General features: G+C 48.0%; 52 protein-coding genes, 1 tRNA gene and 1 pseudogene (1 of these 54 running past the window's edge). 32 read left to right on the top strand and 22 right to left on the bottom strand.

The features are described 5' to 3' along the window. Positions 1–361: 361 nt before the first annotated feature. The 4 genes from dnaA to gyrB are packed head-to-tail and all read left to right on the top strand — an operon-like array spanning position 362 to position 6,371. Positions 362–1,726, top strand: coding sequence for a chromosomal replication initiator protein DnaA (gene dnaA / locus IL_RS00020; RefSeq protein ID WP_011233265.1), 1,365 nt, complete (start codon positions 362–364; stop codon positions 1,724–1,726). 31 nt (positions 1,727–1,757) lie between these two features. Continuing rightward, positions 1,758–2,861 (top strand): DNA polymerase III subunit beta, encoded by a 1,104-nt coding sequence (dnaN, locus tag IL_RS00025; RefSeq protein ID WP_011233266.1) that lies wholly within the window; start codon positions 1,758–1,760, stop codon positions 2,859–2,861. A gap of 12 nt (positions 2,862–2,873) precedes the next feature. Beyond that, the gene (recF, locus tag IL_RS00030) at positions 2,874–3,938 is read left to right on the top strand and encodes a DNA replication/repair protein RecF (protein WP_011233267.1); all 1,065 of its coding nucleotides are present in this window, start codon (positions 2,874–2,876) and stop codon (positions 3,936–3,938) included. A 15-nt stretch (positions 3,939–3,953) separates the two neighbouring features. Beyond that, a complete protein-coding gene (gene gyrB, locus IL_RS00035) occupies positions 3,954–6,371 on the top strand; it encodes a DNA topoisomerase (ATP-hydrolyzing) subunit B (protein ID WP_011233268.1) in 2,418 nt (805 codons plus the stop codon). A 93-nt stretch (positions 6,372–6,464) separates the two neighbouring features. Here gyrB and glyS read toward each other — a convergent pair whose 3' ends face one another. Beyond that, complete coding sequence (glyS, locus tag IL_RS00040) at positions 6,465–8,531, bottom strand: glycine--tRNA ligase subunit beta (protein WP_011233269.1); 2,067 nt, start codon at positions 8,529–8,531, stop codon at positions 6,465–6,467. 12 nt (positions 8,532–8,543) lie between these two features. Next, positions 8,544–9,464, bottom strand: a complete 921-nt coding sequence (glyQ, locus tag IL_RS00045) for a glycine--tRNA ligase subunit alpha (RefSeq protein ID WP_016341241.1) — start codon at positions 9,462–9,464, stop codon at positions 8,544–8,546. Between the two features lie 93 nt (positions 9,465–9,557). Here glyQ and IL_RS00050 point away from each other — a divergent pair, with 93 nt between their 5' ends. Together IL_RS00050 and IL_RS00055 are read left to right on the top strand one after the other, a co-directional pair. Then, positions 9,558–10,157: a DNA-3-methyladenine glycosylase I gene (locus IL_RS00050; RefSeq protein WP_011233271.1), complete on the top strand. Its 600-nt coding sequence runs from the start codon at positions 9,558–9,560 to the stop codon at positions 10,155–10,157. A gap of 16 nt (positions 10,158–10,173) precedes the next feature. After that, positions 10,174–10,665 carry a GNAT family N-acetyltransferase gene (locus tag IL_RS00055; RefSeq protein ID WP_011233272.1) on the top strand — a complete coding sequence of 164 codons (492 nt, stop codon included), beginning with the start codon at positions 10,174–10,176 and terminating at the stop codon, positions 10,663–10,665. 18 nt (positions 10,666–10,683) lie between these two features. On the opposite strand, the gene tusA is transcribed toward IL_RS00055, so the two are convergent. From tusA to fadB, 3 genes are all read right to left on the bottom strand, one after another. Beyond that, the gene (gene tusA / locus IL_RS00060; protein ID WP_011233273.1) at positions 10,684–10,923 is read right to left on the bottom strand and encodes a sulfurtransferase TusA; all 240 of its coding nucleotides are present in this window, start codon (positions 10,921–10,923) and stop codon (positions 10,684–10,686) included. 269 nt (positions 10,924–11,192) lie between these two features. After that, on the bottom strand, positions 11,193–12,356 hold the full coding sequence (gene fadA / locus IL_RS00065) for an acetyl-CoA C-acyltransferase FadA (RefSeq protein WP_011233274.1): 1,164 nt from the start codon (positions 12,354–12,356) through the stop codon (positions 11,193–11,195). Positions 12,357–12,376: 20 nt separating this feature from the next. Then, a complete protein-coding gene (gene fadB, locus IL_RS00070; protein ID WP_011233275.1) occupies positions 12,377–14,533 on the bottom strand; it encodes a fatty acid oxidation complex subunit alpha FadB in 2,157 nt (718 codons plus the stop codon). 135 nt (positions 14,534–14,668) lie between these two features. On the opposite strand from fadB, the gene IL_RS00075 reads away from it, so the two are divergent. Genes IL_RS00075 through IL_RS00085 form a run of 3 tightly spaced genes read left to right on the top strand, consistent with a single transcriptional unit; the run spans position 14,669 to position 18,598 of the window. After that, positions 14,669–16,618, top strand: coding sequence for a transglycosylase SLT domain-containing protein (locus IL_RS00075; protein ID WP_011233276.1), 1,950 nt, complete (start codon positions 14,669–14,671; stop codon positions 16,616–16,618). An 11-nt stretch (positions 16,619–16,629) separates the two neighbouring features. Continuing rightward, positions 16,630–17,988 (top strand): Xaa-Pro dipeptidase, encoded by a 1,359-nt coding sequence (gene pepQ / locus IL_RS00080; RefSeq protein WP_011233277.1) that lies wholly within the window; start codon positions 16,630–16,632, stop codon positions 17,986–17,988. Beyond that, positions 17,981–18,598 carry a YigZ family protein gene (locus IL_RS00085; protein WP_011233278.1) on the top strand — a complete coding sequence of 206 codons (618 nt, stop codon included), beginning with the start codon at positions 17,981–17,983 and terminating at the stop codon, positions 18,596–18,598. The genes pepQ and IL_RS00085 overlap by 8 nt, the downstream gene beginning before the upstream one ends. Here the strand turns inward: IL_RS00085 and trkA are convergent. Genes trkA through def form a run of 4 tightly spaced genes read right to left on the bottom strand, consistent with a single transcriptional unit; the run spans position 18,595 to position 22,767 of the window. Continuing rightward, positions 18,595–19,971: a Trk system potassium transporter TrkA gene (gene trkA, locus IL_RS00090; protein WP_011233279.1), complete on the bottom strand. Its 1,377-nt coding sequence runs from the start codon at positions 19,969–19,971 to the stop codon at positions 18,595–18,597. The two genes, IL_RS00085 and trkA, sit on opposite strands and share 4 nt — an antisense overlap. After that, on the bottom strand, positions 19,968–21,296 hold the full coding sequence (gene rsmB, locus IL_RS00095) for a 16S rRNA (cytosine(967)-C(5))-methyltransferase RsmB (RefSeq protein WP_011233280.1): 1,329 nt from the start codon (positions 21,294–21,296) through the stop codon (positions 19,968–19,970). Before rsmB ends, trkA begins: the two co-directional genes overlap by 4 nt. Then, positions 21,293–22,243, bottom strand: a complete 951-nt coding sequence (gene fmt, locus IL_RS00100; RefSeq protein WP_011233281.1) for a methionyl-tRNA formyltransferase — start codon at positions 22,241–22,243, stop codon at positions 21,293–21,295. The genes rsmB and fmt overlap by 4 nt, the downstream gene beginning before the upstream one ends. Further along, positions 22,243–22,767: a peptide deformylase gene (gene def, locus IL_RS00105; RefSeq protein ID WP_011233282.1), complete on the bottom strand. Its 525-nt coding sequence runs from the start codon at positions 22,765–22,767 to the stop codon at positions 22,243–22,245. The genes fmt and def overlap by 1 nt, the downstream gene beginning before the upstream one ends. A 62-nt stretch (positions 22,768–22,829) precedes the next feature. Between def and dprA the strand changes: the two genes are divergently transcribed. The 7 genes from dprA to polA all read left to right on the top strand — a co-directional run bounded on the left by dprA (position 22,830) and on the right by polA (position 30,352). Then, positions 22,830–23,867 (top strand): DNA-processing protein DprA, encoded by a 1,038-nt coding sequence (gene dprA / locus IL_RS00110; protein WP_231378603.1) that lies wholly within the window; start codon positions 22,830–22,832, stop codon positions 23,865–23,867. 3 nt (positions 23,868–23,870) lie between these two features. Next, the gene (locus IL_RS00115; protein ID WP_011233284.1) at positions 23,871–24,344 is read left to right on the top strand and encodes a DUF494 family protein; all 474 of its coding nucleotides are present in this window, start codon (positions 23,871–23,873) and stop codon (positions 24,342–24,344) included. After that, entirely contained in the window at positions 24,344–24,856 is a 513-nt protein-coding gene (locus IL_RS00120) for a DNA topoisomerase family protein (RefSeq protein WP_011233285.1), read from the top strand. Before IL_RS00115 ends, IL_RS00120 begins: the two co-directional genes overlap by 1 nt. A 27-nt stretch (positions 24,857–24,883) precedes the next feature. Further along, positions 24,884–25,444 carry an L-threonylcarbamoyladenylate synthase gene (locus IL_RS00125; protein WP_011233286.1) on the top strand — a complete coding sequence of 187 codons (561 nt, stop codon included), beginning with the start codon at positions 24,884–24,886 and terminating at the stop codon, positions 25,442–25,444. Then, positions 25,437–26,351 (top strand): oxygen-dependent coproporphyrinogen oxidase, encoded by a 915-nt coding sequence (gene hemF, locus IL_RS00130; RefSeq protein ID WP_011233287.1) that lies wholly within the window; start codon positions 25,437–25,439, stop codon positions 26,349–26,351. The genes IL_RS00125 and hemF overlap by 8 nt, the downstream gene beginning before the upstream one ends. After that, a complete protein-coding gene (gene aroE, locus IL_RS00135) occupies positions 26,348–27,187 on the top strand; it encodes a shikimate dehydrogenase (RefSeq protein ID WP_011233288.1) in 840 nt (279 codons plus the stop codon). The genes hemF and aroE overlap by 4 nt, the downstream gene beginning before the upstream one ends. A 399-nt stretch (positions 27,188–27,586) precedes the next feature. After that, the gene (gene polA, locus IL_RS00140; protein ID WP_011233289.1) at positions 27,587–30,352 is read left to right on the top strand and encodes a DNA polymerase I; all 2,766 of its coding nucleotides are present in this window, start codon (positions 27,587–27,589) and stop codon (positions 30,350–30,352) included. A 127-nt stretch (positions 30,353–30,479) separates the two neighbouring features. Here the strand turns inward: polA and IL_RS00145 are convergent, their stop codons facing one another. Both IL_RS00145 and yihA read right to left on the bottom strand, forming a co-directional pair. Continuing rightward, positions 30,480–31,391 (bottom strand): DMT family transporter, encoded by a 912-nt coding sequence (locus tag IL_RS00145; protein ID WP_016341242.1) that lies wholly within the window; start codon positions 31,389–31,391, stop codon positions 30,480–30,482. Continuing rightward, the gene (yihA, locus tag IL_RS00150) at positions 31,378–31,998 is read right to left on the bottom strand and encodes a ribosome biogenesis GTP-binding protein YihA/YsxC (RefSeq protein ID WP_011233291.1); all 621 of its coding nucleotides are present in this window, start codon (positions 31,996–31,998) and stop codon (positions 31,378–31,380) included. Before yihA ends, IL_RS00145 begins: the two co-directional genes overlap by 14 nt. Positions 31,999–32,193: 195 nt before the next feature. On the opposite strand from yihA, the gene IL_RS00155 reads away from it, so the two are divergent. The 4 genes from IL_RS00155 (at position 32,194) to cysE (ending at position 35,140) form a co-directional block, all read left to right on the top strand. After that, positions 32,194–32,820 carry a c-type cytochrome gene (locus tag IL_RS00155; RefSeq protein ID WP_011233292.1) on the top strand — a complete coding sequence of 209 codons (627 nt, stop codon included), beginning with the start codon at positions 32,194–32,196 and terminating at the stop codon, positions 32,818–32,820. A gap of 611 nt (positions 32,821–33,431) precedes the next feature. Continuing rightward, positions 33,432–33,845, top strand: coding sequence for a GTPase-activating protein (locus IL_RS00160; protein ID WP_011233293.1), 414 nt, complete (start codon positions 33,432–33,434; stop codon positions 33,843–33,845). Then, complete coding sequence (locus IL_RS00165; protein WP_011233294.1) at positions 33,845–34,303, top strand: DUF2489 domain-containing protein; 459 nt, start codon at positions 33,845–33,847, stop codon at positions 34,301–34,303. The genes IL_RS00160 and IL_RS00165 overlap by 1 nt, the downstream gene beginning before the upstream one ends. 9 nt (positions 34,304–34,312) lie before the next feature. Then, complete coding sequence (cysE, locus tag IL_RS00170; protein ID WP_011233295.1) at positions 34,313–35,140, top strand: serine O-acetyltransferase; 828 nt, start codon at positions 34,313–34,315, stop codon at positions 35,138–35,140. Here the strand turns inward: cysE and IL_RS00175 are convergent. From IL_RS00175 to IL_RS00185, 3 genes are all read right to left on the bottom strand, one after another. Then, positions 35,137–36,708, bottom strand: coding sequence for a methyl-accepting chemotaxis protein (locus IL_RS00175; RefSeq protein WP_011233296.1), 1,572 nt, complete (start codon positions 36,706–36,708; stop codon positions 35,137–35,139). The two genes, cysE and IL_RS00175, sit on opposite strands and share 4 nt — an antisense overlap. A gap of 167 nt (positions 36,709–36,875) precedes the next feature. Then, entirely contained in the window at positions 36,876–37,082 is a 207-nt protein-coding gene (locus IL_RS00180; RefSeq protein WP_011233297.1) for a cold-shock protein, read from the bottom strand. A 183-nt stretch (positions 37,083–37,265) separates the two neighbouring features. Further along, a complete protein-coding gene (locus tag IL_RS00185) occupies positions 37,266–37,811 on the bottom strand; it encodes a hydrolase (protein WP_011233298.1) in 546 nt (181 codons plus the stop codon). Between the two features lie 186 nt (positions 37,812–37,997). Here IL_RS00185 and purE point away from each other — a divergent pair, with 186 nt between their 5' ends. Beyond that, complete coding sequence (gene purE / locus IL_RS00190) at positions 37,998–38,489, top strand: 5-(carboxyamino)imidazole ribonucleotide mutase (RefSeq protein WP_011233299.1); 492 nt, start codon at positions 37,998–38,000, stop codon at positions 38,487–38,489. Beyond that, positions 38,486–39,574, top strand: a complete 1,089-nt coding sequence (locus IL_RS00195; RefSeq protein WP_011233300.1) for an ATP-grasp domain-containing protein — start codon at positions 38,486–38,488, stop codon at positions 39,572–39,574. Before purE ends, IL_RS00195 begins: the two co-directional genes overlap by 4 nt. Positions 39,575–39,610: 36 nt before the next feature. Here IL_RS00195 and IL_RS00200 read toward each other — a convergent pair whose 3' ends face one another. The 3 genes from IL_RS00200 to IL_RS00210 are packed head-to-tail and all read right to left on the bottom strand — an operon-like array spanning position 39,611 to position 43,118. Then, a complete protein-coding gene (locus IL_RS00200) occupies positions 39,611–40,261 on the bottom strand; it encodes an alpha/beta hydrolase (protein WP_011233301.1) in 651 nt (216 codons plus the stop codon). Next, positions 40,261–41,082: a prephenate dehydratase gene (locus IL_RS00205; RefSeq protein WP_011233302.1), complete on the bottom strand. Its 822-nt coding sequence runs from the start codon at positions 41,080–41,082 to the stop codon at positions 40,261–40,263. The genes IL_RS00200 and IL_RS00205 overlap by 1 nt, the downstream gene beginning before the upstream one ends. Further along, positions 41,079–43,118, bottom strand: a complete 2,040-nt coding sequence (locus tag IL_RS00210) for a S9 family peptidase (protein ID WP_011233303.1) — start codon at positions 43,116–43,118, stop codon at positions 41,079–41,081. Before IL_RS00210 ends, IL_RS00205 begins: the two co-directional genes overlap by 4 nt. Before the next feature lie 139 nt (positions 43,119–43,257). Between IL_RS00210 and alr the strand changes: the two genes are divergently transcribed. The 5 genes from alr (at position 43,258) to IL_RS00235 (ending at position 49,970) form a co-directional block, all read left to right on the top strand. Beyond that, complete coding sequence (gene alr / locus IL_RS00215; RefSeq protein ID WP_011233304.1) at positions 43,258–44,349, top strand: alanine racemase; 1,092 nt, start codon at positions 43,258–43,260, stop codon at positions 44,347–44,349. 132 nt (positions 44,350–44,481) lie between these two features. Next, positions 44,482–45,870 carry a cytochrome ubiquinol oxidase subunit I gene (locus IL_RS00220; RefSeq protein ID WP_011233305.1) on the top strand — a complete coding sequence of 463 codons (1,389 nt, stop codon included), beginning with the start codon at positions 44,482–44,484 and terminating at the stop codon, positions 45,868–45,870. Positions 45,871–45,873: 3 nt separating this feature from the next. Further along, positions 45,874–46,875: a cytochrome d ubiquinol oxidase subunit II gene (cydB, locus tag IL_RS00225; RefSeq protein ID WP_011233306.1), complete on the top strand. Its 1,002-nt coding sequence runs from the start codon at positions 45,874–45,876 to the stop codon at positions 46,873–46,875. Between the two features lie 149 nt (positions 46,876–47,024). Then, positions 47,025–48,383: an amidohydrolase family protein gene (locus IL_RS00230; RefSeq protein WP_011233308.1), complete on the top strand. Its 1,359-nt coding sequence runs from the start codon at positions 47,025–47,027 to the stop codon at positions 48,381–48,383. A gap of 27 nt (positions 48,384–48,410) precedes the next feature. Next, positions 48,411–49,970 (top strand): serine hydrolase, encoded by a 1,560-nt coding sequence (locus IL_RS00235; protein ID WP_011233309.1) that lies wholly within the window; start codon positions 48,411–48,413, stop codon positions 49,968–49,970. A 45-nt stretch (positions 49,971–50,015) separates the two neighbouring features. Here IL_RS00235 and IL_RS00240 read toward each other — a convergent pair whose 3' ends face one another. Then, positions 50,016–50,654 carry a glutathione S-transferase family protein gene (locus IL_RS00240; protein ID WP_011233310.1) on the bottom strand — a complete coding sequence of 213 codons (639 nt, stop codon included), beginning with the start codon at positions 50,652–50,654 and terminating at the stop codon, positions 50,016–50,018. Positions 50,655–50,779: 125 nt separating this feature from the next. On the opposite strand from IL_RS00240, the gene IL_RS00245 reads away from it, so the two are divergent. Further along, a complete protein-coding gene (locus IL_RS00245; RefSeq protein ID WP_011233311.1) occupies positions 50,780–51,724 on the top strand; it encodes a helix-turn-helix transcriptional regulator in 945 nt (314 codons plus the stop codon). A gap of 82 nt (positions 51,725–51,806) precedes the next feature. Then, positions 51,807–51,884: transfer RNA gene (locus tag IL_RS00250), tRNA-Arg, on the top strand. 294 nt (positions 51,885–52,178) lie between these two features. Here IL_RS00250 and IL_RS00255 read toward each other — a convergent pair. The 4 genes and pseudogenes from IL_RS00255 to IL_RS00270 all read right to left on the bottom strand — a co-directional run bounded on the left by IL_RS00255 (position 52,179) and on the right by IL_RS00270 (position 55,111). After that, positions 52,179–52,457 (bottom strand): hypothetical protein, encoded by a 279-nt coding sequence (locus IL_RS00255; RefSeq protein ID WP_011233312.1) that lies wholly within the window; start codon positions 52,455–52,457, stop codon positions 52,179–52,181. Positions 52,458–52,615: 158 nt separating this feature from the next. Next, a complete protein-coding gene (locus IL_RS00260; RefSeq protein ID WP_011233313.1) occupies positions 52,616–53,041 on the bottom strand; it encodes a bifunctional diaminohydroxyphosphoribosylaminopyrimidine deaminase/5-amino-6-(5-phosphoribosylamino)uracil reductase RibD in 426 nt (141 codons plus the stop codon). 181 nt (positions 53,042–53,222) lie between these two features. Then, positions 53,223–54,243, bottom strand: a pseudogene (locus IL_RS13580) (IS3 family transposase); the annotation flags it as partial. Between the two features lie 19 nt (positions 54,244–54,262). Then, positions 54,263–55,111: a DMT family transporter gene (locus IL_RS00270; protein WP_011233316.1), complete on the bottom strand. Its 849-nt coding sequence runs from the start codon at positions 55,109–55,111 to the stop codon at positions 54,263–54,265. Positions 55,112–55,213: 102 nt separating this feature from the next. Between IL_RS00270 and IL_RS00275 the strand changes: the two genes are divergently transcribed. The 3 genes from IL_RS00275 to IL_RS00285 all read left to right on the top strand — a co-directional run. Next, positions 55,214–56,110: a LysR substrate-binding domain-containing protein gene (locus IL_RS00275; RefSeq protein ID WP_011233317.1), complete on the top strand. Its 897-nt coding sequence runs from the start codon at positions 55,214–55,216 to the stop codon at positions 56,108–56,110. A gap of 817 nt (positions 56,111–56,927) precedes the next feature. Continuing rightward, complete coding sequence (locus tag IL_RS00280) at positions 56,928–57,470, top strand: RNA polymerase sigma factor (protein ID WP_011233318.1); 543 nt, start codon at positions 56,928–56,930, stop codon at positions 57,468–57,470. Further along, a protein-coding gene (locus IL_RS00285) for a LolA family protein (RefSeq protein ID WP_011233319.1) crosses the window boundary here: on the top strand, positions 57,460–57,671 show its 5' end (the start). 643 nt of this gene lie beyond the right edge of the window; only the first 212 of its 855 coding nucleotides appear in the window; it begins with the start codon at positions 57,460–57,462; the stop codon falls past the right edge of the window. Before IL_RS00280 ends, IL_RS00285 begins: the two co-directional genes overlap by 11 nt.

Consider the following 57,671-nt stretch of genomic DNA (forward strand, 5'->3'; position numbering starts at 1 on the left):
AATAAGTTGAAACCAAACGTGAACGGAATTTTTTAGAGCGCGGATCTTACCGATCTTTTCTCGTTGAGTCAATGACCAGAGGCTTTTTTAGGCAATAAATCCTAAAATAATATCATCCACAATCTGTTGAGATTATAACATTAATAATGTGGATAAAATAACAGTTATTCACTATTTGCTTTGTTTTCATGTTTTAGGGGAATATAGACTTTTAAGCAATTTATGCGCCAGTTTTGGTTTCAATGGCTATTTTTTAACTCCTTTATTGACGCTGTTTTCAGGCAGTTTATGCTAGCGAATATTAGCTGAGTGAAGTACAATCTTTGGTTATGTTTATAAAGAAACGATCCAGGAGAAGAGTGTGAATAATTCGCTTTGGCAACAATGTGCAGAGCGACTGCAATCGGAGTTACCGTTACAGCAGTTCAACACGTGGATCAGACCCCTACAAGCCAAACTCAATGGCGAAACATTAACCTTGTTTGCTCCGAATATTTATTCGGTAGACTGGGTGCGTGACAAGTACCTGAAAACCATTAATACCTATTTAGAAGCTTTGTGTGACGACAAAGTACCTAATGTAGTTTTAAAAGTTGGGGAAGCGTCACCAACACAGCGTGACAGCGGTTCACCGCAACGCGCTGCTGCAACCCGCAGAAAAACACCTAACTTCTCATCCGGTAATACCGATGTGGAAGTGCCTTTTGAAAGCAATATTCATCCGGAATACACCTTCGATAACTTTGTTGAGGGTAAATCAAACCAGCTGGCGCGTGCGGCTGCTATTCAGGTAGCAGAGAATCCTGGCGGCGTTTATAACCCCCTATTTGTTTATGGTGGTACCGGCTTGGGTAAGACTCACCTTTTGCATGCGGTCGGTAATGGCATTATGGCGCACAAAAAGGACGCCAAGGTGTTTTACATTCGGGCCGAACGCTTTGTGCAGGACATGGTGAACTCTATTCGTAACAGTTCAACCAATGAGTTTAAGCGTTACTATCGTTCGGTAGATGCGTTATTGATTGATGACATTCACTTCTTTGCGAATAAAAAAGGCTCGCAGGAAGAGTTTTTCCATACCTTTAATGCGTTGTTGGAAGGTAATCAGCAAATCATTATGACCAGCGATCTTTATCCGAAAGAAATAGACGGAGTTGAAGATCGACTGAAATCTCGTTTTGGCTGGGGCCTTACCATTGCCATTGAACCCCCGGAATTAGAAACCCGGGTGGCTATTTTAATGCGTAAAGCTGACGAACGTGGCTTACATATGCCACACGAAGTTGCTTTTTTCATAGCTAAACGTTTGCGTTCAAACGTTCGGGAGCTGGAAGGTGCATTGAACCGGGTTGTGGCTAATGTGCAACTCACAGGACGGCCTATAACTATAGATTTTGTCCGCGAAGCTTTGCGTGACCTAATTGCCGCTCAGGAAAAATTGGTTACTATTGATAATATTCAGAAGACGGTGGCGGAATACTATAATATTAAGTTAGCCGATATTTTATCAAAACGCCGTAGCCGCTCTGTAGCGCGTCCGCGGCAGTTAGCAATGGCCTTAGCTAAGGAACTGACTAATCATAGCTTACCGGAAATAGGCGACGCGTTCGGCGGTCGGGATCACACAACGGTTTTGCATGCTTGTCGGAAGATACAAGAATTAAAAGATGCGCAGCACGACATTAAAGAAGATTATCGAAATCTAATTCGTACATTGTCGTCATAAAAGTATGTCGTTATAAACAGGGGACTCAGTCATGAAATTTTCAATTAACCGCGATGCTTTTTTAAAGCCGCTGCAGGTTGTAAGTGGCGCTGTTGAACGGCGGCATACCTTACCAATTTTGTCGAATTTGTTGCTTCAGGTCGATAATGGTCAGCTTAAATTAACCGGAACAGACCTTGAGGTTGAACTGGTTTCGGCTGTACCGCTCGAGTCAGCGGATATGGATGCGGCTGTTACTGTACCGGCCAAGAAGTTGCTGGATATTGTGCGCAGCTTACCTGAGGGCTCTACCATCGAGTTTACCTCTCAGGAAGACAGTGCCACGGTTAAGTCTGGTCGCAGTAAATTTAAATTGAGTACCCTGTCTTCAGATGACTTTCCAAATATCGACGACTGGAAAAGTGACATCCATCTGGTAACAGAGCAGGCAGTATTAAAAGATTTAATGTTGAAAACGCATTTCTCCATGGCGAATCAGGACGTGCGCTATTATCTAAACGGCATGTTGTTCGAAACCGATAACGGTATGTTGCGTTCCGTAGCGACCGATGGCCACCGTTTAGCCATGAGCACTTGTGCTATTGACCAGCCAGGTTTGGCTCAACGCCAGGTGATTGTTCCGCGCAAAGGTGTTGTCGAATTACTTCGCTTGTTAGGTGACGACGATCAGGAAGTGTCAGTGTCGATAGGAAATAACCATATTCGTGTCGAAACGCCAGAGCTTGTTTTTACGAGTAAGCTGGTAGATGGTCGTTTCCCTGATTACCGTCGTGTCTTACCGAGCGGTGGAGACAAAGTTATTGTTGCCCATCGCGATGCGTTGCGGCAGTCCTTTGGGCGAGCATCAATTCTTTCTAATGAAAAGTTTCGCGGTGTGCGTTTAAACTTGAGTAGTGGTGAACTTTGCATTACGGCAACGAACCCCGAGCAGGAACAAGCGGAAGAAGTCATAGAAGTGGATTATCAAGGTGATGATCTGGAAATTGGTTTCAACGTTAGCTATTTGCTCGATGTCTTGAATAACATTGATGACGAACAGGTTTCTTTTACACTGTCTGATTCAAACAGTAGTGCATTAATTGAACCTCAGCACGACGAGTCTTGCTGTTACGTTATTATGCCGATGCGTTTGTAACCTGCCTCATAAATGTTCATTGAGACGTTGAATTTAAGCCACTTCCGAAATTTTTCAGAGGTGGCTCTATCTCCCAGCCCCAAAATTAATATCATAACCGGCGATAATGGCTCCGGAAAAACCAGTTTGCTTGAAGCTATCTATTTACTCGGTTTTGGACGTTCTTTTCGGCCGGGAGGGTTTCGTCAGTTGATTAAAGAAGGGAACTCTGGTTTCACCGTATTTTGCCGTTCCCAAGATTACGCTATAGGTGTAAGACGTAGTACCGATGGTGAACAGTCGCTTAGGTTGAATGGCGCCAACGTTCAACGCATGTCAGATGTCGCCCGCTTGGTACCGGTACAACTCTTAACGCCAGAGTCCGTCGATATTCTGCTGGAAGGTCCAGGACAGAGAAGACAGTTTATAGATTGGGGAGTGTTCCACGTGGAACACTCCTTTTATTCTGACTGGGTTGCATATACTCAACTCCTGAAGCAAAGAAACAGCTTACTCAAGCAACGCTCGCTTCCTGTAAGAGAAGATAGGTATTGGAAAGAGCAGTTAGCTTATTATGGTGAGCGCATTAGTAAAAGTCGCGAAAAATACCTAGAAGAACTGAATGATTATATACAAGAACTAGCGAAATCTTTTCTCTCCGATGTTACAATGGAGGTTCGATTAAAATCGGGCTGGGATACTAGCCAAAGCTTATTTGACGCCTTAGAAAGCCATACAGAGAAAGATAAGAAATACGGCTTTACCTCAGTTGGGGCACATAAGGCAGATATAAAAGTGATAGCGGATGGGGTGGAAGTAAAACATCGCCTGTCTCGCGGGCAATTAAAGACCGCGATTACCGCTTTAAAGTTAGCGCAAGGGAAGCATTACCAAAAAATAAAAAGGCAACCCTGCATTTATTTAGTCGATGATTTAACGTCAGAGCTTGATTCAAAAAATCAGGCGTTACTCTGTCGTGAGTTAGAAAATCTAGACGCACAAGTGTTTATCACCGCAATTACTGGAAAGCAGTTGTCGGATAAATTTCAAAAATCACCCCGAATGTTCCACGTGGAACATGGGGTAATAAACGAATGATATCGAGATAATACTATGGAAGAAAATAATTACGGTTCATCGAGTATCAAAGTTCTGAAAGGGTTGGATGCGGTTCGCAAACGCCCGGGTATGTACATTGGTGACACGGATGATGGAACTGGTTTGCACCACATGGTTTTTGAAGTTGTCGATAACTCTATTGACGAGGCCTTAGCGGGTCACTGTTCAGAAATTATGGTTACCATTCACTCTGACGGTTCAGTTAGCGTGAAGGATGATGGTCGCGGAATTCCAGTTGATATACATGAAGAAGAAGGTGTTTCAGCTGCACAGGTTATTATGACCGTATTGCACGCCGGCGGTAAATTCGACGACAACTCTTATAAAGTATCCGGTGGTTTGCATGGAGTTGGTATCTCTGTTGTAAACGCTCTATCTGAAAAGCTGCAATTGACCATTCGCCGACAAGGCCAGGTTTACGAGCAGACTTATCATATGGGAGAGCCTGACAGCGATGTAAAACCTGTTGGTGATACCGATACTACAGGTACAGAACTGCGGTTCTGGCCTAGCCACGAGACTTTTACTGATACTGAATTTCACTACGATATCTTGGCAAAACGTCTTAGGGAACTCTCGTTCCTGAACTCTGGTGTTGGTATACGGTTGCGCGATGAGCGTGACGACCGCGAAGATTTATTTAAATATGAGGGTGGTATTGCCGCCTTTGTTAATTACTTGAATAAGAATAAAACACCAATTCACGAGAAAGCTTTTTACTTCACAACACAAAGAGAAGACGGTATTGGTGTTGAAGTGAGCATGCAATGGAATGACTCTTTCCAGGAGAATATTTATTGTTTCACCAATAATATTCCTCAACGTGATGGTGGTACACACTTAGCCGGCTTCCGTGCTGCGTTGACGCGCACATTGAACTCCCACATGGAAAAAGAGGGGTATAATAAAAAGTCTAAAACCTCTGCAACAGGTGATGATGCGCGAGAAGGTCTAACCGCCATTATTTCTGTTAAAGTCCCTGATCCTAAGTTTTCGTCTCAAACAAAAGATAAACTGGTTTCTTCTGAAGTGAAGTCTGCTGTTGAACAGGCAATGAACGAGCAGTTAGCGGACTATCTATTAGAAAACCCGGGCGAGGCGAAACTTATCATCAATAAAATTATTGATGCCGCAAGAGCCCGTGAAGCTGCTCGTAAAGCACGAGAAATGACCCGTCGTAAAGGGGCTTTAGATATCGCGGGTTTACCCGGTAAATTGGCAGATTGTCAGGAAAAAGATCCGGCACTGTCTGAACTCTATATTGTGGAGGGTGACTCTGCAGGCGGTTCCGCTAAACAGGGTCGTAACCGTAAAAACCAGGCTATTCTGCCCCTTAAGGGTAAAATTCTTAACGTAGAAAAAGCGCGTTTTGACAAAATGTTGTCTTCCGTCGAGGTTGGTACATTAATTACTGCTATGGGTTGTGGTATTGGCCGTGATGAGTACAACCCGGATAAAACACGTTATCACCGTATTATTATTATGACGGATGCGGACGTTGACGGATCGCACATTCGTACTCTGCTGTTAACGTTCTTCTATCGTCAAATGCCTGAAATTATTGAGCGCGGATATATCTATATTGCTCAGCCTCCGTTGTACAAAGTGAAGAAGGGCAAGCAGGAAGTTTACATTAAAGACGACCCGGCATTGATCCGCTATCTAACCAGCCTGGCTTTGGATAATGCATCGCTGCACGTTAATGAAACTGCGCCAGGTATTTCTGGTGAGAAGCTCGAAAATTTAGTTAACGGCTATCAGATGGCTCAGGAAAATATTAAGCGTTTAAGTCGTCGTATGCCTGAGCGTTTCTTACAGCGTCTGTTCTATGCTCCTCGTTTAACGGATGAGCGTTTGAAAGATAAAGATTACATGGAGAAGTGGGTTAAAACATTGAACGATGACTTAACCGCTCGTGAAATTAACTCGGCAACTTATACCGTTTCTTTGCATGAAGATACTGAACGCAAGATGTGGTTACCGTCGACGACGATTCGTCAACACGGTGTCGACACGGATTACCCGCTGAACTATGAATTCTTAATGTCTAAAGACTACGAACAAATAGTGACGCTTGGCGAAGAGATTGACTCTTTGGTTGAGCCGGATGGCTATGTGCTTCGCGGTGAGAAGAAGCAGCCAGTTACACACTTTGTTGAAGCTGTGGAATGGCTTATTGGTGAATCTAAGCGTGGTTTATACGTTCAGCGTTATAAAGGCCTGGGTGAAATGAACCCTGACCAGCTGTGGGAAACTACGATGGATCCTGATACTCGTCGTATGCTTCAGGTAACGATTGAAGACGCGATTGGCGCTGATCAGCTGTTCACCACGTTAATGGGTGACGAAGTTGAACCGCGTAGAGCCTTTATTGAATCCAATGCTCTTAAGGTTGCCAATTTGGACGTCTAGGCTTAACAGCGACATTAGCAAGCGACAGGCAACAAAAAAGCCGGCTCATGAAAATGAAGCCGGCTTTTTATTTATTAAAAATCAAAGCGTTAGTTACTGAAGCAAAGAAATATCCGCTATTTCTAAGAACAGCTGACGCAAGCGGAACAGCAAGTTGAGGCGGTTAATTCGGACTTTATCGTCGTCGGCATTGACCATGACATGCTCAAAAAACGCATCCACAGGCTCTTTAAGCTCTGATAAATGCGTGAGAGCGTCACTGTATTTACCAGCGGCAATCAGTGGCTTAACAGCGCCTTCCGTTTGTTTAACCAAACGATAAAGTGTTGTTTCAGACTCTTCCTGTAGAAGAGCTTCATCCACGTTACCGGATATCTCCTCGTCTGATTTTGCCAGAATATTACCTACGCGCTTATTGGCTGCGGCAAGGCTGGCTGCAGAATCCATAGACTTAAATGACTGAACAGCCTTTACTCTTTGGTCGAAGTCCGTTGGCTTAGAGGGGGAACGGGCAAGTACCGACTGAATAACATCGACGGTAATGCCTTGATCCTGATACCAGGGACGAAAACGACCGAGTAGAAAATCGAAAACATCAGTAGCGACAGTGTTATTCGATAGCTTGTCACCAAAGCCTTCGACGGATGCCGCTAACAGTTCATGTAAGTCTAATGAAAGCTTACGTTCTACCAGAGTACGCAGCAAACCAAGAGCGGCGCGGCGCAGAGCGAATGGGTCACGGTCACCTTTAGGTACCTGACCAATACCGAATATACCGACCAGTGTGTCGAGTTTGTCCGCTAAAGCGACGGCACAAGCCTCTTTAGTTAAAGGCAGTTCGTCACCGGAAAAACGAGGCCAGTAGTGTTGTTCTATTGCTTCAGCAACAACCGGGCTTTCGCCATCGTTCAAGGCATAGTGTTTACCCATAACGCCCTGGGTTTCAGGGAACTCAGAAACCATATCGGAAACCAGGTCAGCCTTGCACAGCAAACCTGCTCGTTCTGATGCTTTTACGTCGGCAGTTAACTGGTTTGCTATTTTCCCTGCTAACACCGATATACGACGAGCTTTGTCGCCAATACTGCCCAGTTGTTTTTGGAACAGAACAGAGTCCAGCGCAGCAACTCGTGATTCCAGAGTCACCTTTTTGTCAGACTCAAAGAAAAACTGTGCATCCGCCAGGCGAGGGCGAACGACTTTTTCGTTACCTTTAATGATCTGCTGAGGGTCACGGCTTTCAATATTGGTAATGAAAATAAACTGTGGCAGTAAGTTACCTTTGCCATCTTCTACCGGAAAGTAACGTTGGTCGTCTTTCATGGTAACGATAAGCGGCTCTTTTGGTACCGCGAGGAAACCTTGATCGAAACTGGCTGTTAAAGCTACCGGCCATTCCACCAGGGCTGCAACTTCCTCAACTAACTCGTCATCCTGAATAACCTGGCCGCCGAGTTCTGAGGCAAGACGTGATACTTCCGACTGAATGGTTTCAATACGCTCTTCGAAGTTAGCGATCACTTTCGCTTCACGTAGCTTAAATAAGTAGTTGTCGACATGATCGAGCTCAAAACCTTGGGGCGAATGGAAGCGGTGACCTTGAATAAAACGGGCACTCTTAGTTTCCAGGATTTCAGCGTCAATCAGTTCGCTGCCCAGCATGACGGTTAGCGTGTGCACAGGGCGAATAAATTGCGCGGTGCTGTCACCCCAACGCATCGGTTTCGGAATAGGCAGAGCTTTAATTGCTGCTTCCAAGATACCCTGAACTAAGACAGATAGCGCCTGACCTTTTACTGTCGCCTTATGCAGTAACCATTCGCCTTTGTCTGTTTTAAGCCGGTCAGCCTGCTCTACAGTAATGCCGTTGGAGCGAGCCCAGCCTTCGGCAGCTTTAGTTGGCTTGCCGGTATCGTCAAAGGCCACATTAATTGCTGGCCCGCGCTTCTCGACTTCTTTGTCCTGCTGTTCGGTTTCAACTTGTTTCACCAGAACGGCTAGTCGGCGAGGGGTTGCATACGCCTCGATGCTATCAAAACTGAGTTCTGCGTTTTTTAAGCCTGACTCAATACCCGACTTTAAGCTGTCACGCAGCGACTTTAAGGCTTTTGGAGGAAGCTCTTCAGTACCTAACTCAATTAATAAGTTTTCTTTTTGCACGCTCTGCTCTCCTTAGTTCGCTGCTGGTTTGTTTTTATCGTCGGCTAAAGGGAAGCCAAGAGCTTCACGCGTCTGGTAATAGACTTCGGCAACGGCTTTTGCCATGGTTCTGACGCGAAGTATGTAGCGCTGTCTTTCGGTTACAGATATCGCGTGTCTGGCATCGAGCAGGTTAAATGCGTGAGATGCCCGCATAACCTGCTCGTACGCGGGTAAAGCCAGAGACTTCTCTATTAACAGCTCACATTCTTTTTCGCAGTCGTCGAAGCGGCGGAACAACACGTCAACATCGGCATATTCAAAGTTGTACGTCGATTGCTCAACTTCGTTCTGATGGAAAACATCCCGATACAAGATTTTACCGCGCGGGCCGTCGGTCCAGACCAGGTCGTAGATGCTGTCCACGCCCTGAATGTACATAGCTAAACGCTCAAGGCCGTAGGTGATTTCTCCGGCCACGGGACGACATTCGATACCGCCTACCTGCTGGAAATAAGTAAACTGAGTGACCTCCATACCGTTAAGCCAGACTTCCCAGCCCAGACCCCAGGCACCCAGAGTAGGCGATTCCCAGTTGTCTTCTACAAAGCGTATGTCATGAGTCAGTGTGTCAAATCCCAGCATTTCTAAAGACCCCAGATAAAGCTCCTGAATGTCCTTAGGCGATGGTTTCATAATGACCTGAAACTGATAATAGTGCTGCAGGCGGTTCGGGTTCTCACCATACCGGCCATCGGTCGGGCGGCGGCAGGGTTGCACATAGGCAAAACTGGCTGGCTCCGGACCTAATGAGCGCAGAAAGGTCATTGGATGAAAGGTACCCGCACCAACCTCCATATCCAGTGGTTGAACCACGGCACAGCCTTGCTGAGCCCAGTAATCCTGAAGAGCAAGAATAAGCCCCTGAAAGGTTTTCACATCGTACGTCGACATACGCATTCTCTGCTTTGTTATTTGTGGTTGACCGAAGGTCGAAAAATATGCGTAGATTATACCCTCTGAATCGCCTTGGTTATAGGGGAAGGCATGACAAATAATCAGCCAGAACGGTGTTCCTGGTGTGAATCTGCTGACGACTACCGCGCTTATCATGACAATGTTTGGGGGCGTCCGGTAAGCGACCCGATAGAACTTTTTGCTAAATTGTGTCTGGACGGGCAGCAGGCGGGACTCAGTTGGTTAACTATTCTGCGCAAACAGAGTGGTTACGAGAAAGCCTTTTTAGGCTTTGACCCACAAGCTATTGTGGCTATGAGTGACGCTGATCGTGAATTGTTGTACAGCAACCGTGATATTATCCGTAGCAAGGCCAAAATTGATGCCATTTTTACTAACGCTGAAGCGTATATAAGGTTAGAAGAAAAGGGCGTTAAGTTTGAGCGGTGGCTGTGGGAGTTTGTAGGTGGCTCACCGATTATTAATGCGTACTCGACGCAAAGTGAGATCCCAACAGAAACAGAAGCTTCCCAAAGCATGGCAAAAGCGTTAAAAAAGGAAGGCTTTAAGTTTGTCGGACCGACCATTTGCTATGCTTTTATGGAAGCAGTTGGTATGGTGAACGACCATGTTACTAGCTGTCATTGCTATCAGCCTGTTGCTGACCAAATGAAACAGTTTACGTTGTAAAATGAGCGAAGGAAGAATGATAGAAATTACTCTTGCGGACTATAGCAACCCCAAACACCGTAATGCCGTTATTGCTATGTTAGATGCTTATGCCAAAGACCCAATGGGTGGTGGTGAGGGCATATCAGATGACGTTAAAGAAAGCCTGATAGACGAAATGGCAAAACGAGACCATGTCTTTTCTTTGCTGGCCTACGATGGTGACACTCCGATTGGCGTTGCAAACTGTGTAGAAGGCTTTTCAACCTTCGCAGCAAAACCGTTAATGAATATTCATGACATAGCCGTCATTCCAGAGTACCGGGGACAGGGCGTTGCGCGTAAACTTCTTGAAGAAGTGAAAACACTTGCAGAGTTCCGCGGTTGCGTGAAGCTGACACTGGAAGTGCTTGAGAACAATGACCGGGCGAAAAAAGCCTATGAGAACTTCGGCTTTGCACCTTATGAATTAGGTGACGTAGGTCAGGCCGAGTTTTGGGAAATGTACTTGAATAAAGACAAAGCCTGACATCTAAGCATCAGGCTATTAATGAGATTTCCTAACCCAGTAGCGGTAGGGGATTTCTTCGGTTTCAGAACCAACCAATTCATGCTCCATAAACTCGCAAAAGCCCGGAATATCCCGGGTTGTTGCGGGATCATCCGCAATAATCAGTAACACCTGACCAACATCCATTTTACGAATAGCCGCACGAACTAACATTACGGGCTCTGGGCATTTAAGGCCTAAGGTATCGAGTTCTTTGTCGCAGTTAATCTGGGTCATGACTTCTTTCAAAGATGTTAAGCGAAATTGCCGAGTAGTTTAACACTTTCGCGCTTAATAGGTGAGGGGGAGTGATGGATTGCGCCGCTGTTTGTTGGCGGGAAAGACTCAGAAACTGTCTGCAGCCATGGATGGCTGCAGTCAAGCCCCCAAGAATGGGTTCACGGCGTGTTTCTGAGTCTTTCCTGACAATAAAAAGGGGCGAGCCTTCGCTCCCCCCTTCCTCTGAGCAGTTAAAGTGTTAAACCGCCCTAATTTTTCTGTTTCTTTTAAACGCGTTCGAAGACAGTAGCAATACCCTGGCCAAGGCCAATGCACATGGTTGCTAAGCCAAGTTTCGCGTCTTTCTCTTCCATTAAGTTGATTAGCGTCGTTGAGATACGAGCGCCAGAACAGCCTAATGGGTGACCTAAAGCGATAGCACCGCCGTTCAGGTTCACTTTCTCTTCCATCTTGTCGAACAGTTTTAAACCTTTAAGTACAGGCAGTGACTGTGCGGCAAAGGCTTCGTTCAGTTCAACAACGTCGATGTCGTCAATAGACACACCAGCACGCTTCAGCGCTTTTTCTGTTGCCGGAACCGGTCCGTAACCCATAATGGATGGATCGCAGCCTGCAACGGCCATTGAACGGATTTTAACGCGTGGCGTCAGACCCAGTTCTTTGGCTTTGTCAGCAGACATAACCAACATGGCTGCGGCGCCGTCTGACAAGGCTGACGAGGTACCAGCGGTTACCGTACCGTTAGCAGGGTCAAACACTGGGCGAAGCTGTGACAAGCCTTCAGCAGTGGTTTCTGGGCGAATCACTTCGTCTTCAGTAACACGTACCAGTTCGCCGTCGGCGTTGTGGCCATTCATTGCGTAAATCTCTTTAGCAAAGCGGCCTTCAACCGTCGCCTCGTGCGCTTTTCTGTGAGAGCGTGCACCAAATTCGTCTTGTTGTTCGCGGGTAATACCGAACTTACGAGATAACAGTTCAGCGGTCATACCCATGCTGCCCGAAGCTTTTGCAACAGACTTGTTCATGCCCGGGTGAAAGTCGATTCCGTGGGTCATAGGTACGTGACCCATGTGCTCAACACCACCGGCCATAAAGATGTCGCCGTCGCCGTTCATAATAGCGCGCGTAGCGTCGTGCAATGCTTGCATTGATGAGCCGCACAGACGGTTAACGGTAACACCGGCTACTTTGTGTGGAATGCCGGCAATTAACGCTGAGTTACGCGCAATGTTGAAGCCTTGCTCTAAGGTTTGTTGTACACAACCCCAGTAAATGTCTTCCAGTTCTTCCGGGTCAACTTCCGGGTTACGCTCAAGTAAGCCCTTCATCAGCGCAGCTGAGAGGTCTTCGGCACGAGTATGGCGGAAAACACCATTTTTTGAACGCCCCATTGGCGTACGAATACAATCTACTATGACGATGTCTTTCATTTTAATAACCTCCTCAAGCCTTACTTCGCGCTGGTTGTGTCAAAGTAAGATTTACCGGCTTTAGCCATTTCGCGCATGCCGTCGGTAACCTGATAAATTTCACCCAGGTGCGCGTACTTGTCTGCCAGTTGAATAAAGTTGTCCATGCCAAGCGTTTCCAGATAACGGAAAGGGCCGCCGCGGAATGGAGGGAAGCCTAAGCCATAAAGCAGCGCCATGTCTGCTTCGGCAGCAGAGCCAACAATGTCTTCTTCCAGACAGCGAACCACTTCGTTCACCATAGGGATCATGCAGCGTGCAATGACTTCATCAGCATCCAGTTTCTTGCCTTGCTCACAGCCTAATAGCTCGTAAGTGGCAGGATCCGCTTCTTTGGTTGGCTTACCTTTTTTGTCGGTGCCGTAAACATAGAAGCCTTTGCCGTTTTTCTGACCGTAACGCTCAGCAGCTGCCAGTTTAGCAATGGCGCTGGACTCGTCGCGTTTCATGCGGGTCGGGAAGCCTGCTTCCATAACAACGGTACAATGATCAGCTGTGTCTATACCAACAACATCGCTTAAGTACGCAGGACCCATTGGCCAACCGAACTGCTTCTCCATAACCTTGTCGATGCCGACGAAATCGACGCCTTCATCAACCATACCGGCAAAGCCTGCCAGGTAAGGGAACAATACGCGGTTAACTAAGAAGCCAGGGCAGTCGTTAACAACGATAGGGGTTTTGCCAAGTTTAAGCGCATAGGCGACTACCGCATTAACGGTGTCATCTGAGGTTTTCTCGCCACGGATAATTTCAACCAATGGCATTTTGTGTACCGGGTTGAAAAAGTGCATTCCGCAGAATTTCTCAGGGCGCTTCAGGTTCTTAGCCAGTTCAGTAATAGAAATGGTCGAGGTATTTGAAGTCAAAATGGCATCATCGCCAATTACGCCTTCAATTTCAGCCAGCACCGAGCCTTTAACTTTCGGGTTTTCGACAACGGCTTCTACGACAATATCGACGTCTTTGACTGCGTCATTCAGCAACGTAGGCGTAATAGAAGACAAGATTTTAATCATCTTCTCGTTGTTTACCTTACCGCGCTCAACACCTTTTTTCAGGATCTTGCCGGCTTCTTTCATGCCTAAGTCTAAAGCGTCTTGCTTAATGTCTTTCATAACAGCCGGTACGCCTTTAAGCGCTGACTGGTAAGCGATACCGCCGCCCATAATGCCGGCACCTAAAACACCTGCTGTCTTAATTTCTTTGGTTGCAGCTTTAGCGTATTTTTTCGACTTACCTTTAACTGCCTGATCCGCCAGGAAGATACCAACCTGAGCCTGACAAGCCTCGGTTTGGGTGAGGTCGAAAAACGCGTTGTTTTCAGCTGTTAGCGCGCCTTCACGATGCTCGCGGGCACCGTTTTCAATGGCTTCTAACGCTTTGTGCGGTGCCGGATAGTGCTTACCGGCCTTCGCTGCAATCATGCCTTTGGCGGTAACCAGCGTCATCATCAGCTCGGTGTCGTTAGCTTTCAGCGGCTCTAACTTAGGCTGACGCTTCGCTTTCCAGTCCTGCTGACCGGCTGCTGCGGCTTTAGCTAAGTTGAGTGCGGCTTTAGTCAGGTTTTCCGGTTCAACAACCGCATCCACAGCACCAACTTTCAGCGCATCAAGGGCTTTGTTGTTTTTACCTGTGGTTATCCACTCAAGCGCGTTGTCCGGACCAATCACGCGAGGTAAACGCATGGTGCCGCCAAAGCCCGGGATAAGACCCAGTTTAACTTCTGGCAGGCCGATAGTTGCTGTGGTGTCCGCAACACGGTAGTCACAGGCTAACAATGCTTCACAACCGCCGCCCAGTGCGAATCCGGTTACGGCTCCAACGGTTGGAACTGGCAGGTCTTCTAATTGATCAAACACGCGTGAGGCTTTTGCCACCCAGCTGCGGGTTTTTTCCTGATCAGAGAATAGCGTCAGGAACTCGGTAATGTCAGCGCCGACAATAAAGGTCGATTTGCTGCTGGTAACAATAACGCCACGTAAATCGTCAGTGTTCTGTAATTTTGTCAGTGCTTCACTGAATTCTTCTAATGTAGCCTGGTCGAATTTATTAACCGAGCCTTTCGCATCAAATTGTAATTCTGCGAAACCTGGTTCGATAAAATCGACCCGAATGCTTTCACCTTGATAGATCATCTTGGGTCTCCCACGACTTCCATTAATTTGTTGCTATAAAGAAACTGATTCTGCTATAGCTTTGGGTTAAGGTAGACAGAGTTTGGCGCGAATACGCCAATTTTTCAACGGTTATTTAAACATGCGTTTGAATTAATGAAAAAGCAGTCGTTTATCATACGTTACAGTGCGCCATTGTTTTTCGTGTTGTCCCTGTTAAGCATTGGTGCGGTTCAGTCTGAACCTGTTGATGCAAAGCAACGGGAGCAGCAGCGTGAGCTATTCAAAAAAGCAGAGTATGCGGCTAAGCGTGGTCGCCTGGGTGAGTATCGGCTATTACTTAAAAAGCTGAAAGATTACCCTTTGCTACCGTACTTGGAATTGGCTCGACTTGAGCAAATTGGATACCTGGCCAATGAAGACCGCGTTCTGGCTTTTCTCGATAAGTATGAAAAGACGCCCCTCGACTGGCAATTAAGACAGCCCTGGCTTACTTATTTGGCAGGGCAGGAGGAGTATTCTCGTTTTATTCGGGACTTCCGGTATCCGGGAACCTTAACTCACCGTTGTCAATTTATTGAGTCGCAGCGTGAAAAGGGTCTGGACGACGGGCCTTTCAGGCGTCAGGTTGATGCTATCTGGAAGCATGGGTTTTCGCTTCCTTCGGCTTGCGACCCCATTTTGGACGAATGGCAAGAATTGGGTGGCCGTACCGAAGACAAAGTTTGGGAACGACTGGAGTTGGCTGCTGAGCATGGTAACCCGACTCTGCTCCCGTATTTAACTGGTTTATTGCCTGAGTTACAGCAGTATCTGGGTGAGTTTTATCACAAGGTGAGGTATTCACCCGCCGCTATAGAGGACGACTCTTGGTACAAGGGGCGCTATCCTGGAAAAGAGGCACAAATAGTTACCTATGCTTTAACCAAGCTGGTTTGGCGTGATGAAAACATTGCTCTGCGAAGCTATAAAAAGCTGAGTTCACAATTGCCCTTTACTGAACAGCAAGAGGGCCGCATCGCCGAAGAATTTGCTGTTGCGTTAAGCTTAAACTCTCATCCCGAAGCTCGTGTCTGGCATGATCGCGTCCCGGTAAACGCGCTAAATGAACGAGTTTTACAGTGGCGTTTGGCTATTTACCTTAAGGACAAAGATTACGAGGGCCTGAGAGACGCGATTCAAAGTTTGCCGGTTGCCATTCGGCAGGGTAATCAATGGCGTTACTGGCTGGCTCGCTCACAGGAGATAACCGGTAACGCTTTGGCCGCACAGGAACTGTACGAAGATTTAGCCGACGAACGGCATTACTACGGTTTTCTGGCGGCAGCGCGGTTGCAGAAGCCGGTGAGCCTTGAACAAGAGAAACTTGAAGTCAGTGTTGTTCAGCTTGAGCAAATTCGTAATCATCCTAGCGTGCAACGTGCATACGAATTGATTCAATTGGAGCGTTGGGTCGACGCCCGGCGCGAATGGAACCATTTATTAACACAGCTTGATGGCGAAGAGCAGAAAGTTGCGGCATATCTGGCGAGCGAATGGGGATGGCACGATCAGGCGATATGGACCTTAGCGCAAATAGGGCACTTTGACGCTGTGGGCATTCGTTTTCCCTTAGCCTACAAGGATATACTAGGGCGGGCGTCACAAGCCGCAGGAATAGATGAGAGCTGGGCTTTAGCCATTACGCGCCGGGAAAGTAACTTTCGGCACGACGCGTATTCAAGTGCTGGTGCAAGGGGACTAATGCAGATTCTGCCTGGTACTGCAAAGCAACTGGATACTAAGAATAATAGCTGGCGGCGGTTGAATGACCCTGCCGTCAATGTGCGTCTGGGCACGGACTATTTAAGTCGATTGAAACACCGCTTTGAGAATAATTGGTTATTAGCTACGGCAAGCTATAATGCAGGCTACTATCGAGTTAAAGAGTGGTTACCTGACGAGCCTGTTGCTGCCGATGTGTGGGTCGAAACCATTCCGTACCATGAAACCAGAGATTATGTAAAAGCAGTATTGAGTTATCAGCAAATTTATAGGATGTTGGGTGGTAACGAGGATAATTTGTTTGAGCAAGTTGTTGATATGACAATTGTTGATACTGAATAAGGCGATCCAATATGACTGCGACAGCAGATTTGTGGCCGTTGTTTCCTGACCATATAAAGCAGCTTCAGACTCGTGCTGAACGACTTTTTAAACGAGAAAATTTAGATTTAGTTGCCATTCATTCGGGCCAGCAAAAACGTTGGTTTTTGGATGATATGAACTATCCGTTTCGTGCGAACCCTCACTTTAAGGCTTGGTGTCCGGAAACTCAGTTGGCTAATGCCTGGGTTATTTTAAAGCCGAACACCCGGCCAACCTTAGTTCTATTAAGTTCTCCAGATTTTTGGCACACGACAGCAAGCCTCGAGGGAGCTCCTTGGTTAGAAGAGTTCCACGTGGAACACATCAGCTCGCCAGAGGCCATTGAAAAACTACTCCCTTACGATAAGAAAAGCGCGGCTTACCTTGGTGAACATATTGAGGTTGCCAAGGCTCTGGGTTTTGAGAATATAAACCCAGATCCTGTTCTTCACTTTTTTCATTATCATCGCTTGTTTAAAACCGACTATGAAATTGCCTGTTTAACTCAGGCAAACCATATAGCGGCTGAAGGCCATGTTGCGGCCGCTGACGCCTTTTTTAACGGCGCCTCGGAGTTCGATTGTCTGTTGAAATATATGGCGGCTACTCGTCAAGGGCAGAATGAAGTGCCTTATAATCACATTATTGGGCAAAATGAAAACGCCAGTGTTTTGCATCACTGGATGCCTGATAAGAAAGCTTCAGGCTCACTCAAGTCGATGCTGGTTGATGCAGGCGCTGAGGTTTGCGGTTATGCCGCTGACATTAGTCGTACTTGGTCTAAACAACACAATGAATACGAAGAGCTGATAGCCGCGCTTGACCAAATTACATTGGCTTTAATTGATAAAATGAAGCCGGGCGTTGAATTCCCGGCGCTGCACCAGTTGGCTCATGAACAAATTGCTAATGTACTTTTTGCTTTTGGTTTTGTCAGTTGCAGTCCTGAACAAATGATTGAAGACGGCATAACCACGGTATTTCTTCCGCATGGTTTAGGTCATCCTCTGGGCTTGCAGGTGCACGACGTTGGCGCTGCGCAGGCTGATGAAAGGGGTACGCCAATAGCTCCTCCCAGCGGTCATCTTACGCTAAAAACCACTCGTACCGTAGAGCCTCGGCAGGTTTATACCATTGAACCCGGAATCTACTTTATTGAGCCTTTGCTGCAGAAATTAGCGAATTCACGCAATAAGCATTTAATTAACTGGCGCAGAGTGGATGAGTTTAAACCCTTTGGTGGAGTGCGAATCGAGGATAATATTGTGGTTTACCGCGAGCGAAATGATAACCTTACACGCCAAACTGCATTAGATGCTTACGTGAAAAAGGTTACCCGTCTTGCATGATCAGGATTACGACATTCCGGCTTCGGAAACGGAAGTCGAAATAGAAGTTAAAGGCAGCCGCTTTATTGCGTGCCTGGCACATACAGCAAACGTCGACAGCGCATCAGAGTTTCTGGCCGTGATAAAAAAGCGCTGGCCTAAGGCCTCTCACTATTGCTCTGCGTCGCTTTTTTCAGCACCTAATAACAGCCAGAGTATGGCTTACAGCGACGACGGAGAACCCTCGGGAACAGCGGGGCGACCTATGCTTATGGCGCTACAAAATAGCGGCGTCGGCGAGGTTACCGCTATAGTCGTGCGATATTTTGGTGGGGTGAAATTGGGAACGGGCGGACTTCAGCGAGCCTATACCGACGCGACAGTCGCCGCATTAGCTGAGCTTGAAAAAGAGCAAAGGGTTTTTAAACAACGCTTTCAGTTAAATTTTGCTTATACCGACCAGGGCGATGTTGAACCGCTTTTGCTTGAGGCCAATGCTGAAACGGAATCTTCGGAGTACGAGGAAAGTGTGCGGCTTAAGGTGTTGCTACGCCCCGTGAATGTTGGGGCGCTGCAGAAGAAGCTACAAGCTGCCACCCGTGGCCGGGTGCAGTTAAAAGAACTGGACTAAAAGAACATAGCACTTGGCTGGAAGACTTTTTCAACCTGATCAATGTACTTTTTATCCAGCAAGAAAAGAATCACGTGGTCGTCGGAGTGAATGATGGTTTCACTGTGCGCCATAAGCACTTCTTGTCCCCGGACAACCGCACCAATGGTGGTTCCCGGCGGAAGCTTGATATCTTTAATGGCTTTACCCACCACTCGGGACGTGTCTTCATCACCATGTGCAATTGCCTCAATAGCTTCGGCGGCCCCTTTTCGTAGTGAGTAAACGTTAACAATATCGCCACGGCGTACGTGAGTTAGTAGAGCTGAAACAGTCGCACGTTGCGGTGAAATGGCAATATCAATTTCGCCTCCCTGCACCAAGTCAACATAGGCGCTACGCTGAATGAGCACCATAGTTTTACGGGCGCCCATACGTTTAGCCAGCATGGCTGACATAATGTTCGCTTCGTCGTCGTTGGTAACCGCAATAAATACGTCGATATCTTCAACGTGCTCTTCTTCCAGCAACTTTTGGTCGGACGCGTCACCGCGGAAAATTAAGGTATGCTCAAGGCTTTGCGAAAGCTCTTCCGCGCGGGTTTCTGAACGCTCTATTAGCTTAACCCGGTGATCAACTTCCAGTTGTTTCGCCAGGCCGGCACCAATGTTCCCGCCACCAACAATCATTATTCTGCGGTATTTGTCTTCCAGCTTTTGCAGTTCCTGCATTACGGTACTAATGTGGCGGGTGTCGGCAATGAAGAAAACTTCATCATCGGCTTCGATGATTGTGGTTCCGGTAGGGCGTATAGGCTTACCCTGACGATAAATAGCCGCAACCCGGGTGTCGATATTGGGAATATGTTCCCGCAGTGTTGAGATAGCATGGCCAACGAGCTTCCCGCCGTAGTACGCCTTTACCGCGACCAAGCTGGCTCGTCCGTTGGCGAACTCCATCACTTGCAGTGCGCCGGGGTAATCAATAAGTCGGCGAATATAGCTGGTTACCAGTTGTTCCGGTGAAATAATGTGGTCAACTGGGGCATCCTGATTATGAAAAAGCTGATCTTTATAGCGGATGTATTCTTCAGAGCGAATTCTGGCTATTTTCTTTGGCGTATTAAATATCGAGTAAGCAACCTGACAGGCAATCATATTAGTTTCGTCGCTGCTGGTTACTGCAATAAGCAAGTCGGCATCGTCGGCACCCGCGCGACGTAAAACATCAGGGTGCGCTCCGTTACCAACGACGACCCGCAGGTCATACTTATCCTGCAAATCGTCCAGTAAATCGTTGTTGGTATCAACTATGGTGATATCGTTACGTTCGCCAACCAGATTTTCTGCTAATGTGCCGCCGACCTGGCCAACACCGAGTATGATAATTTTCATTCGACTTTTTTCAATCTCGCGTAAAAGAAACCATCCCCGTTACGTTCACCCGGGAGCAGTTGCAGAGTTTTCTGCTTTTCATCAATAGGTATCAGACTAGCACTCGATTGCTGTTTTAGAAAAGACTCAATTTGAGTTTGGTTTTCCTTGCTTAGAATAGAGCAGGTTGCGTAAAGCAGTTCTCCGCCGTTTTTAAGTAAAGGCCAAAGCGAATTTAGTATCTGACTTTGCAATTGCGCGAGCTCATTAATGTCCTCAGCGCGACGCAGCCACTTGATATCGGGGTGGCGGCGTATTACGCCTGTTGCCGAACATGGAGCATCCAAAAGTATGCGGTCAAACTGTTCGCCGTCCCACCAGTCTTCAGTTTCTGCAACATCGGCGCAATGAACTACGGCACTTAAACCGGCGCGCTCCAGATTTTCGTCGACTCGCTCAAGACGTTTAGCATCAATATCAATAGCCTGAACCGGTTGCTCAAAGTCGTTTCGCTCTAGTAAATGCAGCAGTTTGCCTCCCGGAGCGGCGCAACAATCGAGTACGCGGTGGGAAGCTTTTACGTTCAGGTAATCCGCAGCTAACTGGGCCGAACGGTCCTGTACCGATGCGTGGCCCCGGTCAAACCCCGGAAGCCGTTCAACCGGAACAGGCGAATGCAGACGAATCGCATCGCCAGCCAGAGTATCGCCTTCGGCGGCAATACCGCTGTCTTCCAGTTGTCTTAAATAGTCATCGCGATTGAAAAAACGACGATTCACACGTAACCACATGGGCGGGTGTGCGTTGTTCTCAATGAGAATGTCGCTGGCTTGTTGTGGGTGGTCTGCCTGAATTGCTTCAAACAACCAGCGCGGATGATTTTGCATCGCGTCAACAGGTAGCTCGCGCTGCTGTGACTCATCTGTCGCAGGCGCTTCGCGCAGTAATTGACGCAGTATACCGTTTACCAGACCTTTGTGATTACGTTTGCCCAGAATACGCGCTGCTTCTACTGTGGCGCTAACGGCAGCGTGGTCTTTAATACGAAGACAATAAAGCTGATAGGCACCTACCAGTAGTAAGTAGTGCAATACTTTAAGCTTACCTTTAAGTGGCTTATCCAGTTTAGCCCCAACCAGCTTGTTAAGGCTGGGCAGAACCCTTAAAACACCGTAGCTAATTGCACTGGCAAGACGCTTATCTGCGTCAGAGAGTTTACCGGTGGCGTGGGGTAAAGCCGCGGAAAGCGACTCGCCTTTCTCTAATACATGAAAGATAGCGGTTGCAGCGGCGGCCCGGCTAGTTGCTCCCTGACCACCGTTTTCTGAATTTTTCTGCCGGCTCATTGTAATTCCAGTCCCGGGCTAAAGACGTTACTGTAGCCGTTTACTAAGGTACTGGCTGGCTGAGCCTTTTTGCCCGGCATCTGCGCCTGAGTGATACGTAAAATACCGTCCCCGGTCACCACGTCGATGCCTTCGTGTGTGCTATTAATAATCGTGCCCGGACCTTTATTGCTGGCGCCCTGAATAAGTTCAGCTGCGTGAATTTTTACTGTGTTCTGTCCGGCTTTTAAATGTTCTGACTGGCACCAGCTCATTGGCCAGGGGTTAAACGCTCGTACGCAGCGTTCGATAAAGGCCGCCGGTTGTGTCCAGTCTATTTTACCTTCCTGCTTGGTCAGCTTTTTCGCATAAGTGGCATTGGCGTCACTTTGCGGCTTAGCCTGGCTCTGATAGCCGTCGAGATCTTTCAATACTTTAGTTAACGCCTCAGGCCCCAGGCTTTCAAGCTTGTGATAAAGCGAAGCCGAGGTTTCGTCCGGACTGATGGCGCAGCGCTCTTCGTGCAGCACTGGGCCGGTATCCAGGCCGGCTTCCATTTGCATAATGCAGACACCGGATTCTAAGTCGCCAGCCCATATCGCGCGTTGAATTGGAGCAGCACCTCGCCAGCGGGGTAACAAAGAACCGTGCACGTTCAGGCAGCCTTTCGTAGGAATATCTAATACTGCCTGCGGAAGCAGTAAGCCATAAGCCACCACAACCATAACGTCAGGTTTTAGATCGGCTAGTGCAGCCTGATCCTCTTCTGATTTTAGGGACTCGGGCTGATAAACAGGAAGCTGGTGTTCGAGCGCAAGCTTCTTAACCGCACTGGGTTGTGGCTTTTTGCCTCGTCCTGCAGGCCTGTCGGGCTGTGTATAAACGCCCACTACCTGATGAGACTCATCAAGCAATTGTTGTAAGTGTTGTGCTGCAAAGTCCGGAGTACCGGCAAAGACAATTCGCATTATTGTGCTTCCGCCGCTTGCTTCTCAGCTAAACGTTGCTCTTTCTCTAGTTTTTTGCGAATACGTTCGCGCTTCAGCGGCGATAGATAATCAACAAAGAGTTTACCGTCTAAGTGGTCTATTTCATGCTGAATACAAATGGCCAGTAGCCCTTCAGCGGAACGGCTGAAACGCTCGCCGTTTTTATCCAGTGCAGTCACTGTAATTCTCTCAGCGCGTTCAACTTTGGCGTAAACGCCGGGAAACGACAGACAGCCTTCATCGTTCTTAAAGTGGCCTTCTGCTTCGGTAATTTCCGGGTTAATGAACACCAGCGGTTCGTTTTGATCTTCGCTGCAATCAGAAACAAACAGCCGTCTGTGCACGTCAACCTGAGTTGCCGCAAGGCCTACGCCTTGTTCTTCGTACATGGTTTCAAACATATCGTCGATAACCGAGCGGATATTGTCATCTACCTTTTCAATCTTCTGTGCGACTTTGCGCAAACGTTCGTCCGGATATTGCAGAACCGTCATTTTTGCCATTAGAACCTCCAATTCTTCATCTACCCTTAGTTTACCTTAAATTGGTAGGTCAAGGACAGTCTGTGAACACACAGGAACTATGTGTATTAATGGGGATGACACGCGCATTAAACAAGGTACAGAAAGCTGCTCGGGAATGTACCAGCTGGGAGGCCATTTTTGAACGATGGGGGCAATCGCTAAAACCGGTCGAGGCGCGTTGGTTAAATGCAGCTGAAAATTGGTGTCGTAGTGACTATCAGGGCGTTATTTCTTACTTTAGTGAAGATTACCCAACTGCGTTAAAAGCCATAGCTAATCCGCCCTGGTTACTTTATTACCGGGGTCGTAAAGAGCTTTTGCAAGGAGTTAGTGTGGCTATTGTTGGCAGCCGCAAAGCCACTCACAGTGGTTTACAAATTGCTGACTGGTTTAGCGAGCGCTTAGTTGCGGCGGGTGTTGTGGTGGTTAGCGGTCTGGCGATGGGCATTGACGCTCAAGCACATAAAACCGCAGCCGATAAAGGAAAAACCATAGCGGTTTTAGGTACTGGTATCGACCAGTACTACCCCAGAAGAAACAAAGCCTTACAGGACTTTATTGCACATCAGGGGTTGCTGATTTCCGAATTTCCGCCCGGGCAAACCGCGCGAATCGATCATTTTCCCCGCCGTAACCGTATTATTAGTGGTATCAGTCAGGCCGTGGTGGTGGTTGAAGCGGCGCGCAAAAGCGGTTCGCTTTCAACGGCAATACACGCTTTGAACGAAGGGCGTGAAGTTGGAGCTGTTCCGGGGTCGGTGTTGTTGCCTGAGCATCAGGGCTGCCACTGGTTAATTCAACAGGGCGCTAAGTTAATTAATACGCCGCAGGACATTCTTGACTGGTTCTCGGTTGACGATACTGAGGTTGCCATAGAAGGTGATACCGAATGTCGCGATGAAAGCTTGGCAAACAATCGATTGTTCGCTAGTCTGAGTTCAGAGCCACGAACAATTGATGACATGGTACAATTGTCCGGACTCGAGGTTGCTGAAGTCATGGAGAAAGTAGTGTTACTCGAATTAGAAGGGCTAGTGGCAGCCGTACCAGGCGGTTATATCAAAGTGGGGAGGCGCTAAAGTATGTTTGATATCCTCATGTACTTGTTTGAAAACTACATTCATTCGGAAATGGAAGTTGTAGTTGATCACGATGAGTTAACCAATGAACTTACCCGGGCTGGTTTCCGTCACCAGGAAATCCAGAAGGCTTTGGCGTGGTTAGAACGCCTGGCCGATTTGCAGCAAATGGAAACCAAGTCTTATCTGGATGTTGCTCCGCAGCAGTCTACCCGTATTTATACCGCGGCAGAGATGACTCGTTTGGACAGCCAGAGCCGGGGTTTTCTGATGTACCTGGAAAACCTGGGTGTGCTTGATTTTGCTACACGAGAAGTAGTCATTGACCGTGTGATGGAACTGGAAACGCCGAACTTTACTCTGGATGACCTGAAATGGGTTGTACTCATGGTGCTGTTTAATGTTCCGGGCCAGGAAGCTGCGTACGACCAAATGGAAGGTTTGCTGTTTGAGGAAGCTGAAGGACCTCTGCATTAATGTCATCAGATGAGCGCTGTCCCCGTTGTGAGCGACCACTGGTTATTAAACATGTTGGGCATAACAGCTTTTTAGGCTGTACCGGTTACCCGGACTGCGATTATAAACGAGGCCTTCGGGAGCAATCTGAAATTGAGCCCGAAGATCTCGGCGTTCCCTGTCCTGAGTGTGGCCAGGAACTGCAGTTAAAGAGTGGTCGTTATGGCTTATTTGTTGGCTGCAGCGGTTTTCCTGAATGTGAGTTCGTTACTGAACCTAACGTTGAGGAAGAAGAGACGATTCGCTGCCCGGAATGCGGCAAAGGCCAGTTACACCAAAAAACATCGCGGCGCGGTACCGTATTCTACGCTTGCGACCAATACCCGAAATGTGAATTTACCGTGAATCAGCCTCCGGTCGATGAAACCTGTCCCAAATGCCGGTACCCACTGCTGGTGAAAAAGAAAACCGCCGCCGGAATTCGCAAAGTCTGCCCGCAAAAGCAATGCGACTATAAGTCGGACGCGTTATAATCCGACTCATTGAGTTGAGGAGTGATTATGGCAGATACATGGGAAGCAGCGCACAGCGCTATAAAAACGGGCATTATTGCCTATCCGACAGAGGCGGTATTTGGACTGGGATGCGACCCCCGCAATGAAGTGGCTGTGCAGAAGTTATTAAGCCTGAAACAGCGACCCGCCGAGAAAGGTCTTATATTAATTGCCGCCGATTACAGTCAGTTACTTCCCTATGTTGAAGACTCCGCTATTGCGCAGGACAAACGATTCAGCGTTTTGTCACATTGGCCGGGGCCCGTTACATTAATTCTGCCGGTAAGAAAAGGCGTATCAACCTTATTGACGGGCGGTCGCGATACTATCGCTGTGCGCGTGACTGCGCATGAACCTGCCAGAGCGCTGTGCCGCGAGCTGGGTCATGCGTTAGTCTCTACCAGCGCCAATTTAACCGGGCAGGAACCCGCCCGAACTGCGGCAGAAGTGCGTCAGCAATTTGGTGACAGTGTGGACTGGATAATGGATGAAAGCACCGGTGGAGCTGCGAACCCGACTCGAATCATAAACCCACTAAATAATCAGGTTTTCAGAGACGATGCATAATGATTACTTGAAGCAGGTAAAAAGCTACCTGATGTCGTTGCAGGATGCCATTTGTCAGCAGTTGGCGCAGGCGGACGGTGAGCAGAGCTTTCAGGAAGACAGCTGGGACCGGCCGGGAGGCGGCGGTGGTCGCTCGAGGATCATGAAAAACGGTGCGGTTTTTGAACAGGGTGGTGTAGGCTTTTCGCACGTTTATGGTGAGAAAATGCCTGCCTCGGCAACGGCACACCGACCAGAGCTGGAAGGTCGCGACTTCAATGCTTGTGGTGTTTCTCTGGTAATGCATCCGGAAAACCCTATGGTGCCAACGGTCCATATGAATGTGCGTTTTTTCATTGCGCAAAAAGAAGGTGAAGAGCCTGTCTGGTGGTTTGGCGGCGGCTTTGATTTAACGCCGTTTTACCCTTTTGACCAAGACATTATCGAATGGCATCAACAGGCGAAAAATGCGCTAGATAGCGTCGATGAAAAGCTCTATCCGGAATATAAAGCCTGGTGCGACGATTACTTTTTCCTTAAGCATCGCGATGAAGCGCGCGGTGTGGGCGGCATATTCTTTGATGACCTTAACGACCGTTCATTTGACGAGTGCTTTTCGGTTATAAAAGCGGTGGGTGATGCTTTCACCAAAGCTTATTTGCCTATTGTCGAACGTCGCAAAAACCTGGCTTATACTCAGCAACAAAGAGACTTCCAGCTATATCGCCGCGGGCGTTATGTGGAGTTTAATCTGGTCTGGGATAGGGGAACTTTGTTTGGCCTGCAAACCGGTGGCAGAACCGAGTCTATTTTAATGTCGATGCCACCGCTGGCGCGTTGGGAGTACAACTGGCAAGCTGAGCCAGGCTCTGCAGAAGAGCAGCTTACCGAGTATTATTTAAAACCCAGAGACTGGCTGTCAGTATGAAATCCGTGACCAGCCTGGGCGTATTCGGGAATCCCATAGCGCATAGCCTGTCGCCGCGTATTCATGCGCTGTTTGCGCAGACCCGGCAGGACTCAATTAACTATCAACGCTATTTATCCACGCCCGGGCATTTTCCCCGCCGGGTTGCTGAATTCTTCCGCCATGGCGGACAGGGTGCCAATGTCACCTTACCATTTAAACAGCAGGCTGCCTCCTTGGTTACTAAACTATCCGATCGTGCGCGGTTAGCGGGGGCGGTGAACACCTTAATTCCTTATGGCAATGGTCTGCTACTAGGTGATAATACTGACGGCGAGGGTTTGATTATTGACCTTAAAAATAAAGGGTTAAATGTAAGTGAGCGCTCACTTGCTGTCTTTGGTGCCGGAGGTTCAGCACGTGGCATAATACCTCTTCTACTGGAGCAAAAGCCGCGGTGTCTGTATTTGGTTAATCGAACGGCAAAGAAAGCTGAAATGCTTAAATCTCAGCTAGAGACACTGGGACTGGTTGCAGCGAACCGAATTCAGGTACGTTCGTCTGCGTCTGAAATTGACGAGCCTATAGACCTGCTAATTAACGCTACCAGCAGCAGTTTGAATGGACAGCGTTTAACGCTCCCTCCGCTGCTGTCCGAAAATGCTTCTGGCTATGACTTGATGTATGCCGACCAACCCACGGTATTTATGGAGCAACTGACGCAGGCTGGCTGCAAAAATGTCAGCGATGGATTTGGCATGTTGATTGAGCAGGCAGCGTCCTCTTACCAACTTTGGATGGGAGATGAACGCCCCGATACTGCATTTGTTATGGCTGAAATGCGAACTCCTAGTTGATTGATTGAAAAGGGGTTTTCTTTGCTTTTTATAAGTAAAGAAAAATGAGGAACAAAAGGTTATAAAAAAACTGAATTTGTCAGTAGATCATTGCTGATTTTATGGTAATCTGTCTGACCTGCTTTTGAGGCATTTCCTTCCATTTCAGGACAAAAGCAGAATAGTTTCCACAGTGAAACATAATAATAAAAAGTACTAGGTATTTCGGGAAACCTGCCGTTTTAAATCCCATACTATCAATAACTTAAGTAAATTTTGGACACGGGGAAATTTAAATTTCCGGCTGTGGCATGAGTCGTTGTTAACAGAGTTATTAACAGGTTATGCACACTCTGTTCAGTGGCCTGAATTGCCGTTCTGTGGCATCCTATAGGTAACGCTTAATTTAGGTTCTTAACTATGGCCACATCTGTTCCAGAAAATCCTTTTATTCTTGTCGATGGTTCTTCTTATTTGTTCCGCGCTTTTCATGCGCCGCCGCATTTAACCAACTCAAAAGGTGAACCGACCGGAGCTATTTACGGCGTGGTTAATATGCTCCGAAGCCTGCTAAAGCGCTATAAACCCAGCCATATGGCGGTAGTTTTCGATGCCAAAGGCAAAACCTTTCGTAGCGACATTTACCAGGACTACAAAGCAAATCGTCCGCCTATGCCAGACGATCTGCGAAGTCAGATCAAACCTTTGCATGACATTGTCCAGGCTATGGGTTTACCGCTGCTTTGCATTGACGATGTTGAAGCCGATGATGTTATTGGCACGCTGGCGCGCCAGGCCGGCGACAAGGGTCGCTTTACGCTGATTAGTACCGGCGATAAGGACATGGCTCAACTGGTCAATGAACACGTCATGCTCATTAACACCATGACCGATACTTTAATGGACCCTGAAGGGGTTGAGAAAAAGTTTGGGGTTAAGCCAAACCAAATTATCGATTATTTAGCGCTTATGGGTGACAGCTCGGACAATATTCCAGGCTTGCCCAAAGTGGGCGAAAAGACAGCACAGGCACTGCTGCAAAGTATTCCCAGCATTGACGCTATTTACGAAAATGTAGATGCAGTGACTGAGCTTTCGTTCCGTGGCGCCAAGTCTATGCCGGCTAAGCTTAATGAATATAAAGAACAGCTGCTGATGTCGCGTGAGCTGGCGACCATTAAGCTCGATGTGGCAATGGACTTACAACCGGAAGAGTTGAAAATACAGACGGCAGACAGCGAAAAACTGCAGGAGCTCTACAGTCGTTGTGAATTCCGCCGGTGGCTTGATGAGCTGATGGAAACTGGTGCGGCAACGAATCAGGTGCTGGGTGAAACCGATGGCGAAAAACCGACCAGCGATATAAACAGAGACGCGTACGGTGTATTGATGACTGAAAAAGAGGTCAGCGATTACATAACGCAACTGAATAAATTTGATTACTTTGCCTTTGATACCGAAACAACCAGCCTTAATTATATGGAAGCTGAACTGGTTGGTGTGTCGTTAGCCATGGCACCTGGCGAAGCTGTGTATATACCTGTCGGGCATGATTATATGGAAGCGCCGGACCAGGTTGGCCGGGACTGGTTACTGGAGCAGTTAAAGCCTTTACTTGAAGCTGAAAAGCCGCAAAAAGTGGGGCAAAACCTGAAATACGACTCGCATATTCTGCGTCGCTATAAAATTCGTCTGGCGGGGATTTTAAATGACACCATGCTTGCCTCCTACGTGTTTAACAGTGTTGGTTCGCGGCATGATATGGATACCTTAAGCCTGCATTATCTGAATCACAAAACCATTAGTTTTGAAGACATTGCAGGTAAGGGTGCTAAGCAACTGACGTTTAACCAGATTGCTTTAGAGCAGGCGGGGCCTTACGCGGCTGAAGATGCCGACATTACTTACCGACTGCATGACGTGCTCTGGAATAAAGTAAAAGAAACCGGCAGTGAGCTGCAAAGTGTTCTTACCGACATTGAAGTGCCGTTAGTACCGATATTGTGCGATATGGAGCAATACGGCGTGCGCATTGACGCAAACTTGCTGGGTAAGCAAAGCCAGGAAATTGCGGAAAAGCTCGATGCCCTGGAAAAAAAGGCTTTTGAAATTGCCGGCGAGGAGTTCAACCTGGGCTCGCCGAAACAGCTGCAACGCATATTCTTCGAAAAGCTTGAGTTGCCAATTGTGAAGAAAACGCCAAAAGGCGCGCCGTCAACGGCTGAGGAAGTTTTGCACGAGCTGGCACATGACTACCCCTTGCCGGATGTGATACTGCAGCATCGCGGCTTGTCGAAGCTTAAATCAACCTATACCGACAAGTTACCGAAGATGATTAACCCCGATACAGGGCGCGTACACACCTCGTACCAACAGGCGGTTACCGCAACCGGGCGTTTGTCTTCAACAGACCCTAACCTGCAGAATATTCCAATTCGTACCGCCGAAGGGCGCAGAGTGCGTCAGGCCTTTATTCCTGAGCAAGGCTATAAGATTGTCGCTATCGACTATAGCCAGATTGAACTGCGCATTATGGCGCACTTGTCGCAAGATGAGTCTTTGCTTAAAGCCTTTGCCGAAGGCCTGGATATTCACCGTGCGACAGCGGCCGAAGTGTTTGGCTGTAAGGCTGATGAAGTCAGTAATGACCAGCGCCGTCAGGCAAAAGCGGTGAACTTCGGGCTAATTTACGGTATGTCAGCCTTTGGACTGGCGCGGCAACTGGGTATTGCCCGTCATGAAGCTCAGCACTATATGGACAAGTATTTTGAACGCTTCCCTGGAGTTTTGCGTTACATGGAAGATACTCGCAAGCAGGCAAAAGAGCAGGGCTATGTTAAAACCCTGTTTGGACGTCGTTTACCCTTGCCGGATATAAAAGCCAGTAACGGAGCCCGTAGAAAAGGGGCGGAACGTGCAGCTATCAATGCGCCAATGCAGGGCACTGCAGCGGATATCATTAAGAAAGCTATGCTGAAAGTTGCCGACTGGATTGACAGTAATAACTGTCAGGATGATGTGCGTATGCTAATGCAAGTTCACGATGAACTGGTGTTTGAAATAAAAGAGTCGAAATTAACGGATTATATTGAACAATTAACTGAAGTAATGGAAAAGGCTGCAAGCCTTGATGTGCCTTTAATAGCGGAAGCTGGTAAAGGTAATAACTGGGACGAAGCTCATTAATTTTAAGAATTGTCTGAACTTTTTATAAAGGGTCTAGTCACAACAAGTGAGGGCATTAATCCTCCCTCAAAAAATTGTTCTCCCTGGATTACTTTTCGCCCGGCTTTTTAGTCGGGCTTTTTTCTGTCTATTTCTGTGGTATGCCAGCCATACCGGAGCGGCCTCTGCGGTTAGCGAACCAAACCCCAACTAAAATGGCGAGCATTCCAACTCCCTGTTGCAACCAGAAGTCTTCGCCATCAAGTATCCCTAGTATAAGAGCGACAATGGGAATTAGGTAGGTGACCGAGCTGGTAAAAACGGTATTGGTGAGTTGTACTACATGGTTAAAAATAACTAAAGCGCCGGCGGTTCCTGCGATACCCAGAGCCAGAACAGAAAACAGCGATAACATTGCGCCCGGCTGCTGAACCTGAGTAATAAACTCCGTTCCTGCAAACAAGTAGATTGTTGCCGGAACGGCAGCCATAAGCAAAGATATGCCGGTAATGGTTAATGGCGATAAGTCACTGATTTTGTGTTTGATGAGGTTCAGGTTGAGCCCATAACAAACGGTTGCGGCCAGGACTAACAAGGCGTACAGATTAAAGTCCCAGCTGCCATTAGCCGAAGCGGTAACCAGAAGCAAGGTACCAAACAAGCCAATGGCTACGCCAATAACCTGTGCTAAGCGCGCTTTTTGATGAAAGAACAATGCACCAATAACCAGTGTTGCGATAGGGGTTAATGCATTTAGGACCCCGGTAACGCCGCTTGCCAGCTGTGTTTGGGCAATAGCAAACATAAAAGCCGGAATAAGACTGCCAACCAGCCCGACACTGGCAAGCTTTAACCAATGTTTGCGGGTAATTTTATTCAGTCGGCGGGCAATGAAAGGGGCAAGCACAAGTCCTGCTGAGCTGATGCGTAGTGCGCCAACTTCCATTGGACCAAAGGCCAGTAAGCCTTTTTTTATTAACAAAAAAGAGCTACCCCAAATTAATGCGAGTAACCCTAATAATAACCAGGCACTAAGTGGTGGCGTGTTATTCGTCGTCATACTCTTTGCTATACCACTGGTTGAGTTTCTCTTCGACTTGCTCGACACCTATGCGCTTCAATGAGGAAAAGGCTTCAACCTGAACGTCGCCGTTGAAGGCAATTGCCGCTTGCTTGGCTTTTAAAACGGTTGATTTGCGCGCGCCTTGTTTGAGTTTGTCTGCTTTAGTTAATAAAGCCAGTACCGGCAGATCGCAGTCTACAGCCCAGTAAATTAATTCCTGATCGGTTTCGCGGAAAGGGTGACGAATATCCATTAATACCACGATGCCCTTTAAACTGTCCCTTTGCTGAAGGTACTCGCTTAAAGAACGTTGCCATTTTTCTTTGACAGCTAATGGAACCTTAGCGAATCCGTAGCCGGGTAAATCTATCAGTCGCTGACCTGTGGTTAGTTCAAAAACGTTAATTAACTGAGTCCGTCCCGGCGTTTTACTGGTGCGGGCCAACGCTTTTTGACGCGTCAGGGTGTTTAACGCACTGGATTTCCCTGCGTTAGAACGGCCGGCGAAAGCAACTTCAATGCCTGAGTCCGGCGGCAGTTTGCTGATATCGGGTGCACTGGTCACAAATTTTGCCGATGCGTAATCTAATTGCTGATCTGCCACTATTAAGGTCACTTTTATTGAAAAAACGGAACATCTACGCGCATTATGAAGTATCCGGACAGTATCTCCAATGATCATTTAGCAATTGATTCGGTTTTAATCATTTAATCCACACAAGTTTTGTGTAAAATAGCAACCTGCTTAAGGTGATTTATTGGGGCGCGTGGCGCCATCCAGAACAGAAGAGAAGCAAACATGAAAAAATTCGCAATCTTTTTGGGACTTTTCTTCGGTACCGCCGGTATCGCAGTAGCACAAAGCGGCGACGCTGAAGCCGGAAAAGAGAAATCGCAAGTTTGTGCGGCTTGCCATGGACCCAATGGTGAATCTCCGACCGATATGTACCCACATTTGGCCGGTCAGCACCAAAAGTATTTGTTGAAGCAGCTGAAAGATTTCAAATTGGCCTCTGAAACAGGCGGCGAAGAAGGCCGTAATAACCCCATTATGATGGGGCAGGTTGCCTCCTTATCAGAAGAGGACATGGCCGACCTTGCTGCGTTTTATGCAGCGAAGGACTCACCGAAAGGCGAAACTCCTGAAGACATCATCGCTAAAGGCGAAGATTTATTCCGCCGCGGGAACCCTGATAGCAATATGCCTTCATGTGCAGGTTGCCACGGCCCTCGAGGTAATGGCATGGGCTTAGCTGCTTTTCCTGATATTTCAGGTCAGCACGCCGCATACACCAAGTCTCAGTTAGAAATGTTCCGTAGCGGCGAGCGTGCAAACGATCCGAATGAAATGATGCAAGGCGTTACAGAGAAAATGACAGACGAGGAAATTGAGTTGCTGTCTAAGTTCTTGAGTGGCTTGTATTAAATTTGTATTTGCGAATAGAAAAGCGACTTCGGTCGCTTTTTTTATGGGTATGAAAAATGTTATGAGCAATGTGCTTTTTTGTGCCTTGTTAACAAAAAGTAATAAAAAAGTGGTTTTTTAGATCAATAAAATCATTGAATTAATATTTGGTTCAAGTAGTCTTAACAACGCTCGGGGAGCTTCCAGACAGAAAAAAACAAAAAAAAGATGTTAAAAGCCCTTGAGAAAATAATAAAAAGACTGTAAAAATACAGCTGACTCGACACAAAAAAATAACAAGAGGTCGAGAGGTTATCGAAAAGTCAGATGTTATCTTATTTCTCGATAATCCAGGGAGTAAAGCCAACAGGCTCGCGGTTGCTCCACTTAATAATAACAATAATAAAAAGCAGACAGGTTACGGAAAACCGCAATAAAAACTCGGAAACAGTGACAACCATTCTCATAGTTGCAGTGCGCTGCCAATTTTATGAGAGAATCAGGCGATGTGAAAGCATCGCCTTTTTTCTTGCCTAAAAATCATCTCAGACTTGTAATTCGTTGCTCCCCACTGACGTAATCCACGTTATTGCGTTACAATAGACCACATTAGTTGTTATTCAGGAGCGACCATGACTCGCCAGAAAAAGACACGTAAGGCCGGACCACTGGCACAGCCTAAAACTCCGAGAGATGCACGCGCAACAGATGCGGCATCCAAGGGCAAGAAAAAAGGAAAGGGACAAGCGCCTGGTCAGCGACATTCATCGGCTAAAGTTCTGCAACAAAGCAAAACAAAAGGAGATGAGAAAGATCCCCGCCATGGAAGTCGTCGTAAAATAGCTTTGGTGATGACACCTGAACAGGAGCTGAAGCAGTTGCAGGAAGATACCAAACTGCAGCTACTGGCTGAACGCTTTGAAAACGATGAGTCTCTGACAGCAGAAGAGCAAAGCTACCTGGACGAGAAATCTGAGCGTTACGAGCAGCTGATTGCCAAACTGGGTTATGAACTCGACGAAGAATGGGACGACGAGGAGAACTAATGTCCAGCGAACTTTATTGGATTATCGCCATTGTAGGCGTATTGATTATTGTAGCTCTGGGTTGGTACGCTTCGACTTTACTGTTGCGCCTGCGTACTCAGACTCAAGTTCGCGAAGCTGCGGTGCAAAAGCGCGTTGACCGTATTGATGAAAGCATTATTACCATAGCCAAAGCAATGCAGCAGGAGCAATGTCCGCTGTCTGAAGGATGCTTGAGAATTGTAGTGTTGCTTGATCATCGACCTGAAGCGGTCGATTACGATTACTCTAATGACTACCCTGCAATGCACGATATGTACGAGAAAATTAAGCATATGCCAACGCATGAATCGCGTAAGAAGTTTCCTAAGAAGAAAGTGAAGGAAATGGACGACGAGCGAGAAGGCTATGAGAAGTCCATGCGCGATATTATTCTTTCTGACGTTGATAAGCTATTAAAGCAATTTCCGGCGGCCTGAGGAGGCGGCATGGCGTTTTTTAAAGGTGTAAAAGAAGATATAGCCAGCGTTTTTGCAAGAGACCCGGCTGCGCGCAATACCATGGAAGTGTTATTTCACTATCCCGGGCTTCACGCTACCTGGTTTCATCGCGTAAGTCATAAGCTCTGGGGCTGGAAACTGTACTGGCTTGCCCGTTTTGTCTCTAATATTTCACGTTGGCTTACCGGTATTGAGATTCATCCCGGGGCTAAAATTGGTCGTCGTTTCTTTATCGACCACGGTATGGGTGTGGTTATTGGTGAAACTGCGGAAATTGGTGACGATGTCACTCTTTACCATGGTGTCACTCTTGGTGGTACAAGCTGGCATAAAGGTAAGCGACACCCGACATTGAAAGACGGTGTGGTTATTGGTGCCGGGGCTAAAGTACTGGGTCCCATTACGGTCGGAAAATCTGCCCGCATTGGTTCTAACGCTGTTGTTGTCCGCGACGTACCTGAATTAACAACGGTTGTAGGCATTCCGGCTCGTGTGGCTCAGTCTGGTGTTGATAAAGAAACGACTGAGCGACGCAAGAAAATGGCTCAGGAATACGGTTTTGATGCTTATGCTATCTCGGCAGATAATCCTGACCCGGTGGCAACCGCAATAGGCCGGATGTTGGATCATGTGCAGGTGCTGGATAACAAGGTGTCTGACCTATGCCAGGCGGTTAATAAGCTCGGTGGCGATGTCTGCGGTGAGATCCCCGAAGTTGATATGGACGACGTCGAGTTTCTGGAAGAAAGCGAACGCGCCGCTAAACGACGCGCTCATAAAGACGATGCTTCTGCATCGGATACTCAAGAACCTTAATCTTTTAAATTAAAGCGCTCAATCAATGAATACAGCTCTTTACTGGTATTTTGCAGTTCGTTGCTTGAGTGCTGAGTTTGCTCTGCCGTCTGCTGGGTCTGGCGAGCTGTATTGGCAATTTCAGTAATTTGTTCACTAATATGGTCAGCCACGCCACTTTGTTCTTCAACAGCTGAAGCCATCTGTGCTGACATGTCAGAGATATCCTGGATAGCAACTGAGATTTCGGCAAGTGCATTGTCGGCCTGACGGACTTTGTCTACTCCTTCAGCTGCCGCTTGTTCACCTTGTTTCGATACCTCTACTGCATTACGTGCACGATCACGTAGTTGCTGGATGACTTTGTGAATACCCTCGGTAGACTGAGTGGTTCTTGACGCCAATGAACGAACCTCATCAGCAACGACTGAGAAACCGCGGCCATGCTCCCCGGCACGTGCTGCTTCTATGGCTGCGTTCAATGCCAACAGGTTGGTTTGATCCGCAATAGATGAGATTAAATCTGCGGCTTCGCCTATAGCCCCGGTCGACTGATCCAATTCTTCAACTGTTTTTGCTATCTCCCTTACGGCATCGTGCAGCCTTACAATAACTTCGCTTGCCTCTCGGGCAAGGCCTACACTTTCACTAACATTAGCTTTGGCCGATTCAGCTTGCTGTGCGTTACGCTCGACAGTATCCGCGACCTCCTGAATCGCTGAGGCCATCTCATTCATAGCGGTTGCAGTCTGTTCCGTAGCTGCTGTCTGTTTGTCGACGTACTGTTTACTTAGCTGCGCTTGCTCGTAGGTATCATCGGTGACCTTTAACAAACCGCCGACGGCATCTTTCATGCGGCTTAATGCTGTCTGGTTACGTGCGCCTTCACTCACTAGCTGCATTGCCAGCTTAGCCTCGCGCCCTTGCTTATCGAAATAAGTCATACCAACTAACTCTGAATCGAAAGCTTCTGGGCGTAATGTTAATAAACCTTGCAGCATACGCCCGATATAAGCGCCATAAGCAAAGGTTGTCACGGCCGTAGCGACTAAGGCGATAAGAGCTGATAGAGGCTCACCCAGTATGGCGATTGTGGCACTGGCAATAAGACCCGGAGCGACGACCGGCATTAAATCTTTAAAGCCTAACCATAAACGTTTACTTAAGGGGATGGCGTGTTTTCCTGCGTTTAGACGGTCATAAACGCCCTGAGCTCTTTTTTTACGGTTATCTGACGCTGCAACGCGGACGGATTCAAACCCAACTGGCTTACCGTTTTCCACAATAGGCGTGACATAAGCGCTGACCCAATAATGATCACCATTTTTACAACGGTTTTTAATTAGGCCCATCCAGGGTTTCCCGCGTTTAATCGTTTTCCACATTTGCTCAAAGACGCCGCCGGGCATATCGGGGTGACGGAGCACATTATGGGGAGAGCCGATTAGTTCATCTCGCGTATAACCACTAACACTGACAAAGTCCTCGTTACAGTGCTTAATGACTCCTTTAAGATCGGTTGAAGATATCAATCGATAGTGGTCTGGAAAGCGGTTTTCCTTTCCTGTTACCGGACCGTTATTTTTCATAAGCACCTTCACATTGTTTGATTAACATCAATATCAGTAGGGTTATCGTATCCTTGCGGGAAAAGTTTAGCAAAATAGGCGTTTAGCCATAAAAAAACGCCGCTAAAAGCGACGTTTTTAAATTCTTTGTATAAACGTTCGGCACCCGAAAGGGTACAGAAGGTTCCTTACATAGGAACTACGTTTTCAGCTTGTGGACCTTTAGGGCCTTGAGCTACGGTGAAAGAAACTTGCTGGCCTTCTGCCAGAGTTTTAAAACCGTCAGACTGAATAGCGCTGAAATGTACGAAAACGTCTGCGCCGTTTTCTTGTTCGATGAAACCGAAGCCTTTAGCTTCGTTAAAGAATTTTACTTTACCAGTAGTAGTAGACATGCTGATATTCCTCGTAGTGCATGTTGAAATCAATGTAGTGCTCAAAAAACTTAGGTATTACTTGGACTTACAGAACGAGGTACAGCAAAAATGACTTCGTAAAAAATCTCAAATCAATAGCCGAAATTTTCTCAGCGGTTTTGAGTATACGCTTAAAACCGCCTGAGTCAACAATACCTTGAGTTATTTTAACCAGTTACGGCTGATATGCCGGAAGGTATCTGTTCCTGATTTTTCCAGCCATTCAAATGCTGCCATTTCCGAAGTGATGATTTCCACTCCGGCGTTCCGCATACGCTCAATGGCACTAGCTTTGTCCGTAGGACGCCGGGATCCAACCGTGTCGGCAGGTAAAAATACCTGGTATCCCGATGCCTGAAGCTCCATCGCTGTTTGAAGAACACACACGTGGGTTTCCATGCCCATGATAACCACCTGCTTCTTATTATACTCTGAAAGCACATCACGGAAGGTATCATCGCGCAGGGCGCTGAAATGCGTTTTCTCGACCACCCGGGCGGCTTCAATGATCTCTTCTAGACTGTCTACGGTGTACCCCAAGCCTTTAGGATACTGCTCGGTAATAAGGATGGGTAAATCCAGCTGCATGGCAATTTCGCCCAGCCAGCGCATGCGAGAAGTAACCACATCGCGTTGGTGGATGGCTGGCAGTAACTTCTCCTGAGCATCAACAATCAGTAGTAAAGAGTCTTTCGCAGAAAGTAGCATGATGTATTCCTGTTGGTACTAAGTGATAACAGATACTAACTCTAGCTGATTAACACTACCATCAGCAAAAAGTCTAAACTTGGTTAATAATTATGCGTGAAATTTGCAGTTAAGGCGGTCAATGGCTACAATCCCCGCCTTTCCAAATGCAGATGCACATCCAAACAGTAAATAAAAGGTGACACCATGGCTCCGGTATTGATTCTAATGGGTTCCCAGTCCGATTGGCCGGTAATGCAAAAAGCGGCAGAAATGCTCGAGTCCCTGGGCATTAAATGGCAGGCGAAAGTGGTCTCTGCACACCGCACGCCGGACTTACTTAAATCGACAATGGAACAAGCGGAACAAGATGGTGTGCCTGTGGTTATTGCGGGAGCCGGTGGTGCTGCTCATTTACCGGGTATGCTGGCGGCTTATACTGCTATTCCAGTGTTTGGTGTGCCGGTTCCGAGCAAGCAGTTAAAAGGTTTAGACAGCTTATTGTCTATTGTGCAAATGCCTAAGGGTGTCGCTGTTGGTACTCTGGCTATTGGCGATGCCGGCGCGGCAAACGCAGGCTTACTGGCGGCACAGGTTATTGGCAGCTTTGACAGTGACGTGCGCAAACGGGTACACGAATTCCGCACTGCACAAAAAGAAAAAGTGATGGCTAACTCAGACTTGGAATTACCAAAATGAAAATCCTGATCCTTGGTAACGGCCAGTTAGGGCAAATGCTGGGTAAAGCTGTTATTCAGCAGGGCCATGAATGTGTTTTATACAGCGACCGGCAAGATCAGGTCATGGCATTGGGTAGCCAGCAGCCGTTATCGATGACGTTAGCGGAAGCGAATGAATGGGCTGATGTGACAACCTGGGAGCACGAGCACTTAGGTGAAGAGCTGGTGGCTAAAGCTGCCGACAAATTTCTGTTGCAACCTGAACGTTTTAATCTGCTGGTTGACCGTCGCTCTCAAAAAGCCTTGTGCGATGAGCTGGATATACCTACATCGGCCTGGAAGGCATACGAAAACGCAGCTGAGTTAAGCGCTATTTTAAACGGCTGCGACCATGCAGTTGTCATTAAATCGGCAAAAGGCGGTTACGATGGCAAAGGTCAGTGGCGCTGGCGTCCGGGTGACGACATTGCGGCCGTTGCGGAAGACGCCGGGCAACGCCCGGGTATTGTTGAAGACATGATCGATTTTACCGATGAAGTGTCGGTTGTCGGTGCGCGTTCACATAAAGGTGAACAGCGTTGTTTCCCGCTGACGTTGAACGTGCATACCCAGGGTATTTTGTCGTATAGCCTGGCGGGTGCAGAGCATTTTTCAAAAAAACTGGAAACCTTAGCCAAAGAACATCATCAGAAACTGACCAATGCGCTGGACTACGTCGGTGTATTAGCTATTGAGTTCTTCGTTGTCGGTGAAGGTGACAACCAACACTTGCTGGTGAACGAAGTGGCACCGCGGGTTCATAATTCCGGTCACTGGACGATGAGCGGTGCTAACTGCGATCAGTTTAATTTGCATATACGTGCTATTACCGGCTTGCCATTGCCGGACTTGCTGATCGCGCCGACATTAATGGTGAACGTAATTGGTGTTGCCGGTATTCCGGAAGCTTTGTGGGAAGCCGCCGCTGCCGACTGTCACTGGTACGGTAAAGAGGCACGTCACGGGCGTAAAGTGGGTCACGTTAATATCATGATTGATTCGTTTGAACGCGGCGAGAACCTGGCCAGCAGTTGGGCTGAAAAGCTGCAACTACTGGTTGGCTAAACTTTTTAGGGCGTTAATAATTCTGCGAATGAGCGGCTAAAACCGCTCATTCAGCCATTTCTGCATATCCTGAACCTGCTCCATACACAGTGAATGTGGCATTGGGTAGGTCTGATACGTCACTGTAAAACCTTTCTCTTTTAATACCGCACAGGCTTTTTGTCCCAGAACTTCCGGGACTACCGGATCCTGCGTACCGTGCTGAACCAAAATAGGCAGTTGCGCGTTGGCTTCATTTACCTCAATGTCACCCGCGGTGGCAAAGTAAGTGGAATGCGCCATTAAACCCGCTAGTGGTTTCGGGTAAGTCAAAGCTGCTTCATAACCTACGGCACCACCTTGTGAAAATCCGGCAATAATAATGCGCTTACTGTCTATGCCCTGAGCAACTTGTTCGTCGATCATGGCGTGCACTTTAGCGGCAGATTCGCGTAGCTGTTGGCTGTCAATTTGGCGGTCGATGCTCATGTCGGTAATGTCATACCAGGCTGGCATGACCATGCCCTGGTTTATGGTAACTGGCATTTGCGGTGCATGAGGAAACAAAAAGCGAACCTGCGCGTTATTAATTTTTATGTGCTCTGTCATGGGCACAAAGTCGTTACCCGATGCACCTAAACCGTGAAGCCAAATAATAACCGCGTCGGCGTTACCCGCCGGCTCATGTTTAATAACTTCCAGAGACATTACTGATTCCCTATAGCTGCGGCCGGGTACGAACCCAGCCAGTGAATGTTGTTCATTTTAGCCAGCTCCTGCAAAGCGGCTGCTACACCTGGCTCGCTGAGGTGCCCGTCAAAATCAATAAAGAAATGATAGTCACCAAACTGACTGCCCGCCGGTCTTGAAACAATGGAGGTTAAGTTAATTTGCTGTTTTGCAAAAACCTGTAAGCTGTCGACCAATAAGCCCGGGTGATCGTTGTCGTCAATGAGCAGCAAACTGCTTTTCCAATGCGTACTTTTATCAAATTCCGGCGTTTCAGATGTTGCGGATAATACCACGAAGCGCGTTTCGTTACGTGGGTTGTCAGCAATGTTGCTGTTCAGAATCTGTAATGAAGCGGGACAGTTTACGTGCTTGGGAACCACCGCCGCAGAGGGCTTTTCAGTGGCCAGCAAGGCATCCAGCGACAATGCATTACTCGCGGTGTGTATAACCGGAAGCCCCAATTCATTCAGGCACTGATTGCATTGACCGGCTGCTACAAATTGTGCCCATATTTGCTGTGGCTGAGCACTATTGGCCAGGCACTGAAAACCAACCGGAATGCGAATTTCCGCCTGAATATGTAGTGGGCGCTGAACCAGGTAGTCCACAACAGGAGAGACAAAGCCCTCGGTTAAATTTTCAATAGGCACAACTGCAGCGTCGCAGTCATTACCAATTGCGTCCAGACAACTCACCAGGCTGTCCAGTAACTGAATTTGGTGTTGCCTTTCGGGTTGATAAAGCCCTGCCGCAACCTCGGAAAAGGTGCCGGCAGGGCCCAGTGTCGCTATTCTCATTTCTTATACTGCTCAAACCACGCCAGCGCGTGTTCAATTTTGGCTATCATATTAGAAGGGCGAGCCGTAACGCCGTGAAAAGCGCCTGGAACACGTACCATAGCGGTGTCGACTTTTTGCAGCTTCAACGCCTGATAGAACTGCTCGGTTTCCGATATTGGCGTACGGCGGTCTTCTTCACCAGTGAACAACAATACCGGTGTTTCAACGTCACCCACCATAGACAGCGGGGAGCGTTGCCAGTAATGCTCCAATTCTTCCCATGGCATACCCGGGAACTGGTTAGTAATTTGACCAATAGAGCTGTCAGCGGTCAGTACTTTACTGACCCAGTTAATCACCGGATTAGTGGCTGCCGCAGCATTGAAACGGTTAGTCAGGCCTACCGCATAAGCGGTTGCAATGCCCCCTGCAGAGCCGCCGGCAATAAATAGGTTGTTGGAGTCAGCAATACCCTTATCAATGAGCAAATCAATGCCGCTCATGTGATCGGCAAAGTCATAAGGTGATGAGTAGTTACCGTCCAGCAGCATGGCAAAATCTTTACCGTAAGAGGTACTGCCGCGATGGTTTACATAAAGCACCACATAGCCTTCCGCTGCGTAACGCTGGTGTTCTGCGGCAAAATGCGGACCGTAAGACAGATGAGGGCCACCATGCACTTCTAACAGCAGAGGATACTCTTTGTTTTCATCGTAGTTTGGCGGCGTAATATACCAGCCATGAATTTCCTGACCGTCGTAGCGTGATTCATAGCGAATTTCGTGAACTTCCCCCAACTTACGGTGACCAAGCAGGTCTTCATTTAGCTGAGTAAACTGAACCGCCTCGCCCCCTTGCGGCTGATAACCGACATCGGCGGGGCGATATTCGGAGCCTTTGGTGTAGGCAATTGCACCGGTCTGAGAGGCAGTGAATGAGCCCATGGTATAAGGGCGGCTAACGTAAACACCGGAAACATCATCCACCCGATTCGTCAGCTCATTGCTCAAGGTGACATCAGCAACCACGGTTTTGCCCTGATCGGCGTAAGAAACCGCCAGTGAATCATTGCCTGTCCATTGTGGTGAGCTGAAAGAACGGTCGAAGTCAGCCTGTAGCTCGGCTTCCGAGCGCTCACTCCAGTCCATGATCCACAATTGTGATTTATGGTAAGGCACCGGCTCGTTCGAGCTGTGTAAGTAAGCTAAATGTTCGCCGTTTGGTGAGAACTGTGGTGATGACTCGCGACCGGGTTTATCGGTCACCTGAGTCACTTCTTTTGAATCTAAGCTAACGTTGTATAAGTCGCTCTCATTGACCTGATAAGCCCAGTCTTCAGAGCGGTTACCAGAAAAAACAATATGCTTGTTATCGGCCGTCCAGGCTAAAGGACCACCGTGCCGATAAGGTCCGTCGGTTAGCTGACGTGCGCTACCGCCTTCTGCCGGTACGACAAAAATTTGTGTGTGCGCAGGCTCTAAAACGCCGGTGCCGTCGCGTTGATAATAGGCTTCCTGAACAATAATGGGAGAGTCAGACCACTTAGCGCCTTTAGGTTTTGTTGGCTTTTTCACACTTTTAGCAAAAGGCGTAGCTTCGGCTTTAACCGACAGAGTAAAAGCCAGTTGGGTGTCGTCGTTAGACCAGCTAATACTGCCCGGGCTTTCGCTTACGTGAGTGACTTTGGCGGTGCGTTGTTCTTTAATCCAGTGCACATGAATCTGGTTCTTTTCAGAACGGTTAGAGGCAAAGGCAAGGCGAGTACCGTCATTCGACCAGGCGAGGCTGCCGTAGTTAAACTTATCGTCAAAAATTGGTAAATGTTGACCGGTTTCGGTATCAATTAGCCATAATGAGCGCCGGGTATTGTCTTTCATGTCGTCAAAACTGTTGCGGATGTACGCAATGTATTTGCCGTCGGGTGAAATACTGACCTGGTTGGCGTACTCAAGCTGGAAAATGTCGTCCGCCTGAAAGGTTTCTTGTGATAAGGCTGGAACGGAAGTAAAAAGTAACGCTAAGCTACCGACAATGACAGATTGCTTTAACCACATTGTTATTCTCCTTTTGGGTTATGGCTTTACGTTACTCAAGCTTGCGGAGCGATGCAAAGAGTTCCGTTCAAGTTGTTGGAAAATACGGTAAACTGAAGGCCTTTTGCAAAGGCTGGACGAAAATTAAAAAGGAAACCCCATGCATTACCGCCAAACTCGCGCTGAGATTTCTTCCTCCGCTATACAGCACAACGCTAAGTGGGTACGTCGTAAAATGGCGGGCGGAAAACTTCTGGGCGTGGTTAAAGCTGACGGTTACGGACACGGCGTCGTTCCCGCGGTTAATGCCTTGGAAGAGCTGGTTGATGGCATGGCTGCGGGCTTTATGGAAGAAGCGTTAGCGGTTCGGGAAACCGGTTACAAAGGGCCTTTGGTAATACTGGAAGGGTGTTTCTCAGCGACTGAACTGAACCTGTGTTGTGAACATCAGTTGAGTCCGGTGGTGCATTGTGAACAGCAACTTGAGTACATTGAGCAGGCAAAGTTGACTAGCCCTTTGTGGGTCTGGTTAAAAGTGGACACCGGTATGCACCGGCTAGGCTGGTCTGAAGAGCAGGCTCCGCAAGCATTAAAGCGCCTGCGTGCGAGCAAGAATGTCGCCGGTGTGACCTTAATGTCGCACTTAGCCAACGCCGATGCCGAGCATCGTTTAAACGCCCGTCAAAAACAGCAGTTCTGCCAGTTGTCGGAAACCCTTAAAGACTATCAGGCACGGAGCTTCCACAACTCAGCCGGACTTTTAAACCCGGATACTCAGTGGTCACTTCAGGATAATGACTGGGCCAGAGCGGGTTTACTGCTTTATGGTGTGAATCCGTCTACGGTGACTGAAGTGCAGGCAGAACTGAAGCCTGCAATGCGCTTAGTTGCTCCGGTTATTGCATTGCACCAGCTGGAAAAAGGCGAGTCGGTAGGTTACGGCAGCGGCTGGAGTGCCGATAAACCCAGTGTTATAGCGACAGTTGCTATGGGTTACGCTGACGGTTACCCAAGGCAGGCGGAAAATGGCACACCGGCAATGGTTCGTGGAAAGCGTGTGGGTTTGGCCGGACGAGTCTCTATGGACATGCTGACGATTGATGTTACCGGTATTGAAAATCTGCAGTTAGGCGATGATGTCGAGCTTTGGGGCCCTAATATTGACGTGCGAGAAGTCGCCGCCTGTGCTGATACTATTTCCTGGCACTTGCTGACCGGCGTTAGCGGCCGGGTTCCCAGAGTACTTGTATAGGTTTTTCGTTCATTAGCCATACAAAAAGTATGGCATTTATTAGTATTTATCCTACAAGTTTTACATCGGCACCCCTGATCTTTGTCAACAAAAGCGTATACTTGAGACAAACCTTAATTAAGGGTGCTTGCTATGTTTGAAAGTTTTGACGCACTGTTTTTAGCGCGCTTCCAGTTCGCGTTTACCATCGCGTTTCACATTATTTTTCCTGCCTTTACTATCGGGGTTGCTAGTTACCTGGCGGTTCTCGAAGGCCTGTACCTCAAAACCCGCAACCCGGTTTACCAGCAGCTGTTCCGTTACTGGGTGAAGATCTTCGCTGTGGCATTTGGTATGGGCGTGGTCTCCGGTATTGTTATGAGCTACCAGTTCGGCACCAACTGGTCGGTATTTTCCGATAAAGCAGGCCCGGTTATCGGCCCGCTAATGGGTTACGAAGTACTCACTGCGTTCTTCCTTGAAGCCGGGTTCCTTGGCGTTATGCTGTTCGGTATGAACAAGGTAGGCGAGAAGTTACACTTCTTCGCTACCCTGATGGTCGCGGTGGGCACGGCTATTTCAGCCTTCTGGATTTTATCGGTAAACAGCTGGATGCAGACGCCCGCCGGTTACGCTATGAATGACGTAGGGCAGTTCGTGGTCACCGACTGGTTTGAGGTGGTGTTTAACCCGTCCTTCCCTTATCGGCTGGCGCACATGCTGCTGGCAGCCTATCTCACCGTGGCCTTTGTGGTCGGCGCAGTGGGTGCTTGGCATTTGCTGAAAGACAAAACCAACGCCGCCGCCCGTAAAATGTTCTCCATGGCCATGTGGATGGCACTCATTGTGGCACCGCTGCAGGTTCTTGTTGGAGACTTCCACGGACTGAATACGCAGGAGCATCAACCCTCGAAAGTCGCGGCGATGGAAGGGCACTTCCATACCGAAGCCCGGGCACCGTTGTATTTATTCGGTATGCCGAATGAAGAAACCGCGGAAGTGGACTACGCCCTGAAAGTTCCGGGTCTTGCCAGCATCATTCTTAAGCATGACATCGACGCGGAAGTGACCGGCCTTGATCAGTATCCACGGGAAGACTGGCCGCCGGTGGTTACCGTATTCTGGGCTTTCCGGATAATGGTCGGCGTGGGCATGCTGATGGTACTTGCTGGACTCTGGTCGGGCTTCCAACGCCTGCGCGGCAAACTGTATGACAACAAAACCTTGCTGCGTTTCAGTTTATTTATGGGACCTATGGGCTTTGTGGCGGTCATTGCCGGCTGGATAGTCACCGAAGTGGGGCGTCAGCCTTGGGTGGTCTACGGCCTGCTGCGCACCGCCGATGCGGCATCGCCCATCGACAAAGCCGGTGTGGCGGGCAGCCTGATAGCCTTTATTGTGGTGTACTTCCTCGTTTTTGGTGCGGGTACCTTCTACATTCTGCGCAAAATGGCGGGGAACCCTGAACAGGTAGCCATTCCCGATTACGCGAAGCATAAGCCCACTATGGCCGCTGAGCGCATCTACGATGAGGAGGTGTAAGCTATGGATTACGCACTGATTTGGGCAATATTAATTTCGGTCGCCGTATTTGCTTACGTCGCACTCGATGGCTTTGACCTGGGGATAGCGCTGCTGTTCCCCTGGTTCAAAAAAGAAGAAGACCGTGACGTGATGATGAACACCGTGGCGCCGGTCTGGGACGGTAACGAAACCTGGCTGGTGTTGGGCGGTGGTGGTCTGCTGGCGGTGTTCCCGCTGGCTTACTCGGTGCTGATGCCGGCGCTGTATATGCCTGTTATTGCCATGTTGCTGGGGCTTATTTTCCGCGGCGTGGCCTTTGAGTACCGTTTTAAAACCAAACGCGCCAAAGGTATCTGGGATTTATCCTTTATTACCGGCTCGCTGATAGCGGCAATGAGTCAGGGCATTATGCTGGGCGCTATGCTGCAGGGCATTCAGGTAACAGACCGCGCTTATTCCGGAGGCTGGTTCGACTGGCTGACGCCATTTACTATTTTCTGTGGTGTGGCGGTAGTTATTGGCTACATGATGCTGGGCGCGACCTGGCTGGTGATGAAAACCAGCGGCGATCTGCAGCGTCAAAGCTACCGTGCCGGCTGGTACACCACGATATTGCTGGTGGCCTGCATTGCGTTTGTGAGCCTTTACTTACCTTATGTCGATATGTTTATTGCCGAGCGTTGGTTCACTTACCCGGCCTCTGTTGGCCTGTGGGCTTTGCCAATACTGCTGGCGGTGATGACCATTGGTTTGCTGCGTTCGCTGCATAGAAAACAGGAAGGACGGCCCTACCTTTGGGGTTTGGGTATGTTCCTGTTGGCTTACACCGGCTTTGCAGTCAGCATATTCCCGTATCTGGTGCCCCGCAGCATTACCCTGTGGGAAGCCGCCGCACCGGACAACAGCCTGAAGTTCTTACTCGTGGGTGCCGTGTTCCTGTTGCCGATAATTTTCGCTTACACCGGTTATACCTACTGGGTGTTCCGCGGCAAGGTTGACCCTGACAGCGGATACCACGACTGATGAAGCCTGTATTTAAAAAGTGGCTGTGGTTTGTTGGCTTATGGTGTCTGGGCGTACTGGCGGTCACCTTAGTGGGTGGCCTTATCCGCTGGGCTTTATTGTAAGCTTGCGCTAGGCTAAAGGCAGACTTGACGCCGGAGGCAACCAAAATGAAATTGACTCACCTTCTGGCCGCAACTGTTGCGGCCTTATTTTTATCTGCGTGTAACAATGCAGAGCCCCAGAACAATGAAACTCGTAGTGCTGATTATGTCATTAAAAACGTGACCCTTGTTGACTGGCTTAAGGGCGAGCCCAATGTTAGTGAGCAGCAGACGTTAGTGGTTAATGACGGATACATCAGCGGTGTGTTTGCGAACGCTGAAGCCCCTGCTTTTGACGACAATACGCAGGTCATTGATGCCGAAGGGAAATACGTTTTGCCAGGCATGGCAGAAATGCACGGTCATGTGCCGCCGGCAACAGACTTTGGTGACTTCCCCAAACGCTACGCCGACGACATGTTGTTTTTGTACGTTGCCAATGGTGTAACAACGGTGCGTGGCATGCTGGGTTATCCGCACCAGTTGCAGCTTAAGTCCGATATTGAGTCGGGCAAGCGCCAGGGTCCAACGTTGTATTTAGCTGGCCCCAGCTTCAGTGGCAATACCATTGAGTCGGTTGAGCAGGTGACGAAGCGGGTCATTGCACAACGCGATGAAGGGTGGGACTTACTGAAAGTGCACCCCGGGTTAACCCTTGAAGAGTATGAGGCCATGGCAAGTACGGCTCGCCAGGCGGGCATGGACTTTGCCGGACATGTGCCGGCAGATGTCGGATTAAAACGCGCCATGGAGGCAGGCCAGAGAACCATTGATCACCTGGACGGTTATCTCGCTTACGTTGATGCTATGAACAGAGAAATAACGCAGGATGAACTCGATTTGCTGGTTTCTATGACGCTGGAAAAAGACGTTGCGGTTGTGCCCACCCAGGCCTTATGGAAAACCCTGATAGGTGCGGCTGATCCCGACAAACTGAAAGACTACCCGGAAATTCAGTTGGTACCAAAGGCGGTTCGTGAAGGCTGGCTAAACTATTACGATAACCCCAGCAGTTACTTTAATAAGGAACAGGCGCAAGTGCAGCAGGAAAATAGGCAAAAGCTGTTGCACGCCCTGCACGAAGGCGGCGCGGAAATCATTTTTGGAACCGACGCACCCCAGTTATTCAGTGTTCCGGGTTACTCCATACACCACGAAATACAGCTGATGTCAGAAGCGGGTATACCTATGGCTGATATTCTGCGTTCCGCCACGGTAGCGGCAGGTGATTACTTTGCTGATGAGGATACCTTTGGACGCATTGCTGCCGGGCACCGGGCTGACTTTATTTTGTTAAAGGATAATCCTCTGGAGAACGCCGATACCCTGCGTGAGAACCAAGGGGTTATGGTGCGCGGACAGTGGCTTAGTCGTGAAGCTATTGATAAAAAAGTTGAGGAAATTCGGGCGGCTTACGCTGACTAAGGGCTATTGATAATAAGGAACCGATAAATGAAACCGTTATTTAAAATATTAAGTTCAGTTTCGCTTGGCGTTACTTTGCTGGCCAGTGCACCTGTTTGGGCGCAAAGCGCAGACAGCATTCGCAATACCGCCGAGGAAACGCTGGAGGCGTTTAACATTCCGGGCCTGGCCGTTGTTGCGGTTAAAGACGGCGAAGTGATTTTAGCCGAGGGTTTCGGTGTGCGTGATATAGACAGCGGCGAGCCGGTGAATGCCAATACACTGTTTGGTATTGCCTCAAACACCAAAGCCTTTACCGCAGCAGCTATGGCAACGCTGGTAGAACAGGGCAAACTAAACTGGGACGACAAAGTTATAGACTACATTCCTGAGTTTCGTTTGGCCGACCCGGCTATTACTCAATCTCTAACAATTCGCGATATCCTGAGTCACCGCTCGGGCCTTGGTCTGGGAGCGGGCGACCTAATGATCTGGCCTAACACCGATAAGTCCACCAGCGATATTCTTGCCGGGCTGGCGCACGTACCTATTGACCACGGTTTGCGCGAGCGTTTCGCCTACAACAACTTGATGTTCGTAACGGCCGGTGAAGTTATCCACCGGGTTACGGGCATGCCATACAGAGAATACGTTGAGAAAACCTTTTTTCAGCCTTTGAATATGGACGAGAGTGTTATTGGTTTTTCGCATATACCTGAAAGTAATGACAACGTTGCGGTAGGCACTATTGAAATGAACGGTGAGCTGCATCGTTTCCCGCTAGATTTTCTTGAAGATTTTGGTGCAGCAGGTGCGACCGCAGCAAGTGTTGATGATTTAAGTAACTGGTTGATCACTCAGCTGCAGGGCGGCGTGAGCCCATCGGGTGAACGCCTCTTTTCAGAAGACTCGCAACAGGCCATGTGGCAGTTAACCACACCGTTGGGTACATCACCTGAAGCTGCTGAACAAGGCACGTATTTTGGTGGTTACGGCATGGGCTGGTTCGTAAAAGACTACCAGGGCGTAAAGCGGGTGTATCACAGTGGCGGTATTCTGGGCATGTTGTCGCTGACCACACTGATACCTGAAAAGAACTTTGGCATGGTGGTTCTGAGTAACCAGCAGGCTTTTGGTGGTTTAACCGCAATTACCGAAGAAGCCTTAGAAGACCTGTTAGATTTGCCCAACCGCGACTGGGTGGAGGAAGAGCAGCAAAAATATCAGGCCTTTATGAAAAGAAAAGCCGAGTTCGCGGTAGAGGAGCCTGAAGAAATAAGAGAGGCGCTTCCGCTTAAAAGCTACGCCGGTACTTATAATGACGCCTGGTACGGCGACGTAGAAATTAGCTACGAGCAGGAAAAGCTGCGCATCAACTTTACGCACACTCCTATGCTGCAGGGCACCTTAGAGCATTATAACGACGATACTTTTATTGTGCGCTGGGACGAGCCTTTACTGGAGGCTGATGCGTTTATCGACTTTAGCGTGAACCGCAATAATGAAGTGCACAGTGCAACGCTGGAAGCCGTAGCGCCTTATACAGATTTCAGCTTCGATTTCCATAACCTGAATTTGAAAAAACAGAAGCAGGAAACCGGTGATTAAAAGATTCAGCAGCCAGAGCCTTCTGGCTGCTTATTTTCAGACGTTCTAGCCTTTACTCAATTCGTCATCGAGTTTCGTTGCCCGCTGGAAAGCGGGGCGCTTCTCAATTCGTTCAACATAACGTTTGAATGAGTCGCGCTCCTCCAGTGTTTTGAACTGCATGCCCCAGCTAATATGACTACCAACGTATACATCTGCCGCGGTAAACTGCTCGCCACAAATATAAGGTCCTTTAGAAACGGCTAATTCAAGAGCTTTCAGGACATCGTCGTGACTACCAGAGCCAACCATTTGCAGGTTATCTTCAAGGTTCCAGCCACAGGCTTTGGCGCTGTTGGCCATTTCCACCGGACCGGCCGCAAAGAATAGCCAACGGTAGTAAGTTCCTCGCTCCGGGCTGTCCAGTGGTGGAGCTAAGTTCTTTTCCGGAAACTGATCGGCCAGGTAGGCACAAATGGCGGCGGTTTCCGTAACAACCAAATCGCCGTGTTGTATTGCCGGCACCTTTCCTAACGGATTAACTTTCAGATACTCGGGCGTTTTCATCTCGCCATTGTAGTTAAGTACTTTGACCGTATACGGCTGGCCAACCTCTTCCAGCATACGACGAACAATGCGTGCCCGGGACTCAGGGTTAGTATAGAAAACGATTTCTTTGGTGTTTTTAGACATATTTTCTTTCATAGCTCAGCTCCTTTTTATTGTGGGTTTTACGTCTGATAAGAACTATATTGTCTATATAGGTCATAATTAGTCCTATATAAAAATATTTATCTAAATTTATTTTCACCGCTTTTTTCAGGAAAATTATGACCGGCCCGACAACACGAGTACTCGCCTTACTAGAGTTATTGCAGTCCCACAAGCGCTTGAGCGGCACTGAAATTGCAGAAATGCTAGGCGTGGATAAACGCACAGTCAGGCGCTATATCAGTGCGCTTGAGGAGTTGGGTATTCCGGTTACCACAGAGCATGGCCCACATGGAGGCTATATGCTGGTTGCCGGTTTTAAGCTGCCGCCGATGATGTTTACTCATGAAGAAACGCTGGCGCTTTCGCTAGGCTTGTTGGCAGCGAAAACTCTTCAACTAACCGATGCATCGCCGGCGTTGACCAGCGTTCAGGCGAAACTTGAGCGCGTTATGCCAGAGCATATTCAGGCAAGGGCTCGCTCCATTACACAGCATACAAACCTGTTATTGCCCGACTCTGGGCTGCCGCAGGAACAGTCGTTATTAATGCCGTTAATGGAAGCCATAGAGAGCCAGCGGCGGGTACAAGTTGTGTATGTGGGCAAAGCTGAGCCCGGGCAGCAGCGCGAGCTCGATCCTTACGGTATGTTCTATAGGCTAGGACACTGGTATATAGGCGGATTCTGCCATTTGCGGCAGGCATTGCGCACCTTTCGATTAGACCGTTTAGCCGAGGTGACACTACTTAAAGCGACCTTTGAAAGGCCTTTAAACTACAACGCCGCCGAACAGTTCAAACAAAGCCTGTGTGCCATGCCAGGCAACCTGAAAGTGCGAGTTTTATTACATACCGACCTGGACACAGCGACCCGCGAGCTAGGCACAAGCGCCAGTATTTTAACCCAGGAAGACAACGCGATATTTATTGAAACCGTGGTAGACAGCACAGAATGGTTTGCCTGGTGGCTGGTTCGCTTGCCTTTCGACTTCACCATTATAAGCCCCGACAGCTTGAAACAAGCCTTGCGGCGCCGTGCCGAGCAGCTTATGGGTTATTGTTAGTGGTATCTGCCCGGTTTGCAGCACTGGACATTGCGGCAGATATTCCCTAAAATCCACGCCTGCTCTGAAGACTCCAAACTACGCGCCCGTAGCTCAGCTGGATAGAGCGCCGCCCTCCGGAGGCGGAGGTCACAGGTTTCGACTCCTGTCGGGCGCGCCATTTCCCTAGCCTGCAGAGATTTTCCTCCTTTCGTATCTACTCTAAATTCTTTTCTTTGCTGATTTTTCGGCGTGACCGTTAGCTATTGTGGCTGATTTGGCGCTGGATCAGGGCTGTGTCCATTCTGTGTCCAGATTGTGGCCGCGGTTGCGGGTGACAAATTAGCGGATGTAAATTTTGACCTTTGCCTAATCTAATAATAAAACGAACTCCTCCAGAGAAAAAGTAATCGGCTCACTACATGCTTTATTTAGCAGGTGGAGCTGTGTAGTAATTTCCGTTATCGCTCCAGAACTATAACCAGCCTGAGTCGTTCATAACGAAATATTCGCCAAACGTGTTTTCTTCAACATTCTCAATTTTTGTTCCGTGTTTTATATCGCTTAATGTTACTTCATGCTTGCTAATTTCACCTGGCCCGAATACTTGGGCAATATAATGCTTTCCGTTTTCGCTATACAAATACATCGTTGTCTCCAAACCGTTTTTGGCATCCCACTTCCCTATTATTTCACCTACTATTCCGGGATCTACTGATTCAAGAGCGTCCTTTTCTGCAGTAGTTTTGCCCATAATATTTACATTCAATATTGGAGCGTAGTCGGTTCTTGCCCAGTAAACAGAAGTGCTCAACCTTTAATCGAGTTTAAGGGGCTGGAAAGACTGAAAATTCGTGTAGTTATAACCTAATCCTTGTTAAACCATAGCTTTCTGGTTTTTAGCGAAACTATTTATGATTTTGCTAAATAGGGGGAAAGGAATTGTGCTACCAGTTCAGCACACAGGCCGACCTCAACTTTTACGCCTCCCGCCGTTAGTATCTCTGCGCCTTTACCATTGTTTCTGATGTCTGGGTCGAGCATTGCGATAATCACATGCTTGATGCCCGAAGCGAGAAGTGTGCTTGCGCAAGCAGCAGTCCGGCCGACAAAAGAACAAGGCTCTAAAGTGACGTATGCAGTAACGCCGCTTAGGTCTCCTGAATGAGCATTTAAAGCCTCTACTTCTGCATGACTTCCACCAATGGCCTGCGTAAAGCCTTTGGATATTACTTCGCCATCTTTAACCAGCACACATCCGACAGGAGGATTCGGTTCACAGTGGGGAAGTGCTTGTTTGGAAATATTCAAAGCTTCCAGCATGAATTTTTCAGACATTTGAAACCTTCACCCCCGGTTTAGCTGGTTTACTTTAGTATGCCGTCATCAACAGCCTGCTCAAGTTTACTTCTGATGACAGACCAAAGCGCTTTGATGTCGCTCTCAATTCGTTGGTTTACGGAAAGCCCCTTACCTTTAGTAATTCCATGCGCCTTCCAGTTGGGGTTCTACTTCGTTATCACGGACGGTTTAAAATCGCGCTAAACTGCTGATCTTGTTTTGCCAGTCTACGACGCATTCTTGGATTATGAAACCGCTCAATATAATCAAAAATATCTGAACGAGCTTTATCCCTTGTTCGATAATGGCGATAATTCACTCTTTCACGCTTCAGTATCCCAAAAAATCCTTCACAGCCGGCGTTGTCGCTGCAGTTACCGACTGCGCTCATGCTGCTGATCAGGTTATTAAATTTGAGAGCACGCTGATAATCACCGCTGGTAAATTGAGAACCGCTATCCGAATGTAAAATCACAGGCTGATTGCCTGTTCGTTGCCAGACGGCCATTTCCACTGCGCGAACAACCATGTAACGATCCTGCCGATGATGCATAGACCAGCCCACTATCCGTTTGCTGTACAAGTCGAGCACAACGCACAGAAACGGTTTACCTTCGGTGGTTTTGACTTCGCCATTTAGTTTCAGGCTCTGTTGCTGTGAAGTCACGTGCCAGGTGATCTTTAAGGCCAGCGGGTCTGGCGGCCGGTCGCTTTCGGCCTCGTCCTTTCTTATGAGTCCAGCCCTGAAAGCCATTAACGGCCATTAAGCGGGCCACACGATTCAGACTCACTCGTTCACCTTCAATAGACAGATCTTCATGCATACGTGGTGCGCCAATTACACCACCACTGTCCTCGTGGATCTCCTTAATGCGCGTCAGTATCCGCTGATTTTCGACGTCCCGGGCACTGGGAGGCTGTGCTGCCCAGGCGTAATATCCGTTGGGTGACATTTTCAGACATCGACACATTAAGCGTATCGGAAACTTATCTCGGCAACGCTCTATCGCCTGATATCTCAGAACGAGTCTTTTGCGAAGAACGTTGCCGCTTCTTGCAAAAATCCCGTTCCTTTTTAAGCCGGGAATTCTCGCGTTTAAGCCGCGCCATTTCTTCGTCACGGGGGTTACTTGATCCCTTGAAAGCTTTTTAGAGGATGGTTCGGCTTCACGCCGCCACCGGCTGAGCAAAGAGTAATTTAAGGCCAGACTTCCGACTTTAAGCCGATCTATTAGAGTTCCGCAGAGTTAAAACGGTGAGTGGTGCAATGATAAGGACTGAACCTATATAAAACCTTGCGTCAGGGGTTTCGGTAAAAAACACAATCCCCAGTATTACCGCCCCAATAAGGCCTGTATACTCGGCGCTGGTGACTTTGTTGCTTTCTGCGGCTCGATAAGCAAAAACGCAGGTACCGGCATAAATCATCGCAAACAAACTGGAGCCCACTGAAATTAAAAAAGTACTGACATCAAAACTGGCACCTTCAAACCATGCCATTGCAGAAGCTAAAGGAATACCCAATAGGTTAGTTAAGTAAAGCGTGTCCAGAATACTGTGTTCAGCCGGAAGCTTTTTTACTAGCAGATTATTGAGCGCCAGGGTTGTAGCAACCACCAGGGCCGCCAACGCAAAAATGTTTGTAGAGGAGGGGTTCACAATTACCAATACGCCAACCATGCCTAAGACTGCAGTAATCAAAGATAAGCGTGTGACACGCTCTTTAAAAAACATGCGGGCTAATACAACCGTGATAATAGGCGCCGCATAAAATATGGCATTCGCAGTCGCTAGCGGTAAAGTGGTTAATGATATCACCATAAACACCGTACCGAGTAAAAAAATATGAGCGCGAGTGGCATGCCAACGTATATTCTTAGGCAATAATGGGCGCTTAAAAAGCAACATAAACGGTAAAAGCATCAGCGTGGCACTTATTTGACGGTATAAAACAAATTGAAAAGGTGCCTCAAAACCATCCAGTAGCTTAATCAAAGAATCTGAGAGAATAACGATGTTATTTCCTAAGACCAACATAATAATAGCCATGAGCAATGAGCGATCCACCTTTGTTCTCCTCTTTAAACTGTTAGCGATGAGGGCATTTTACGTGGCTCTTTTTATTAAATATAATGATATTAACTAATTTTCACATGAGGTTTTTAGATAATGAGCCTTCCGCTTCGCTCCATCCATTATTTTGTTGAAGTTGCGCGTTGCGAGAGCTTTTCCCTGGCAGCAGAGCGCTTACATGTGTCACAAAGTGCCGTGAGTCATCAGGTGGCACTACTTGAAGGATATTTGGGTGATGATCTCTTTGTTCGGCGGGGCCGCAAAATTTTGTTAACAGCAGTCGGCGAGAACTATTTTAATGAAGTTGCTGGAGCAATTAACGCGATTGAAGGGGCGACTGCAAACGTCAGGCAATATGATACCCGGCAGGTAAAGCTGGCGGTGCATGGTTCGTTAGCGGTAAAGTGGCTGATACCGGCCCTCGATGAGTTCCGACAACGCTATCCTAATGTGGAATTGACGCTGCAAATGCTGACTCAGGATGGTAATTTTGATACCCAGTGGGCTGACTGCTTTATTACAACACAGCCGCCAGGCATGGGTTATCAGCGCTACCATTTGTATGATGAAACGTTAAAGCCCTATTGTTCAAAAGCATTATGGGCTGAGGCTCATCGGCTCGAAAGTGCGGGTGACCTCATTCAATATCCATTACTGTCAGCGATAAGCGCATTTGCCAGCGGCGAACCGGGAACCGACTGGCAGCGTTGGTTTAAAAAAGCCAACCTTCGGTTACCTGTGAGCGCTAGGGTTCACCACTTTAGTCATTTATTACTTGCTGCCGAGGCGGCTAAATACGGACAGGGAATTGCGCTGTTAAATGAGTTTATGACAACCGAGCAAGAGCGTGAAGAAAGTTTGTTTGAATTGCCGTTTCACAGTATTCAAACCGATGACAGTTTCTATTTTGTTTACCCTTCCAGTACCGCTAAAAGTCCCGGGCTTGAGTCCCTGGGCGATTGGTTGGTCGCCTTATGCCGTACACGGCATTAGTCTTGATACTTAACTTGTCAGCCTTAGCAATACTGGCCTCGAGTTCTCTCCAGGTAGCGATGTGTCTCGAGCCTAATGGCAATGAGGAACCCAGATTTATCTTGTAAAAAATGAGTGGGTAGAATCCAGGCGCTGCTAAGAAGCGCCCGGTAGATTTAAACCCCCAAAGTTACAGCATAAGTTAACATCAGTACCGAGAGTCCAATGAAGATAATACACAGAGGCAGAAACTGCATAGGGAGGTTTAGCTCCCTTTCAAGAGCACTTGCTCCTACCAAATTATAGGCGTTTTAGTTAATATTTAAACCACGGTGATTGCTAATCGACGCATAATTTAGGGTAGTGGTTATCTGGCTAACTATCCTTTTTTCCATACCCTTTTGTGGCAAGTTTTGCAGGGGTTGGAGATAAAACGCTAAAACATCTGGCTAAATGGCCTCGTTAAAATATTCCTGAGATCCCTATAGAACGTGGCCTGCACGGTTAGTAACTTCTCTCACCATTTAACGTCAGCCAGTCGCTATTTACTCCGGAGGCGGAGGTCACAGGTTCGACTCCTGTCGGGCGCGCCATCTTTTGAAGTTCTCGCATTGATAGTAACTATTAACTCAATTTCTCTTGTGTCCATTCTGTGTCCCAAATTATCTCCGACTACACGCTTACGATAACTTTGTTATTTTAGTAGGGCGTTTTACCCTTCATTGCTTTCCTAACTGTCAACAAAGCACAATTAACATATGCTGCTCTGAAAGAATTAAAAAAACGGTAATATTTTCGACAACTGGATCGTCTTTAAGTCGAGATGTGTTTTTGGAGAATGACATTGCAGCAACACAAAGCGAAAATATCTGACTTGGCACTGCAACACGGGAGGCTAGTCTTTCACTGCGCATATCGACTGTTAAGCGATACACACCTTGCAGAGGATGTGACTCAAGACGTATTTATTAAACTGTTTAAAAAATCTCTTAAAAGCATGAACGAGGTGAAAAACTGGCCTGCTTATTTAAAGTCTATGGCAGTTACCACAGCGATTGATTATCTACGTCGTAATAAAAGATTAGCGGAAGACGACTTGGAAAGCGTGCCTGAAAATGAAAGTGATACATCAAGGCACCCTTTGAACCAAGTTTTACGAGACCGTGATTTGATACTGTTCAAACAAGCCCTTTTGCAATTGACAGAGCAAGACGCTCACATATATTGCCTGCGTCATGTCGAAGGATACTCTTACCAAGAAATCGCCGAATTAATGCATGTCTCTAGCAATTCAGTCGGCGTATCCCTGCATCGCTCACAGCTAAAACTCTCCAGTATCGTAGGTAAATCAGAATATTTAGGAGCTCGTCATGAACACTAATCACGATTCTATTCAGACTATGCTTAATAAAGTTAAGGGACAAAAGCCTTCGGAACATGACGATATAGCAATGCAGTCCCGACTTCACGCTGCCATTGATGCACAAGACAACCCTGTAGATGAAGAAGAACCCGGCAACGGTATGATTCGTCTTTGGAGTTGGTTAAAAACCGCCTCACAACCAAAGCGATTTGGCTTTGC

Source organism: Idiomarina loihiensis L2TR (genome assembly GCF_000008465.1).
GTDB lineage: Bacteria > Pseudomonadota > Gammaproteobacteria > Enterobacterales > Alteromonadaceae > Idiomarina > Idiomarina loihiensis.

What these genes read in the sequence shown, in the direction of transcription:
- dnaN (WP_011233266.1), top strand. Translation starts at nt 1,758, where the DNA reads ATGAAATTTTCAATTAACCGCGATGCTTTTTTAAAGCCGCTGCAGGTT.
- recF (WP_011233267.1), top strand. Translation starts at nt 2,874, where the DNA reads ATGTTCATTGAGACGTTGAATTTAAGCCACTTCCGAAATTTTTCAGAG.
- gyrB (WP_011233268.1), top strand. Translation starts at nt 3,954, where the DNA reads ATGGAAGAAAATAATTACGGTTCATCGAGTATCAAAGTTCTGAAAGGG.
- glyQ (WP_016341241.1), bottom strand. Translation starts at nt 9,464, where the DNA reads ATGTCGACGTACGATGTGAAAACCTTTCAGGGGCTTATTCTTGCTCTT.
- IL_RS00050 (WP_011233271.1), top strand. Translation starts at nt 9,558, where the DNA reads ATGACAAATAATCAGCCAGAACGGTGTTCCTGGTGTGAATCTGCTGAC.
- IL_RS00055 (WP_011233272.1), top strand. Translation starts at nt 10,174, where the DNA reads ATGATAGAAATTACTCTTGCGGACTATAGCAACCCCAAACACCGTAAT.
- tusA (WP_011233273.1), bottom strand. Translation starts at nt 10,923, where the DNA reads ATGACCCAGATTAACTGCGACAAAGAACTCGATACCTTAGGCCTTAAA.
- fadA (WP_011233274.1), bottom strand. Translation starts at nt 12,356, where the DNA reads ATGAAAGACATCGTCATAGTAGATTGTATTCGTACGCCAATGGGGCGT.
- fadB (WP_011233275.1), bottom strand. Translation starts at nt 14,533, where the DNA reads ATGATCTATCAAGGTGAAAGCATTCGGGTCGATTTTATCGAACCAGGT.
- IL_RS00075 (WP_011233276.1), top strand. Translation starts at nt 14,669, where the DNA reads ATGAAAAAGCAGTCGTTTATCATACGTTACAGTGCGCCATTGTTTTTC.
- pepQ (WP_011233277.1), top strand. Translation starts at nt 16,630, where the DNA reads ATGACTGCGACAGCAGATTTGTGGCCGTTGTTTCCTGACCATATAAAG.
- trkA (WP_011233279.1), bottom strand. Translation starts at nt 19,971, where the DNA reads ATGAAAATTATCATACTCGGTGTTGGCCAGGTCGGCGGCACATTAGCA.
- rsmB (WP_011233280.1), bottom strand. Translation starts at nt 21,296, where the DNA reads ATGAGCCGGCAGAAAAATTCAGAAAACGGTGGTCAGGGAGCAACTAGC.
- fmt (WP_011233281.1), bottom strand. Translation starts at nt 22,243, where the DNA reads ATGCGAATTGTCTTTGCCGGTACTCCGGACTTTGCAGCACAACACTTA.
- def (WP_011233282.1), bottom strand. Translation starts at nt 22,767, where the DNA reads ATGGCAAAAATGACGGTTCTGCAATATCCGGACGAACGTTTGCGCAAA.
- IL_RS00115 (WP_011233284.1), top strand. Translation starts at nt 23,871, where the DNA reads ATGTTTGATATCCTCATGTACTTGTTTGAAAACTACATTCATTCGGAA.
- IL_RS00120 (WP_011233285.1), top strand. Translation starts at nt 24,344, where the DNA reads ATGTCATCAGATGAGCGCTGTCCCCGTTGTGAGCGACCACTGGTTATT.
- IL_RS00125 (WP_011233286.1), top strand. Translation starts at nt 24,884, where the DNA reads ATGGCAGATACATGGGAAGCAGCGCACAGCGCTATAAAAACGGGCATT.
- hemF (WP_011233287.1), top strand. Translation starts at nt 25,437, where the DNA reads ATGCATAATGATTACTTGAAGCAGGTAAAAAGCTACCTGATGTCGTTG.
- aroE (WP_011233288.1), top strand. Translation starts at nt 26,348, where the DNA reads ATGAAATCCGTGACCAGCCTGGGCGTATTCGGGAATCCCATAGCGCAT.
- polA (WP_011233289.1), top strand. Translation starts at nt 27,587, where the DNA reads ATGGCCACATCTGTTCCAGAAAATCCTTTTATTCTTGTCGATGGTTCT.
- IL_RS00145 (WP_016341242.1), bottom strand. Translation starts at nt 31,391, where the DNA reads ATGACGACGAATAACACGCCACCACTTAGTGCCTGGTTATTATTAGGG.
- IL_RS00155 (WP_011233292.1), top strand. Translation starts at nt 32,194, where the DNA reads ATGAAAAAATTCGCAATCTTTTTGGGACTTTTCTTCGGTACCGCCGGT.
- IL_RS00160 (WP_011233293.1), top strand. Translation starts at nt 33,432, where the DNA reads ATGACTCGCCAGAAAAAGACACGTAAGGCCGGACCACTGGCACAGCCT.
- IL_RS00165 (WP_011233294.1), top strand. Translation starts at nt 33,845, where the DNA reads ATGTCCAGCGAACTTTATTGGATTATCGCCATTGTAGGCGTATTGATT.
- cysE (WP_011233295.1), top strand. Translation starts at nt 34,313, where the DNA reads ATGGCGTTTTTTAAAGGTGTAAAAGAAGATATAGCCAGCGTTTTTGCA.
- IL_RS00175 (WP_011233296.1), bottom strand. Translation starts at nt 36,708, where the DNA reads ATGAAAAATAACGGTCCGGTAACAGGAAAGGAAAACCGCTTTCCAGAC.
- IL_RS00180 (WP_011233297.1), bottom strand. Translation starts at nt 37,082, where the DNA reads ATGTCTACTACTACTGGTAAAGTAAAATTCTTTAACGAAGCTAAAGGC.
- IL_RS00185 (WP_011233298.1), bottom strand. Translation starts at nt 37,811, where the DNA reads ATGCTACTTTCTGCGAAAGACTCTTTACTACTGATTGTTGATGCTCAG.
- purE (WP_011233299.1), top strand. Translation starts at nt 37,998, where the DNA reads ATGGCTCCGGTATTGATTCTAATGGGTTCCCAGTCCGATTGGCCGGTA.
- IL_RS00195 (WP_011233300.1), top strand. Translation starts at nt 38,486, where the DNA reads ATGAAAATCCTGATCCTTGGTAACGGCCAGTTAGGGCAAATGCTGGGT.
- IL_RS00200 (WP_011233301.1), bottom strand. Translation starts at nt 40,261, where the DNA reads ATGTCTCTGGAAGTTATTAAACATGAGCCGGCGGGTAACGCCGACGCG.
- IL_RS00205 (WP_011233302.1), bottom strand. Translation starts at nt 41,082, where the DNA reads ATGAGAATAGCGACACTGGGCCCTGCCGGCACCTTTTCCGAGGTTGCG.
- IL_RS00210 (WP_011233303.1), bottom strand. Translation starts at nt 43,118, where the DNA reads ATGTGGTTAAAGCAATCTGTCATTGTCGGTAGCTTAGCGTTACTTTTT.
- alr (WP_011233304.1), top strand. Translation starts at nt 43,258, where the DNA reads ATGCATTACCGCCAAACTCGCGCTGAGATTTCTTCCTCCGCTATACAG.
- IL_RS00220 (WP_011233305.1), top strand. Translation starts at nt 44,482, where the DNA reads ATGTTTGAAAGTTTTGACGCACTGTTTTTAGCGCGCTTCCAGTTCGCG.
- cydB (WP_011233306.1), top strand. Translation starts at nt 45,874, where the DNA reads ATGGATTACGCACTGATTTGGGCAATATTAATTTCGGTCGCCGTATTT.
- IL_RS00230 (WP_011233308.1), top strand. Translation starts at nt 47,025, where the DNA reads ATGAAATTGACTCACCTTCTGGCCGCAACTGTTGCGGCCTTATTTTTA.
- IL_RS00235 (WP_011233309.1), top strand. Translation starts at nt 48,411, where the DNA reads ATGAAACCGTTATTTAAAATATTAAGTTCAGTTTCGCTTGGCGTTACT.
- IL_RS00240 (WP_011233310.1), bottom strand. Translation starts at nt 50,654, where the DNA reads ATGAAAGAAAATATGTCTAAAAACACCAAAGAAATCGTTTTCTATACT.
- IL_RS00245 (WP_011233311.1), top strand. Translation starts at nt 50,780, where the DNA reads ATGACCGGCCCGACAACACGAGTACTCGCCTTACTAGAGTTATTGCAG.
- IL_RS00255 (WP_011233312.1), bottom strand. Translation starts at nt 52,457, where the DNA reads ATGGGCAAAACTACTGCAGAAAAGGACGCTCTTGAATCAGTAGATCCC.
- IL_RS00260 (WP_011233313.1), bottom strand. Translation starts at nt 53,041, where the DNA reads ATGTCTGAAAAATTCATGCTGGAAGCTTTGAATATTTCCAAACAAGCA.
- IL_RS00275 (WP_011233317.1), top strand. Translation starts at nt 55,214, where the DNA reads ATGAGCCTTCCGCTTCGCTCCATCCATTATTTTGTTGAAGTTGCGCGT.
- IL_RS00280 (WP_011233318.1), top strand. Translation starts at nt 56,928, where the DNA reads ATGACATTGCAGCAACACAAAGCGAAAATATCTGACTTGGCACTGCAA.